This is a genomic window from Phocaeicola sp. HCN-40430, from assembly GCF_037890285.1.
GTDB classification, from domain to species: Bacteria; Bacteroidota; Bacteroidia; order Bacteroidales; family Bacteroidaceae; genus Phocaeicola; species Phocaeicola acetigenes.
In genome coordinates, this window is the sequence record NZ_JBBKBS010000008.1 from 57,672 (window position 1) to 115,342 (window position 57,671).

Consider the following 57,671-nt stretch of genomic DNA (forward strand, 5'->3'; position numbering starts at 1 on the left):
GGTTCTACGGCTTTGTTTTCGGTCGTGAGGGTGAAGTGGGAATCATAGAAAGTACAGCAGAAGGCGGCTATTTCTTCCGCTGTCTCGACATACGTCCTTTCTGTCCGGAAAAAGACCAGCTCACCATCTTAGGCAATCTTCTCTACTGGACCGTATCTGTTACCGACAGTCAAGGGATGGATACATATGGATTGGATACGGAAACCTTGTCTTGCCTCTCCTCTTATTACCAGCCTGTCAAACAAGTCATGTGGGACAGTGTTTCGGAGTGGCTCTTTCCTTTCCGCCTTTCCCTGCAAAGCGAAGAGAATGCCTTTATCAACCTCTATTGGCATACCGGAACCTGGAAAGCTTTTCTACTGAATGCACTTCTGGCGCTTTCTGCACTGCTTCTCTTCCGACGCACCTCTCCTGCCCGACGCGGACTCTGTGCCGGATGGGTATTGCTGACCGGTATCCCGGGATGGGTAGCCTTACTGATTATGAAAAAAGAAAACTGAATGTATAAATCAATAAAAAACAAACAAGTATGAAAAAGTATGTATATTTATTAGTAGCCATTTTAGGACTGAACCTCACCGCTTGCGGCAACGCCTCTAAAAAGAACAATGCAGACACAGCCGACTCTACTGCCGTAACCGCCAGTCAGGCACAGTACGTAGAAGACATATTGGCAAAAGCAGAAGAGAATGTAGGAAAAGAAGTAAGCTTACGTGGTTTCATCACCCATACCTGCAAACATTCCGGAAGAAGATGTTTCGTAGCCGGTAAAGACCAGAAAACCTCTATCCGCGTAGAAGCCAAAGGAGAAATCGGCGGATTCAACCGCGAACTGATTGGCTCGGAAGTCATCATTAAAGGTATCTTGCGTGAAAACCGTCTGACCAAAGAATACATCGACCAGATGGAAGAAGCCATCAACGACAAAAAGGTGAAAGACGACGGCTCGGCAGAATCGTGCGATGCGGAAACCGCAAACATTGCCAACATGCGCAAATGGATGAAAGACAACCAAAAAGATTTTTATTCCATTTATTATATAGACGGAACGAACTATGAAGTGGTGGAAGAATAAAAGTTTTTCATACTGGTTGCGTGTAATCCATCGCGATTTGGGTTTCCTCATGGTAGGAGTCAGTCTGATTTATGGGGTATCGGGCATGCTGCTCAACCACATGAACGGGAAAGACCCTTCTTTTCAGACCACAGAAGCCACACTGACCTGGAAAGCCGGCATGGATAAGGAAGCACTGACCGAAACGTGGAATGCAACCGAAGGACTTCCTACCCTGAAACGTGTCTTCCCGGTAGACGAGGAAAACATCCGTCTGATGCTGGATGGCGGAGTAGGAATCTACAATTCCGGCAACGGTACACTGGATTATGAAGTACACAAGAAACGCCCCGTTGTATACTGGTTCAACCGTCTTCATTACAACCGTGTAGAAGGATGGAACATCATGAGCGACTTTTTTGCAATTTCCCTCATTTTCTTTGCTCTTTCGGGGATGTGGATGGTAAAAGGGAAAAACGGTCTGAAAGGCAGAGGCAAATGGTATCTGCTGGTCGGAATCCTTATTCCTCTGGCCTATATACTGTTGAGCTAAGCCTCATCTTCGCTTCCCCCTAACAAAAAGAAGCTGTTTCAAAATTGAGACAGCTTCTTTTTGTTATGAAGTTAGTCGCTGACAGGTTGGATTATATTCCAGTCAGGAATACCAATAACCGGAAGATACTGTTTAAAATATTCTTCTTCTTCAGCAGTGCCGGCTTTTTGATACGTATGCCATACAGGTTTAGGCTGTCCGGCTTCAGGTTTCCCTGTTCCTTCCTGGAAGCGAAGTCCTAATAATACAGCTTCGGCCGGATTATCAAACCAGTTATGCCATTGAATACCTTCTATACCTTCAAGAGCTTTGATTTTTTTCCATCCATATGCGAATCCAGCTGCTTGCTTGATATTATCTTCTTCGCTGGGAGTAACGGGAGTTCCGGTTCCTGTTTCAGACAACCATATAGAACGGTTATGAACTCCTTGATATTTGTTGCTTTCTGTCAATACCCATTTGTTTAGTACCTCCAGATTTTTCAAGCTAACAAACTGAGTCTTCATACTGAATGTAGCATTTTTATCATTCCACACCTCAGGGTTTCCTAATTGTTCCGGATAACTGTGACATGCCGGTGCCCAGAAGAAATCTCCTTCAGCTTGGCTATATAAATTAAGCATATCCAGCATATCTGTAACTTGATACCATCCTCCTCCGGCAGCTTTCGTCCAACCGTGGGTGAAAGGAATATATACACGTGCATTTTGGTCGTATTGGTGCATGATATTATAGCACATGCGGATAGAACGTTGATAAGTTTCCATGAATGTAGCTACTTCCGGTTCTCCCATATTTACCCAATTAATCGCTCCGTCTATTTCATTATGCATAATCCAGTGTGTGATACGCATTTCTTTAGTACTATATCGTTGTGCAAGAAAGTCTAATATGGCAGCATAATAGTCAGTCGATTCTATATTAGTCATATTAGGCATTGTATAAGTACCTTTGGCACTATAATCAGGATGCTGTAAAATAGAAGCAATGATAGGGTCTACTCCCGCTGTAGCTGCAGGATGGAATAACAAAATACCAGCTACTGCAACGTTATATTTTGCTGCAATTTTCAAAGGAGCATCAAGGTTGCTCTCTAAAAAACTTTTGCTGAAATAATACGTCTTTCCATTGTATTGATGTTCTATATCATCTGTTTGCCTGGTGGAATGCATAAAAAGTACCGGACATACATTGATTGTAGCACTTGTTATTCCTAAATCCCGTATATCCGACTCCAGATAAGGAGAATTGATGATACCTCCCAGCCCTTTTTTCCCTGCAGGGTTAAGCGCTTCTATACTTCTGATAGGTGCAATTTTATCTGCGTAATGGGCATGCGATACCAATTCATCTTTTTCTGTTCCTTCTTTAAAGATAGCCCAACGCGACAAAAGACCATCATAAGTAAATCCGTTTATGATGCGTCGGCGGTCCACCGTTTGTGTAAAGGAAGCTTGAGTTAATGGTATTTTATAAGCTTCATCAATTTTGTCTGTTTTGAATAAGTCTACAAACGTTGGAATTTCAGCGAGGAAAAATGTTCCTTCTCCTGTGCAGTTTCCTGTAATTGTGATTTGGTCGGAAGATACATCGATATTAGTAATACGACAAGGATAATCTTTGGTCAGATAATCTTTGATAGCCTGTTCATATTTCGATTTTTCGTTCTCAGCATTATCCTCTTCTTCTTCCGCTTTTTTCTCTTCTTCGTTCATTGCGCGGAGTTTCATGTCTTTAATCTGCATTTTTGTACGGTCTGTACTTCCGATGTCAAGGCGCAGTTTTTCGTCAATGAATCCCCAGTTGAATTCTTTACGTTTCTTTTTTAGTCGGAGAGCATATGTGGCCCACTCGTCAGAAGATTTAATGATTCCGAAGCTGGATGAACGGGCTGGTTCTATGTTACCTGTTTCATCAATAAAAAATATTTCAAAATTATCGATGTCTTCGGTTAGCGTATAGGTAAACTCCAGAACACAACACTCTTCCGGTGCATCTGACTCGAGTTTATTGATGAAAAAATAAGGGTCTGTATTTCCTGTCTTACCGGTAATTGTATAAATGCTGTCTTCGGATACTGATAAATTCAACTGACTATCCTGTTGGGTGTTGATACTAAGCGTTACCGGTGGTACTTGTGGCTCTTCAATAGAAGGTACATCTGGAAAATTTTCATGGTCCTTACAGGAAGGGAGTAATAGAAGCAATAATAATATATTTGCCATACTCCATAGTTTACATCTCTTTGTTCTAGTCATAAGTTTTGTGTATAAAGGGTTAATATTCAAAAAGGTTCAATAATATTCCAATTGGGGATACCTATCACGTTTAGCAAAGGAGCAAATGCTTCATCTTCTTTTTCTGTTCCTGCTTGTCTGTACAATTCCCATACGGGTTTAGTTTCCCCATTGTTTTTATCAGGATATTTACGCAGTCCGAGCATGGCACCCTCTCCGTCGCCTTCGTTGTCGAGCCAGTTGTGCCATTGAAGTCCGTCTATTCCTTCCAATCCGTTCAATTTTTTCCATGCATAAGCAAATCCGGCTGCTTGTTCTTGAAGATCCTCATCCGAGTAGCTACGTGAATTAATTCCTGCCTCCGACAGCCATATCGAACGCTTCTTTGTTCCTAAATACATATTTTCTTTTGTCAGTGCCCATCGGTTTAATACTTCTAAGTTTTTAAAAGTAAGAAACTGTGTGTTCATGGAAAGAGTGGCTAACGGGTCTTCCCAAGAGCGTGGGTTCAGTAAATCGTACGGATAGCTGTGATAAGCCAATCCCCACAGAAAATCACCTTCTACCTGGCTGTATTGTGTCAGCAATTCGATAATGTCTTGGGCGCTGTTCCAGTTGGGTTGACAGGGGGATGCCCATGAATGTGTGAATGAAGCAAGTACCTCGCTGTGCATATCGTATTGACGGGTGATATTATAACACAAGCGGAGTGATTTCATATAAGCATCGGTGAATACAACTACCGGCTTATTACCCATATTGGTCCATTGCACGGAGGCATCTACTTCATTATGTAAAATCCAGTGTGTAATACGTCCATATTTATTGTCTGTTCTACAATAGCGAGAAGCAAGATAATTGATGATGGCTGCATAGGTATTTACAGCTTCCGGTGTAGTCATGTTGGGCATCGTATATATACCTCCGTTATTGTCAGGATGTTGCATTAGCTTTCCAAAACTAGGGTCGGAACAGTTCTCAGCCCGTTCGAATAAGATAATAGCTGCAACCGATATCTTTTTTTCTGCTGTCAGAGTCAAGATCTTATCAAGTGTTTCTCTTAAATAAGATTCATTTACATAATAAGTTTTACCTGAATATTCATAAGGTGTATCTCCTCCCATTTGCTGTAAATGAAAGAAATGACTTACCACTACATTGACGGTAGCACTGCTGATGTCTAATTTATCTATATCAGATACAAACTGATTGTAGAAAAGTCCTCCAATCCCCTTTTTATTACGTAATTTTAAAAGTTCAAGTGTTTGTGCTGCATAAATCTTATCTGGGTAATGTGCGGCCGAAACAATTTCGTCTTTAGTTTCTCCTTTGGCAAATAATGCCCATTTGGATAATATCCGGTCGTGTTTAATACCGTCTTTTTCATAAAAACGATCGAGCTTTACGGTAAAGTTACTTTCGTTGATAGGTACGGAAAATTTGAATCGGTCAAGAGCAACAACATCTTCATACGGACAAACTTCACCTAAGTAGACAGGAGTAGAATCAGAGGATGTATAACCTTTGATGATTACAAATTTATCTGTAATTTCTATGTTGGATATTTGGCAAGGGTAGGATGTGGATAGATAAGTTTTTAACTGGTTTTCAAATTGAATATCTTTTTCTGGGTAAATAGCAGATTGTTCTTTGGGGATGTCGTCGTTGCAGGCTGTTGTAATTAAAAATATGCTGCAAAAGAATAAGGTAGAAAGTCTTTTTACATTTAGCTCCATTGGATAAAGTTTAGTTTAGTAATTTTTCCTATTGTTAAAATGAGAAGAGTGGGGAAATACTGCATCTCATTTTTTCATGAAAAGAAAATAAATGTATAGGAAACGTATAAAAATGATACAAAAAAGAAGAAAACTTTATCTGGTGAAAATAATATGAAAACAAAAAGAGGCTGTCCCAAATAAACTTTGAACTATTCCCCTAAAGTCGTATGTATAGCTTTTGAGGACAGTTTCTTATGAGACAGTCTCTTTTTCCAGCCTATCCTGCAAGTGGTCTACATCGAACAAAAGAAAGTAACCAGAAACGGTACACTGAAATCGACCACAAAACCATGGAATACCGATACAATTACAAATTCCTGTCCGGCACAACGGGTGATAATAGGCAGTGTGGTATCCATGGTAGTCGCCCCACCCGATGAAATAGGAGCCAGATTGCCAAACCAGCGCACCAGTAAAGGAGCACACAGCAAAGTGATAATTTCCCGTGAAATATTGGACAGCAAGGCAATGGTGCCTAACTCCGCTCCCCTGTACTCCGTAATAAAAATACTCGAAAGAGAATAATATCCAAAGCCGGAACCTACAGCCATACAGTCGGTCAGGCTCCGGTGAGGCAACAACAGACTGACTGCTGCCGCTCCAGCCAATGTGCCCAATATTGTCATCAGCGGAAGGAAAACCAGACGAGGATTCAGGGCACAGAAATTACGTATGGTCTGCGGATCGTTGCCTATACTTAAGCCCACACTGAACATCAGAGCACACAACGCATAAAAACTCAAGTTGCTCTGCTGAAAAGATGCAGGAATCCAACCACACATACCGGCTATTGTACCCAGTACAAAAAAGCCGACAATAATCAGACTTCCTTTCATTGCTCTGCCCCCTTTCTTCCATAGAGTACCTTCCACAGTCCCCATGCGCAAACACAACTTCCCAATACACAAGCCAGGGTAATCACTACAGCCTCTACTCCCAAAGTATGCAGATTTTCCATAATACGGCGATTCCCGCCTACTTCTGTCCCTAACAAAAACAGCAACAGCCAGATCAGTGCCGTAATAACCCGATGCACTCCCGTCATCCGCTGTTTCCTTAAGAGGAAGCCCAATGCAATCCCCCCTATCATGATACTAATCACTGTAAACATGCCTTCTACCGATTCGTTTAAACTGAAATGCAAAGATAGAAGAATAAAACGAGAGTTACGCTGCTCTACTTTATAAGTTACCGCCAGTCCTTACAGGTAAAAACTCCAGTACTCACCTGATAGTAGTAGAATTTTTTCATGGAAAAAGTACAGTACCGATTAGAAAGGAGTATTTAAAGTAAAAGCAGGAGTAAAATACGGTACAAACAATAAAGAGATAAATCTACATTATTTGCTTTACACCCCACCTGTCACATCTTCCTGCAAAATGAAAGAAAAGACCTTCCCTTTTCAGACAAAATGCTCCCTGTCTATCCTATTTTTTCTAATTTTGCTGCAAAAATCGTAAAATGAGAAAGATAACCCACGATATTCTGTACATTCTGATTGCTTGTACATCCCTTTTGAATATCCAATGCAGCGGAAACGGCAAGGAGAAAACACCGCTTCCGGAACTGGTTCATGCAGAGTCCGTGATGTTTGATCACCCGGACAGTGCGCTTCATATCCTGGAGGATATGCCGATGCCTTCAGCACGCCGGGATAAGGAGAACCATGCGCTTTGGTGTCTGCTAGTGACACAGGCGCAGTACAAACGGATGATGAAAATCCCTTCAGATTCCCTTGTGAGGATAGCATACGATTATTACAAGCCGACAGATAATGCCCGTAGAAAGGCTATGTCTGCACTTTATATGGGGGATATCAATTATGAGCTTCGCAATATAGAAGAAGCCATGCAGTATTATCTAGAAGGTAAAACAGAAGTGGAAAAAACAGATGACTACAAAACTGGTTATCTGGTCATGGTCTCATTATGTAGGCTATATTTATATCGTGATTTTGCTGACTATGCTTTGGAAGCCTGCAGGAAGGCATACGATTATGCTGTGAAAGATTCCAACAAGCGTTATCAGTTAGCTTCTCTTAAATTTATGGCCAGATGTTATTGCATTTCGGATTCATTGTCGAAGGCTATAGATACATATCATAAATGTAGTGAGCTGACTTTAGAACTTGAACTTGAAAATTATTATTATGACATACAGAGCGAAATAGCCTTAGTATATAAGAATAAAGGTGATATCGAAAAGTCTTTAGAGATTATAAAAAGCTTTCCAATCAAATACCAGCCAGCTTTATTGACGGGAAAGAACTACTACCTTTTGGGGCAACAGGATTCAGCTTATATTTATTTAAATGAAGCTTTGAAAACTTATAATATTTATACTAAGGCGTCTGCATACGAGTACCTATATAAATTGGCTGATACTCCCCAATACCGTAAATACCTGAAGACTTATTGCGATTCACTTCTTTTTTACAACGATTCTATTATAGCTATTGATAAGGGCAAGGAAATCATCGCCTACAAGGAGAAGTACGACCACCAGAAACTCATTACCGAACAGCAGCATCTGAAGCTGGAAAAGGCAGATGCACAGCGTTTGTTGTTTATCATCACAATATGCCTGATAGTGGTTATAGCTGTCGTAGCATACCTCTATCAGAAACGGCTTGTGAGAAAGGAAACAACCATACGCAAACAGTCCGAACAGCTACAGGACTACATGCTTCAACTGCACGAATACGAGACACAACTCATGCAGAACAACCGCTACATGGAGGAACTGAAGGAACAGCTGTCTGGTCAGGAAATGAACTCTGAAGAACTGCATGAATACCGTGAACAGATAGACAGCCTTCAGGTTGAGAACGGCAGGCTGTCTGAAAAGATAAACTCTCTTCAACATCATATTAACGACTATTCTTCCAAACTGGATAAGGCCAGACGTGAGGCAGATAAGTTCCGCAACCTATCGGAAGAAAATCTCTACCTGAAGCAGCGTGAACGTGTGCTTGCCGACTATGTGGCAGACAACGACAGACTGGTGAAGGAACTGAGAGAGAAATGCCGAGTGCTGGAGAACAAGGAATGGGAGGCATTAGAAGATGTGTGCGAAAGTGTATACGGCAATTTTATAACCCGCCTGCAGAGTTTCTGCCCTACACTGACGAAGCAGGAGCTTCATCTGTGCGTGCTCATCCGCCTACGTTTCGGCAATGCCCAACTGGCAACTATTTTTGCAGTATCACCTGCTTCCATCTCACAAAAAAAATTCCGGCTGAAAAAGCACATCAGCGAATCACTTAAAAACAGACTCCCGGAAGAAATGACACTCGACAGATGGATAACAGAGTTCTAAACAGACTGTTTATCAGCCTCATCAGACAGAAAATGTCATCATCACTTCACGTAATAGGTGATAACTTTTTTTTATGAAATCTTCTCAATATTATATTATACATTTGTACAAAGAAATCAATTCAAAAGCTTATGTATAAATCAATCTTTCGTCCTTTACTCTTCCAGATCGACGCGGAAGACATTCACAACAAAATCGTTAAATCACTTCAATTTTATCGTCATCTCACTCCGGTAAGAAAGATTGTCAGATCATCATGTCACACCGAAACAGCCGAATGGAAATGGAAAAATCTCACTTTCAAAAATCGCGTCGGATTATCAGCCGGGTTTGATAAAGCAGCCAACTGCTTTGATGAACTTAGTGATTTGGGCTTCGGTTTTATAGAAGTAGGTACCGTAACACCGAAAGAAGTAAAAGGAAATCCATGCCCACGCATATTCCGCTTACCTAAAGATCAGGCTCTTATTTCACGAACCGGATTTAATAACCCCGGGAAGACTGTATTCTTACAAAATCTAAAAAGGAAACAACCCGGGAAATATATTCTGGGTATTAATATCAATACCAATCATCCGGACAATACAGAGCAGGCAATGACAGATATCTTAGATTTATACCATACATTCGACAGATATGCCGATTATTACACCATAAACTGGGGAAGTATTGCTCCGGAAATCTTAGGACCGATACTTTCTACTCTATTACAAGATAAACAAGCATACAAGAAGCCGGTCTTCCTGAAATTGCCAGCCGATCTTACTCTTGAGAAAGTAGACGACATTATCAGCTTTGCCATCCAACATCATATCGACGGCTTTATTGCATGTGGCCCCAGTCAGGACCGTTCCTTGTTCACCCATTCAACCCAAACTGAGATAAAGAATATAGGTGCAGGAGGTATCAGCGGATTGCCGGTTTTACAGAAATCGACAAGAATAGTAAAATACCTGTCTGAACATGCTCCCAAAGAGATGTTGATAATCGGTGCCGGTGGTATCATAACTCCTTCGGATGCGCAGGCCATGCTGAAGGCAGGAGCTCATCTGGTACAGATTTATTCTGCATTTATTTATGAAGGTCCCTACATTGTAAAACAAATTGCCAAGGCTTGCAGATAAGATATTTCCATTCTGTCAAGAAGGCTATATAGTCAATCGGACAAAAATCATTTCATCGGAGATTTGACACCGAACCGACGGATAATAGCGCACTAAAAATGAAATTGTAGAGAGACTGTGGCTGTGATCTATCCTATAAACCACGGATAATCAAAGCAGTAGCAGCAAATGGCAAGAACTGGTTTGTAGAGGTGATTTTTTATCTTGTTCAAATAATTCATTCTATTTTTGCGAATGAAAAACTACCCCATAGGGTAGCAGAAACATCGAATAGGATGAAGATTTTTGCAACAATAAAACCAAACCTCTATATAGACAGACCATGAATATGCTAAAGAAAACATTACTGCTACTATGCTATCTGATACTTCCGCTCGGAGTATCGGCACAGACCGTAAAAGGAAAACTGATTGACGAGAACAGCCAGCCGCTACCCTTTGCCAATGTGGTACTGCTCTCGCTGCCAGATTCGGCGTTTGTAAATGGAACCGTCAGTGGCGAAGACGGAGCTTTCACTCTGGAGGCTACATCGGAGAACCAGATCGTAAAAATATCTTCTATCGGATATAAGACTGTATGTAAGCCGATATCTCCGGCCAATATCGGTATCGTACAACTCGTATCGGATGCACAGGTATTGGGAGAAATAGTGGTAAAAGCAGACTTACCCAAAATGCAGCTGAAAGGTGATGCCATGGTAACGACAGTTCAAGGCAGTATCCTTGAAAAAGCAGGAACCGGCGAGGATTTACTGAATAAGATTCCCGGAGTTTCTGCCGGAGATGATGAGGTAAATGTATTCGGATCGGGAACTCCTGAAATCTATATCAACGGGCGAAAGGTACGCGATAACTCAGAGTTGGACCAATTGGCTTCCGACCAGATTAAACGTGTGGAAGTGGTGAAGAATCCGGGGGCGAGATACGATGCTTCTGTAAAAGCCGTTATCCGTATCATCACTAAAAAGGTCGTGGGCGAAGGTTTCGGTTTCAATAACCGTTTTATCACAAGACACAGAAGAACGTACGGATGGACTACCTTCGACCAGTATAATTTCAACTACCGTAAAGGAGGATTCGACCTGTCTGGTACATTGTTGGGAGGCAAATTCCGTAATGGGAACAATCAGATGCTTGGTATGACCACCTATCTGGATAAACTGTGGGAGCAGGAAATGGATGCGAGATACGGCAAGAACTCAAACAGTAATGTTCAGGGAGTTCTTTCACTAAACTATCAGTTCAATGAAAAGCACTCCATGGGTATACGCTACGACATGGACAAATATTTCAATTCCATAAGCGACTGGCGGTTCAATACTACAGTTTATGCAGATAAGGAGTTGTATGAAACCAACACAAGCACAATGCTTGGTGAAGATCCTTCCACAAAACATAGCCTGAACTATTACTACAACGGACAGATAGGCGACTGGAACATTGACTTCAACGCCGATGGTTTATGGAATGTCAAGGAAGAGAGTCAGCATACAAAGGAAATAACCAACGGCAATACCGAAACCAACGTAAATACTTTCAATAAAAACAATGGAACGCTGTATGCGTCCAAACTTGTCGTATCCTATCCGCTGTGGCAGGGAAGTCTATCATTCGGAGGTGAATATTCGCATACAAACAGAAGCAATCTCTATCTAAACCAGGAAGGTATTCTGGCCAACGATGACAGTAGAATAAAGGAAGGTTCTACGGCTGCTTTCATGGACTACTCGCGCTCGTTCGGCAAAGTGGATATGCAAGCCGGAGTGAGATATGAAAATGTGAATTTCGACTACTACGAACAAGGCAAGCACATGGATGAACAGAGTCGCGAATTCAATAATATATTTCCTTCGGTAAACATAAACTTCCCGATAGGAAAAACACAGGTTCAGTTGAGCTACAGCAGCGGCATCACACGTCCTTCGTACGATATGCTGAGAAGCAATACATATTATAGTAACAAATATACCTATCAGACCGGTAATCCATTCCTCAAACCTATCATCAATCAGGATGTGGTATTGTCTGCTTCGTATAAATGGGTAAATTTCAGCTTTACTTATAACCGTACAAAGGATGATATCATGCAGATTAATGAACCTTATTCGGAAACAGACCCTACCATATCCTTACTGCGAATTGTCAATGCCAAACCATATAACAATATCATATCGGCCATCACATTATCACCTGTAATCGGCTGCTGGAACCCGCAACTCATGGCACAAGTGCACAAGCAGTGGTTTCATACAGAAGGGCACGAAGGCGAACTTACACTGAGCAAACCAAGAATGGTTATCGTATGGCGAAACAGTTTCACACTGCCGGCAGGATTTCTGCTCGATGTAAACGGTACTTATTACACCAAAGGACACACACAGAATACATACATGGGTATCAACTCATTGGATGTATCTATGGGACTTTATAAGAGTTTCTTCAATGAAAGACTGAGTCTTCAGTTTCAGGTAACCAACTTGTTGGAAAAAAATGATATGGAATGTACAGTGTATAGTGGAATAAAAACTACCACAGACTATATCACTAATTTCAGAAGATTTTCTCTGACCATGCGATACAAGTTCAATGCTACAAAGAGTAAGTACAAAGGTACCGGTGCAGGGGAAAGCCAGAAGAACCGTATGTAAGAAAAATAAAAAGCGAAAAGCATCCTTTTCATTTTACTCTATTCCGGGCAGAGCAGGCCTTATCGGCAAAGACCTGCTACTGCCTTATTTTCTACGTATCCCACATTGGAATGGAGGCATTTTTCACAGGAGCAGTCAATAACTTATTCATAACTTCCCGTTATATCCGACCTCTCTTCCGGAGAAAAGACGTACCTTTGCAGCCCGAAATTAAAAAAACGAAGAACGATGCTGCTACCTTATTTACATCCTGAACTGATAGAAGCTGGCTGTGATGAAGCCGGAAGAGGTTGTCTGGCCGGAGCTGTGTATGCAGCAGCCGTGATTCTGCCTCATGATTTTCACAACGAACTGCTGAACGATTCCAAACAGCTGAGTGAAAAGCAACGCTATGCACTGCGCGAAGTGATAGAAAAAGAAGCTGTAGCATGGGCTGTGGGGGTAGTTACTCCTGAAGAAATAGACAAAATAAACATTCTGAACGCATCGTTTCTTGCCATGCACCGGGCTATAGACGGACTGAAAGTACGCCCGCAACATTTGCTGATAGACGGAAACCGTTTCAACAAGTATCAGGATTTGCCTCATACTACGATTGTAAAAGGAGATGGAAAATATCTGTCGATTGCAGCGGCTTCGATTCTGGCAAAAACATACAGGGACGACTACATGAAAGAGCTGCACGAAGCTTATCCGCAATACGACTGGAAAGGCAACAAGGGGTATCCTACTCCCAAACATCGGGCAGCCATTGCGCAATATGGTACTACGCCTTATCACCGCAAGACTTTCAACCTGCTGGGCAACGAACAACTTTCTTTTGACTTCTGATTTCTCTGTTTTATTCACAATACAGAGAGTTATTCACAACACCTGTTAATAACTTTGCAGTTATGAACAGGCTTGCCTTGTTTTCAACAAGGATAAAATTCCTAAAAAATGCACTTAAGCACAAGATATTTTGTATTTTTGCATGTTGTAAAGCATAGAAATATTAACTCTTAAAATACAAATAACAGTATGGCTAAAAAAGCGCTTTTAATGATTCTTGATGGTTGGGGATGTGGCGACCGTCAGAAAGACGATGTAATCTTCAACACCCCGACTCCGTATTGGGACAGTCTGTTGGCTAACTACCCTCATTCTCAGTTGCAGGCAAGTGGTGAAAACGTAGGTTTGCCTGACGGACAGATGGGTAACTCTGAAGTAGGCCACCTGAATATCGGTGCCGGACGTATCGTATATCAGGACTTGGTAAAAATCAACCGCGCTTGTGCAGACGGAAGCATCCTTCAGAACAAGGAAGTGGTAGCTGCATTCTCTTATGCAAAAGAAAACGGAAAGAACATCCACTTCATGGGATTGACTTCAAACGGTGGTGTACACTCTTCTTTGGACCATCTGTTCAGATTGTGCGATATCGCTAAGGAATACGGACTTGAAAATACATTTATCCACTGCTTCATGGACGGTCGTGACACAGACCCGAAGAGCGGTAAAGGATTTATCGAACAACTTTCTGCTCACTGTGCACAGTCTGCAGGAAAAATCGCTTCTATCATCGGACGTTTCTACGCTATGGACCGCGACAAACGTTGGGAACGCGTAAAAGAAGCTTACGACTTGCTGGTAAACGGTACAGGTAAGAAAGCTACTGATATGGTTCAGGCTATGCAGGAATCATACGATGAAGGAGTTACTGACGAGTTCATCAAACCGATTGTAAATGCAAACTTCGACGGTACTATCAAAGAAGGTGATGTAGTAATCTTCTTCAACTATCGTAACGACCGTGCAAAAGAATTGACTGTTGTATTGACTCAGCAGGATATGCCGGAAAACGGTATGAAGACTATACCGGGCTTGCAGTTCTACTGCATGACTCCGTACGATGCATCATTTACAGGTGTACACATCTTGTTCCCGAAAGAAAACGTACAGAATACTTTGGGAGAATATCTGGCTGCAAACGGAAAGACTCAGTTGCACATTGCAGAAACTGAAAAATATGCACACGTTACTTTCTTCTTCAACGGTGGACGTGAAACTCCGTACGATAACGAAGACCGTATCCTGGTACCAAGCCCGAAAGTTGCTACTTACGACTTGAAACCGGAAATGAGTGCATACGAAGTAAAAGACAAACTGGTAGAAGCTATCAACACTCAGAAATATGACTTCATCGTAGTAAACTATGCAAACGGTGACATGGTAGGACATACCGGTATCTACGAAGCAATCGAAAAGGCTGTTGTAGCAATCGACAACTGTGTGAAAGATACAGTAGAAGCTGCAAAAGCTAACGATTATGAAGTAATCATCATTGCAGACCACGGTAATGCAGATCATGCATTGAACGAAGATGGTACTCCAAACACTGCTCACTCACTGAATCCGGTTCCGTTTGTATACGTAACTGCAAACAAGGATGCAAAGGTAGAAAACGGTGTATTGGCCGATGTGGCTCCTTCTATCCTGCACATCCTGGGTATGGCTCAGCCTGCAGAAATGTCTGGTAAGGACTTGATTAAATAAGATATACATCTCTAATAGAAGACAGCGTGTCTGTATTCCGGTATCACTCCGGACAGACACGCTGTTCTTTTTTTATGTCATTATCTTTCTTTATACAAAGAACGGACAGACCACTCACCAAATCTCTCTACACCCATACTTAGAAAAAGTGAAATGAAGAATCTGACAACAGCATAGGGATAGATGGGAGTTATTTCGTATCTTTGCACGGATAAAAAGAAATCAGTATGGTACAAATAGACGATGTAGTAGTAAGCCTGGATGTATTCCGCGAAAAGTTTCTTTGCAATCTGGATGCCTGCAAAGGAGAATGCTGTATAGAAGGAGATGCCGGAGCTCCGGTAGAACTAGAAGAAGTAGCACAGCTGGAAGAAGTACTTCCGATTATCTGGGAAGAACTGTCGCCCGAAGCACGTGAAGTGATTGACCGGCAAGGGGTGGTATATACAGACCAGGACGGCGATCTGGTAACTTCTATTGTAAATGGAAAAGACTGCGTATTTACATGTTACGACGAGAAGGGATATTGCTACTGTGCCATAGAGAAAGCCTACAGAGAAGGACGATGCAATTTCTACAAGCCTATTTCCTGCCATTTATACCCCATTCGTGTGGGAAACTACGGACCTTACAAGGCTGTGAATTATCACCGCTGGGATGTATGCAAGGCTGCTGTCCTGCTTGGAAAGAAAGAAAATCTGCCAGTGTACAAGTTCTTGAAAGAACCGCTGATACGAAAGTTTGGAGAGGTATGGTACAAGGAACTGGAAAGTGTAGCAGACGAACTGAAAAAACAGCATATTATTTAATTACATAAACATTGATTCTCTCAAACGTATTGAAGCATCCTCGTATGTATCTTTCCGGATACAATCGGGATGCTTCAATGTTTTTATCTAATACTGAAAGCCAACTGTTCTACCTGAAAAAGCAACTAATTATTCTTTTCGCAAACGTACCTCTTTCACCGGACGCAGATAATATTTGGGAGTGGCTCCGGCATCGAGTACACGCTTGTTGTAAAAACAGAAAGTAGATTTTCCTTCATTGCACAAATAGCGGGCTCCATCTGTATAATAGAATCCATCCAAACCTTCGGCCACCAGAAACTTGTTCAGTTCTTCCATCGTAAAGCTGTAGAACTGGTCACGAAAAGCTTCTGCCTCATCTTTGGAAAAGACTCTCCAGCCTTGTATACCATCTACATCGTAAGCAGACAATATGCTCTCCGTACCCGATGCAACGGTATAATACTGGTCGGGGGCAATCAGAAAAGCCTCCACTTCCTTCGATGAAATGGTCTCTACCTTCCAGACATAGAAAGGCCCCCATACAGCATCGGCTTGCGGCAGTGTATTCACAGAAATGACTTCATCGTCATCGCCTTCCCCTCCGGAAGGATTGCCTCCTCCCTCTTCACCTCCTCCTCCATCGGGCTGGATTTCATCGAAACCAAATTCAATATCCACTCCCGGATGCCAGCCCTCTATCTGAAATTCGCCGTCAAGAGAAACCCCATCGCTATAATTTCCCGTAAAATGATAAGGGTATCCGGGCTTAAGGCTGGCATTATACGTATAGCTGTACACTTCATCTTTATCGGGCATACGTACCGTCACAGACAAATGGGTCTGTGTATCCTTACAAGGAAATACATAAACTGCATCCGACTTCCATACATGCCCTTCTTTGCGACAGGAAATGACACTGGATTCAGAATCGTTTTTGTAATTTCCGATAAAAGAGACCGATGAACTGACCGGTGATACGGCTACTTGCACGGCTTTAGCTTCTTCGGGTACAAGATTGAATGAGAAATGCAAAGCAGATACCATATAAGAAAGAGTAAGATTGACTAAGGTTGACTGATTTAAACTGACACGTGCCTGTCCCATCTGAAGCGGAAGAGTACAGCGGTTCTCATTTTTCAGACGGATGTAACTATCCGGAATCACTTCAAAGGGAAAAGCAAAATCGTCGGATGATAAAGCAGAGAATACCGATACCGTATATTTTCCCTGGGGAAGAGAAGCAGAGAAACCGGCATAAGCCGATGCTATACTTTCCCGAAGTACACAGTTATTTGCCCCATCGAACACATAAACCGATAACGGATAATGCAATTTTGAATTATTCTCACTCTGCCAGTTCAATTGCAAAGTACAAGTAGTATTCACCTCTCCTCCCTCTGAATCCAGTTCTTCCTCCGGTTTATATTCCCCACAAGAGGCCAAGAACATAAACAAACCAAGTATTTGAAATAGTTTCATAATGAATATGTTTTATCGCTATAAAACATATCTTTTACACTATTCTGTACTTTTATACAGTACTTTTTTCCAGAAAGGTTGATTTTTACCGTTTTCAGGCTTCCTCTTGCCCTACCTTACGACATTTTACAAGAACTTTCTGCCCATCTCCCAGGGTTGTGGCAAACAAATAGATTTCTCCTCCTTCTTTTATTTTCAGTTTCTTCCGCAGGTCTGCTACCGAAGAAGGGAAATTACGCACTGTAAGATTAGCCTTCTCTACTCCTTCCAGGAATGTTTTCAACTCTTTTTTCCCGAAACCGGATATTCCTACCACTTTAAAACAACGTCCCGGAAAATCGACTAACTGAGAAGAAGTATACAGATGACTATTGGAATGCAGCTTTTTTACCCCATAAGCCGATGCAAGCAAACGGAAAGGAGAAGCCTTCAGCAATGCAGCTCCCGGCTCATACAAATAGGTTTCCACTTGCTCCGATATAGGACAAATCGCTCTTTTCTCCTGCTCGTAGGAAAAACTGAAATGCTGCGACGGTGCATGAGAGAAAAGTTGCACACAATGAATCTGTACCTCGCTTGTTTCTTTCTTAACAGAAGCAGCTTCTTTCCGGAGAATCAGCAACAACTCCTTGCACTCGTTCTGAAGCGAAATGACATGAATCTCCCGAATATACTTCAAATCGCGCAAGGCAGAAGCAATATCCAGCATAGGAGAAAGCTTTATCAGTACCGTTTCCCCTTTTTCTACCAATAAAGACTCAAGCGCACACACATCCGGTTCGCAATCTGTAATGGCTACAGTCTTTCCTCCATTCTTATCGCGACGTGCCGGATCGAGAAAAAGACAGTCTACAGGCTCCATCTTTGTCAGAAAGTCAATGCCGTCGGCATGATTTACACGGATATGATTCAACCCCAACAAAGGGAAATTATGCGTTGCCAACTCACACAGTCCTTCTTGACGCTCCACATAGTCAGCCTGTGCAAAGTTTCGGGAAATATAAGCACAGTCCACTCCGAATCCGGCTGTAAGGTCTGCAAAAGAATCCCCCCGAACCAGCGATGCCTTATAAAGAGCGGTCTGTTCCGACGAACACTGCTCCATAGACAGATGGCCCGGATAATATATCCCTTCTACACTTCCCCATGAAGGTAACTTCTTCTCCGCAATTTGCCGGGCTGCAATCTGTATTACAGCCTCAGCCATATCGACCAAAGGATATTTCTTACCCTGAAGTGCCAGATTACGCACATCATCCTCACGATGTTCTTGTATGAAACGCCATGTTTCGGGAGATAAAGTTTTCATTTACCGATTTTAGAAAAGAGAATACATAGATAAATACCACAGGGAAACATAGTTAAGAAAAGGATAAAGACAGACAAACAGTCCTAAAAAACAAGAAGGTAAAGCTCCCACAACATGATTGAGCCTTACCTTCTCTATCTCCTTTGCCTTCTTTAACCACTCAACAGGCAGAATCAATATTCTTCCTCGTTGAAAAAGAAATCTTCTTTGCTGGGATAGTCAGGCCAAATATCTTCAATACTTTCGTATATTTCGCCTTCGTCTTCCATTTCCTGCAAGTTTTCAATTACTTCCAATGGAGCGCCCGAACGCATCGCATAATCAATCAATTCATCTTTTGTTGCCGGCCACGGAGCATCTTCCAGCTTAGAGGCTAATTCCAATGTCCAATACATAGCATTTCCTGTTTTTTAAATGTTTGACTCTTTTTTATTGTCGCACAAAAGTATAACAAATTCTTTCATATGCAAGTTTTATCCCAATAAATTTCATCATGATGTGTTAATTGATTTAACTTTCGAGATAAAATAAACAGATAATCGGACAATCTGTTGACAAATTGTTTCACTTCGGCATCTATCACGCATCCTTCTTCTGTCTCAAGTGCCAATATTCTGCGTTCTGCACGCCGGCATACCGTACGGCATACATGACACACGGAAGCTTCCTTCGATCCTCCCGGCAATACAAACTCAGTAAGTTTAGGCAGAGAAGCATCTATCTTGTCAATAGCCACTTCCAGTTTCCGTACTGTTTCTTCCGAAATACGGCTTTCTATGCGCAGTTCGGTCTGCGACTGATCGGTAGCCAGATAAGCTCCTACAGAAAATAATTTATGTTGTATGTATTGTAACAGAGTCCGGTTCTCTTCGTCATCCATCATAGCTATCAACATCCCGAGATGCGCACTCAGTTCATCGATTGTGCCATATGCCTCCAGTCTTATATGAGTCTTTGACACACGCACACCTCCAACCAATGAAGTCGTACCTTTATCGCCTGTACGGGTATAAATCAAACTTTTTTTCATAATACTAAGGTTACTTATTTATTATGCTAAATACTTACTCTGCAAATTTAGGAAAATAAAGGAGAGTACAAAATTGTCATTTTATAGATTTGCACTCCATTCAAACTTTTTATAACAAGCGTCAAACAAATTCTGAGCTATTCTTATAGCTGACTGATAAGTTCTCTTAAATATAAAGACATGAATATTTCTCAGAAAAAATCAGAGAATGAAGATGTCTCATTACAGTGGTACACCCGTCTCATTGCAGTGAGACGGGTGTACCATTAGAATGAGACGAGCGTCTCCTTATAATGAGACACCTTTACCTATCCATGAAATGACTATAGGAAATTCACAATACGGTGTTCTTTAATACGCTGTTTATCAAAGAAAACAATACCTACATCATACAAATCGAAGGTAACCCCCGTACGCGAATCGGCAATGACCGAGTTCCACCATTCTTTTTTTTCTTTCGTGGCATAAGGAGAAGCAATTACAAAGCAGGTACGCGAACCGGCTTTACTGCACAAAGCTTCGAATACTTCTTTATAATAAGGAGTATGAGCAATATGAACAAGGTCGGCAGAAAAGTCAACCATATTTTGCCAGGCATCCTCTGCATGGTATACAATCTGAGGATAAGAAGCCAGCAGGTTTTTCACGTCCTGGTGCAGACAACAGTCATAAGTATGAACTGGTACCTGTTTAGCCTCAGCCATATAAACAGTCGACAAGCCACTTCCTGTTCCTATTTCGAGTATAGAAGAAGGTTGCCAGTAGTTGGTAAACCGGAATAAAAATTTATCGACCTTTTCACGATAATGCGGTAAAGACAGCACAGTCTTTCTCTTATCATGCAAAGTACGGTATGCATAAAATGCCATACGCTCGTATACCACAAAAGTAATCAAGAAAAAATCAGAGGGAGAATGAACTCCGTACCCGCAACGATGACGGAAGCGACGACACCAATTCCAACCGCGAAAAAACCAATTTACCATGTCTATTCAGCCTTATTAAGTAAAAGCAAAGATCGTGAAAGGTGAGAGCAGAGGAAAACGAAAACAACATTTTCAGATTTTCCTTTGCCGAACCGTATCCTATCTTCGCGCAAACAAAGATAGTGAAAGACGAGTGCAGTACCAAGCCAAAAACTTGCTTTTGAGCGAAAGTAACGCCGAGCCGCATCCTGTCTTCTGAGAAGATATATAAAATATAGAGTTATCTAAAGAAAAAGGCTGCAGTAAACCAATAGTTACTACAGCCTGTCTCTCTCAAAAAATGAGAGTTTATTTACGTTGTCCCAACTGATCGTTCAGATACAAGATACCGGCCCCATCACCACATCTTCTCAGTTTTTCTACAATACCCTGAGCTGTAGCTTCTTCTTCTACCTGTTCGCGTACATAGCCCCACAAGAAATCTTGAGAAGCCTTATCTTTTACTTCTGAAGCAACATTTACCAGACTGTCGATGAGTGCTGATACATGACACTCGTGCTTATATACATGTTCAAACACTTCAACTACACTTCCCCATCCTTCGGGTACTACATCTATTTTATTCACTTTTGCTGTACCGCCACGTTTTGTCAGATAGTCTGCCAAATCGTATGCATGCTGCAACTCTTCCTGAGACTGCTTTCTCATCCAGCTTGCAAATCCGTCGAAACCTTCACGCTGCAAATAGAAAGACATTGAAAGATAAAGATTAGATGACCACATTTCAGCAGTAATCTGATCGTTGATGGCATTTTGTAATTTTTCTGAAATCATAATATTATAATTTTTAATGAATAACCTTTTCTTATAAGCTTACAAATAAAATGCCAGAAAGCTTTCTTTTCACAGGAAAATCATTGTCTGCCACTCTGTCACGAGTTTACTGCAACATACGTTCTTTTCCCCAGAAAAAACGGGACACTTTACACCGGTCCATACACCAGGCTATCAGAAAGCTTCCGGCCAGCACAAAACTTACCGATACAATCAAAAAACACATTCCTGAAGTATCAAAACTGAAGAAAGATACAAAAGATTTTGTAATTACCGTGAAAATAGGGGAGAAAACCAATATCACAAACGTATTTCTGCCAATATACAGGCATGCGTCTCTCAACTTTCCCGGTATAGAAGGATAAACAGTCAGTCCCATGCTAATAGCCAAATATACCATGGCCACTCCTCCCCACGTAAAGCAATTCAGATTCTGTTCATTGGCAGACAACCAGATAAAAGGCAGTATTCCCCACCAGGAAGTCTTGAAGAAAGCGGTAAAAGAAAGATTGCAGCGACGCAACATAATTCCTCCCCAGAAATAAAGTACATGAGGCAGAGAACTGATATGAAGTACTGTAGATTCGACTGCCAGACATAAAGCCAACACAATGGAAAACGATAGCGTATTTTTCAACCATCTCCTTCCTACTCTGTCGAGCAGATAATAAGTCGTACTACATAACATAAGTGTATGCAAATACCAGTAAGGGCCCAATGGATGGAGAAAAAGTTTATCGGTCCAAACCGTCAGACTCAGTTCATCCACTCCGTCACGTACCGGCAAAATGGACGACATCACTATATATCCGCTTTCCATCACGGCATAAGGAACAAAAATCCAACCCATGGTACGGAAAAAGGCAAGCGGCTTTTTGGAAATACTGACAAGATAGCCGGAAATAAGAAGAAAGGCCGGCATGTGAAACGTATAAACCAGCTGTTTGGCATATGGATACTTATCACCGATATAGACCAGATGAAACACAATCATCAGGATAATGAATACACACTTCAAAAAGTCGAGCTCTTCTATACGTTTTTTCATGGGAATTACAGTTAAATAAAAAAAGCGGAGAGGTTATTTCTAACTTCTCCGCTTCAGTACCCAGACCCGGGGTCGAACCGGGATGGATGTTACTCCACTGGTGTTTGAGACCAGCGCGTCTACCGATTCCGCCATCTGGGCATTTCTCTTAATGCGCTGCAAAGATAGAGATTTATTTTCAACCTCCAAAATATTTCTGCATTTTTTATCGAAAATATTAGCTGTTCATTGAAAATGTATATTATTCTGAGTTGGTCACAAAAAAGAAAAAAGAGCTACTATTTTATCAAAGGCTATTACCAATTATATTGAATTATCTTATTTCTGTATAATCGCTTTATGAGCTTTTATTAATGTCGTAGGAGATTCCTTTTCAACAGCAAGAAATAGTTTGATTTTTTCAGCCAAACTCATACTGATTTGATCTGTGTGCTTCCGCCACCATTTATAAAATTTGACAGGAACATCGCTATACGGGACTGAAGCCTGTATGAGATTGGGATAACCGGGAAACTCTATCAAAATCTTAAGTCTCATAAAATCTCTATAATATGCGAAGTGTTGTAGTCTCAACTTATTTGTAAGAATTTTGTAGTCATCCTTCTCTATGGTTATCTCATATTCTACGATAGTCCTATGTAATGCAACCGGATCATCAACAAGCCATCTTTTTATTTGCTTTGTTTGATGACCTATTGTGAGCATATTGTCCCTATTATAAAACTCCTGCTTCCGCGGTAGAAACAATGTTTCGTGGTGCCCATTTCCCGAATGCACTGGTCCTGCAAATTCTGGCACAAAAGATTTATTATCTTTCAGATATCTCAGTACATCAATATGATTAACTATTCTGCCTGGATATTTTTCAAATAATTCATCGTTCGACATTCCCAGGAAGAAATCTTCTATCATATTCCAACGATTCTCATTACTGAAATAATTAGTAAAGAAATGTTCAAACAATGAACAACTTACTTTATGCCTGTTTTTAACAGACTCAAGAATAAAATTACTATATTTATTGTTCGTAGAATCTTTTTCTATTCTTCGAGGATCATTGAGACGTAAGAAGATTTTCGGATCATCTCCTCCTGTTGTTGCAAAAGTACCAAGTCCCATGATTTCCAATAAAGAACCTAGTCTGATATGATTCTTCAAGGGAATATCGTTAATTGACAAATATCTGTCCGTTGATTGATAGTCTTTACCGTCAAAAAGGTGAGAAAAGATTCTTAATAACTGTGCAAATTTTGCTTCATAATTCGTACTGAACACTTGATATTGCATTGTTGTACCTTGATGTCGTCGCTGTAAGAAAGAATCTCCTTCAAGCATATGGTTGTTTTGTAAATATCCCGAATAAGTACCTAAAATAAAAGACACTATTTTTTCAATATTATATTTTGTATTCAGATGTTTGGTCAATACCTCTACGAAGTCTTTATAAGTAAAGAATGTACCTCTTAATCTGAGTATAGCGAATGATGTCTTGATGGCATTTAAAACTCCTTTCACCTCTGGCAAAACTTCTCTATAAATCTTGTCAATTTTAATGGTAACCTTTATCTGAGGTGTTAGCTCAATGCCTTCTTCTGCCAAAAACTTCTGTCGATAAAATTCACTCTTTATTTGTGGAAAACTACGATCGGAGAAATGTTTAGACCAAATTTGGTCAAGATTTAATTCTAAGGTATGATATGTGCCTGATAAATGCAATATTTCCCTAAAACACTTTCCGTATTTCTCTGTCAATCTATCCAAGCCAATTTGATTAGTCCTAGCATATACTTTAGTAAACAATTTCTTTGGACGAGCTATGAGTACATTAAATCGTGTTTTTATCAGATAGTCTTTTTCTATCATCATTAGAGCAGTGGCTACTTTTTGGTCAATCTCGTCTGCAAAATCAAAGATATAAGCAAAGTCATTGGCTGCCACAAGCATGTTTCTCTTTTTACCATTAGTGTTGAAACTACGAATAATTTTACTTAACACTTCTTTAAGCTGGAATGTTTTTAAAGAAGATATGCCAAAGAGTTGTTTACTATAGCGCAAATCAGATTTAGAAAATGTAAGTGCAGCGAAGCCTTGGATTTCTTTCTTTCGAGCAGCACGACCAATTTCTTGAATATAATCGGGAAGCAAACCTGATGGAGCATGATGATATACGACCTGTATGTCGGGAATATCTACCCCCATACCAAAGGCTTTCGTTGCAATCATTATTTTGCAGCGATTATTTTTAAATGACTGATAGGCAAATTTCTGTTGGTCTGCCAACATTCCACCATGGAAAGCTACGGTCATTTCAGGATCAATCAGGTCGCACTTTTCCTTTAACCTATTAATATGCCTTGTATATGGTGCATATACAATTCCTTTCATGCCCAATTCATGGATACCACTTACAAAGTTGACGGTCTCCGTTTCTTTGTTTTGGTCATAGCCTCCTGTGGAATAATCTTCATGAGTATCTATAACAAACTCTATGTTTTCACGACGCACATTACCAATAAATTTATGAGGGTCATGCATATTTAGACTGTTGATGCTATCGAATACCATGTCATTTACTCCACCATATACAGCTGTTGCAGTCAATGCGACCAGTGGGAACATATAGTTATTGTATTTGCGTACCTTATTGATGTGATTACCCAAAAACCAATAATCTACACGAAAGTCACGCCCCCATGTTGTAATTAAATGGGCTTCGTCAACTATAAGTAATCCCAGCTTTCTTTCGCCAATGAAATAATGTATATCGTAAGATAAAAGTAATTCGGGTGATAAATACAATATATCAACATCCCCACGCTTACACCCATCAATAATTTTATCCCTATCTATCAGTGTCAAATCACTATTGATAAACTCCACTCTGTTATATTGGCGTTCCGAACGCAACGCTTCAACTTGATCGGTCATTAGTGCTTTCAATGGCGAAACAACTATTGTTACATCTCCTTTCGATGCGGCGTAGAAAGCCGGCAACTGGAAAATCAGTGATTTACCAGCACCTGTTGGGGCTGTAATGAATATGTCGCGTGGCTGGATGCCCTCACAACCATTCTTGTATTCTTTAATGATAGTATCTACCAGCAAACCTTGCGACACAGGTATAATATCATTGCTTAGTTCCGGATTTTCGTAAACCAAAATGTTTCTAAACTCAGCGGTCTCTCCCCAATATTTCTTCAACAGGGTAACGGATTCGTTTGTTGGGATATAGCCTTTCGGTACAATTTCATCCCTTTGGATGTAGATGCCTCCAGCAAAACGTGACAGCAAATAGTTAAACTCTTGAAGAATTTTCGAAGTAGCTTTGTTAAAGATGTTCTTGTCAGAAACTTTAACGAAAACTTGTTTTTGAAAATTGTCTTCTTCAAGACACTCATTTGCCAATACATCTATTCCATATGGATCTGAAATAACATCAAGAATACATATGTCGTCATTTGCCGTCATTTGAGCAAGAGAAAGTTCTTTCTTTATGTTAAAAAAAGGTTCCTTCTTCAAACTATCATTGAAATGTTTTAAAGAATAGAAGTAATGATCGCCCACTTTCATTTGTTCAGCTTGATAAACAGGCATCTCGTCTGGACGTCTTTCAGTCCCAGTATCATCGGCTTTTTCAATATAGTTTTCCTTTGCTATTGGGTATAAAGTACGCAGATTATCATAGACTACAACAATTCTATCTTTGAAGAAATCTTCATTCAAATATTCATTGATACTTGCATACTGTTGATGTGACAAAATCTGAAAAGAAGTTGCAGATATGAGTTTGGGGAATATTGTTCCGAACCATGCTGCTGAAAACAAATCAAGATTACCTTCTTTGTCAAATGTATCTTTGTCTGTTACATAGTCGTTGAACTTCTCTATTTGTATATAAGGAGTAATTCCGCACAATACAAATATAGAATTTATATTAATTGCCGTATGTTTCTTGATTATCTTCTCAAAAGCACAGGTGTATATATTCTTCAGCTTACCACTCATTATGCAATTACATTTAATCGTATCTAATTCAATTTAAGGATCTGTCACAAAGCACCTCTATAGGAACAAAATGGGAACATTCTTAAAATAAAAAAGGATAAGTCGTTATCATCAACTACTTATCCTTTCTTTTGTACCCAGACCCGGGGTCGAACCGGGATGGATGTTACTCCACTGGTGTTTGAGACCAGCGCGTCTACCGATTCCGCCATCTGGGCATTTCTCTAATGCGCTGCAAAGGTAAGAACTTTTTTCATTCCTGCAAAACAAATCGGGACTTTTTCTTCCAAAAGAATAAAAATATCCTCATTTTCTTCATCAGAAAGACAAAACACATCACTTTATATAAAAAAGAATCTGCAAACCATCGAAAACAGTCTGCAGATTCCTTATTTATATTTTAAAGCTAAATTACTTTTCGATGCTCAGCAATTCTACTTCGAAAATCAATGTAGAGAAAGGTTTGATGTTACCAGCTTCTCTTGAACCATATGCCAAGTCCTGTGGAATATAAAGTTCCCATTTAGAACCTACAGGCATCATAGTCAAAGCTTCTGTCCAACCCTTGATTACCTGATTAGCACGGAAAGTTGTAGGCTCCTTACGGTCGTAAGAGCTGTCGAACTGAGTACCGTCAATCAAAGTTCCTTTATAGTGAACTTTTACACGAGAAGTATCGGCAGGCACTTCACCCTTACCTTCTGTAATCACCTTATACTGCAAACCACTTGGTGTAGTCTTAACTCCTTCTTTACCTTTGTTTTCTGCCAAGAAATCTTCGTTCTGTTTTTTGTAGTCAGCATATTTTTCTGCCAATGCTTTTTCTTTGATTGCTTCTGTACGTTCCTGAACATACATTCTTGCAGAATCAGCAGATACAAGTCCTTTTTCTTTTACTGCAGAAATAAAACCTGCCAAGAAGTTTTCTTTGTTCAATTTGTTTACAGAATCACCTCTGAACACCTGATTATTGATAGCATCAAACATTTCACCACTAATCTGCAAACCAATCTGCATACCAGCCAAATATGCTTTCTGTTTAGCATCTTCTACAGTAGTACCTTGCTGGATACCTTTGATGAAGTCTGCTACATAAGCAGAATCTACTCCCAAACGTCCGGTAGCATAGTCCATCAATCCCTGAGAGTTAGTCATACCCAACATATAAGACAAAGTATCTACATCACTTTTCATATTTGCCTTTGGGCCCTGAGAGCTACATGATGCCAAACCTGCAGCTGCAGCCAGCATCATTATTACTGTACCTTTTTTCATTACCTTTTATTTTTATATTTTTAATTATAATACTTCAATCAATTCAACCTCGAAAATCAGTGTGCTGTGAGGAGGAATCATTTCTCCGGCACCTTGTGCACCATACGCCAAATCAGAAGGAATATACAGTTTCCATTTTGCACCTTCCGACATAAGCTGCAAAGCTTCTACCCATCCCTTTATTACCTGATTTACACCAAACACAGCCGGTTCGCCACGCTTGATAGAACTATCGAACAAAGTTCCGTCAATCAAGGTTCCTTCATAGTGGCAACGTACACGGTCTGTTTCCTTAGGCTGCTTACCGTTTCCGGCAGTAATTACTTCGTACTGCAAGCCGCTTGGCAATGTTACAATATTAGGATTCTTCTTGTTTTCTTCGAGGAATGCCTTTCCTTTAGCAATATTCTCCGCATTCATTTTCTCTTCCAGTTCTGTGAAATACTTATTTACAATTTCACGAGCTTCTGTATGCGTGATAGCTGTCTGGTTTCCCTCTAATACGTCTTTGATAGCCTGTGCAAAGTCGTTTACTTCAATACCGCGAGCACCCATGCTCAGTAAGTTCTGGCCTATTCCCAGACCAATGGCGTAACTGAATTTATCCATGATTGAATTTTATTTAATATATCATTCTTTTTAACAAACGTGGCAAAGGTATCTTTTTTCTTTGAATATGAGCCGCTTCAAGCGATTAAATTTTCTTATTTTTGTGTATTATATAAATAAAGGTATAAAGATGAAAAACTTAGTTGTATTAACAGGAGCCGGTATGAGTGCTGAAAGTGGCATCAGTACCTTCCGCGATTCCGACGGACTGTGGGAACGATATCCGGTAGAACAAGTCGCCACTCCCGAAGGATATGCGGCAAATCCTAAACTGGTAATAGACTTCTACAACGAACGGCGTAAACAGTTGCTTGAAGTAAAGCCCAACCGGGGACACGAGCTACTCGCGGAGCTGGAACAGAATTTCAATGTAACCATCATTACACAGAATGTAGATAATCTGCATGAACGGGCCGGAAGTACACACGTAGTCCATCTGCATGGTGAACTGACCAAAGTCACTTCGAGCTACCAACCTAATAACCCGGACTATATTAAAGAGCTTAATCCCGAACAGTATGAAGTCAAAATGGGCGATACGGCTGAGGATGGATCACAGCTTCGTCCGTTTATAGTATGGTTTGGCGAAGCCGTTCCTATGATTGAAACAGCTATTCATTATACCGAGCAGGCGGATATCTTCGTTATCATCGGCACCTCACTCAACGTATATCCGGCCGCAGGATTACTGAATTATGTTCCTTATGGAGTACCGGTGTACCTGATCGACCCGAAAGAAGTAAAAATCAACTCCGGCAGACAAGTCAATGTGATTCGGGAAGGAGCTTCGGAAGGAGTTTATGAGTTAAAAAAGATTTTATTAAAAGATAGAAAGTAAACAAATTCTTTCTATATTTGTTTTTAGAAAAGACAGTATTATTAATATTAACTCAAAAATAAAGATAGATTATGAAAAAGTACATTTGCACTGTATGCGACTGGGTATATGATCCTGAAACTGGTGATCCGGAAAGCGGTATCGCAGCGGGAACTTCGTTCGAAGATATTCCAGAAGATTGGGTATGCCCCGTTTGCGGAGTAGGCAAGGAAGACTTCCAGGTAGTAGAAGAATAAATTGCATTATACTACAACACAAGGCTGTTTTCATATGAAAACAGCCTTGTGTCATTTTATACCTGTCTTTATTTCCAATTGCATAAATATGATGCAACGAATAAAGCTGTTCGACATTGCTTATAATCTGCAAACAATGGCATCGCTATAGATGCTATTTACTAACAGAAGAATAAGAATAAAAAAAGATTCCCCAATCCTACAGGAATCAGGGAATCTTTTACTATAACATATATAAACAAAGTTTATTTCTGCTCTTTATTGTGCTGAGGACGTCTTTCACGTTTAGGCTGTCCTTCACCCGCATTCATACCTTCCGGTTTAGGTAACAACACCTTATGAGAAAGTTTGAATTTACCGGTCTTCGGATCGATATCCAGCAACTTCACATCAATTTCGTCACCTTCTTTCAGACCAGATTCTTCGATTGTTTCCAGACGCTTCCAGTCGATTTCAGAGATATGAAGCAAGCCATCTTTACCCGGCAAGAATTCTACAAATGCACCGTAAGGCATTACAGAACGTACCTTACCTTTGTATACTTCACCGATTTCAGGCACTGCAACGATACCCTTAATCAAACGCATTGCATCGTCGATAGCCTGTTTATTGTTGCCAGAAACTTCAATGCGTCCTACTCCATCTACTTCTTCAATAGTAATAGTAGCACCGGTTTCTTCCTGCATACCCTGAATGATCTTTCCGCCCGGGCCGATTACAGCACCGATAAATTCTTTCGGAATAGTCATTGTTTCGATACGCGGAGCATGTGGTTTCAAGTCTTCACGAGGTTCTGCAATACATTCTGTCAGTTTACCCAAGATGTATTCACGACCTTGTTTAGCCTGAAGCAATGCTTTTTCCAAAATATCATAAGTCAAACCGTCGCACTTGATATCCATCTGAGTAGCAGTGATACCATTCTTTGTTCCGGTTACCTTAAAGTCCATATCACCCAAGTGGTCTTCATCGCCCAAGATATCAGACAATACGGCATATTTTTCTTCTCCAGCATTCTTGATCAATCCCATTGCAATACCAGATACCGGGTTCTTGATAGGTACACCGGCATCCATCAGTGCCAATGTTCCGGCACATACAGTAGCCATAGAAGAAGAACCGTTTGATTCCAGAATATCGGAAACCACACGTACACTATAAGGATAATCTGCAGGAATCTGTCCCTTCAGCGCACGCCAAGCCAAATGGCCGTGACCGATTTCACGACGACCTACACCGCGCTGTGCTTTTGCTTCACCTGTAGAGAACGGAGGGAAGTTATAGTGCAACAGGAAGCGTTCCTTATGCTGATCGAGTACATCGTCTACAATCTTTTCGTCCAACTTAGTACCCAATGTTACAGTACTCAAAGACTGAGTTTCACCACGTGTAAAGATAGAAGATCCGTGAGGACCAGGCAGCGGACTTACTTCGCACCAGATAGGACGGATTTCTGTAGTAGTACGGCCGTCAAGACGTTTGCCTTCGTCCAAGATGCAGCGGCGCATTGCTTCTTTTTCTACATCATGGTAGTAACGGTCTATCATGCCTTCTTTTTCTTCAAGCTCTTCCTCAGTAAACTGAGCCTTGAACTCTTCACAAATAGCGTCGAAAGCCTCCTGGCGTTCGTGTTTGTTTCTATTGCCTGAAGCAGCAACTTCGTATGCTTTTGCATAACAAGCTTCGTGAACAGCCTTACGCAAGTCTTCGTCGTTTTCTTCGTGGCAGTATTCACGTTTTACAGTCTTACCCACTTCTTCCATCAGTTCCATCTGTGCTTTACAGTGTACTTTGATCGCTTCGTGTGCAAAACGCATTGCTTCGAGAAGGTCTTGTTCAGAAACTTCGTCCATTTCACCTTCTACCATCATGATATTTTCATAAGTAGCAGCTACCATCAAATCCATATCAGCTTTTTCCAATGCTTCGAAAGTAGGATTGATAACGAACTGTCCGTCGATACGTGCCACACGAACTTCTGAAATCGGACCGTTGAATGGAATATCTGATACAGCCAAAGCTGCAGAAGCAGCCAGACCAGCCAAAGCATCCGGCATATCCACTCCGTCTGCCGAATACATATTAATTGTTACATATACTTCTGCATGGAAGTTGTCCGGGAACAACGGACGTAATGCGCGGTCTACAAGGCGGCAAGTCAGAATTTCATAATCCGAAGCTTTTCCTTCACGTTTGGTAAAACCTCCAGGAAAACGTCCGAACGCTGAATATTTCTCTTTATACTCCACCTGAAGCGGCATAAAATCTGTACCGGGAACTGCATCTTTTGCTGCACAAACAGTAGCCAGCAACATGGTGTTACCCATGCGTAGCATAACAGCACCATCTGCCTGTTTTGCTAGCTTTCCCGTTTCGAGCGTAATGGTTCTTCCATCACCCAACTCGATCGTCTTAACAATAGGATTGATCATAAAAAATGTTTTAATGTAAATTCATCATAAATACGCGCAAAGATAGGCATTTATATATTAACAAAGGAGGGAATTAGATAAAACTTTCATTTATAATCTGTTTTTATACATTTATTGATGATTTTCAAGGCAAAAACAGAGGGGAAAAAGCAAGAAGAAACAGTAAAAACTTTGTGAAGTCATGAAAAGCCGTATCTTTGCAAATCGAATATAATGAGAACTGATAATGAAGAAAAATGCTTATATCGCAGCCGCATTGCTGTCGGCAGGGCTGGTTGCCTGCAACAACGAACCTGCTTTTAAAGTAGAAGGTGAAGTAGCACAAGCTACAGACAAAATGTTGTATTTTGAACAAACAGGTCTGGAAGGTATCGTAACCATCGACTCCGTTAAACTTAATGACAAAGGTGCATTTTCTTTTTCAGGTGCACGTCCCGAATCACCCGATTTTTACCGTTTACGCATCGGAGAACAGGTAATCAACTTTACCGTTGATTCTACGGAAACCGTCACTATTCATGCCGACTTCAATAAATTCGCAACCGATTATCAGATTGAGAATTCAGAAAATAACGAAAAGATTAAAGAGCTGGTCCTGTTGCAAGCAGACTTACAGCAGAAAGTCAATCAATTAGGAGAATCAGGACTTCCTATCGGAGTGGTACAGGACAGCCTGCAACAAATGGTAAATGCCTATAAGGAAAAGGTAAAGAAGAATTACATCTTTACCGGTCCTAACAAACCGTATTCTTACTTTGCCCTGTTCCAGCAGCTCAACGGACTGATGATTTTCGACCCGTTGAACGACAAAGAAGACATCAAATGCTTTGCTGCTGTAGCTACCAGTCTGAACAACATGTATCCTCATGCAGACCGTTCCCGCAATCTGTATAACATGGTAATCAAGGGAATGAAAAATACCCGTACTCCACAAGCCAAACCTCTGGAAATTCCTGAAGACAAAATACAGGAGGCCTCTATCATTGATATTCCTCTTATGGACATAAAAGGAAATATCCGACATCTGACCGATTTAAAAGGAAAGGTCGTGCTGATAGACTTTACAGTGTATGCCAACGCGGCATCGGGAGCACACAATTTGACACTTCGCGAATTGTATCAGAAATATGCTTCACAGGGCTTGGAAATCTATCAGATTTCATTGGATACAGACGAACACTTCTGGAAAACAGCATCCGATAATCTGCCATGGATTTGCGTACGCGACCCACAAGGACCGTACTCAACTTATGCAAACATATATGGAGTAACACAGCTTCCAACCGCTTTTCTTGTGAACCGTGAGAATGTGTTAAGTGTAAGAATCGGCGAAAAAACCAATTTGGAAGAAGCAATTAAGAAATTATTATAATATGTTGAAAAGCATGCTAAAATAGCTCGATTATATACTTGACAGATATTATAAAAAGACCTATCTTTGTCAAAGATACAAAATAAGAAAGGGTTCCGGCATTGTTTACATGTCGGGATTCTTTTTTGTTTATAGGATAGAAAAATTAGTAATAACAAATAAAAAAGGAGAAAATTATGGCTTACATGTCAGAAGAAGGCTACCAGAAACTGGTTGCCGAATTAAAACACTTAGAATCGGTAGAGCGCCCGAAAATCGTAGCTGCTATTGCCGAGGCTCGTGACAAAGGAGACTTGTCGGAAAATGCAGAATACGATGCTGCAAAAGAAGCACAAGGCTTGTTGGAAATGAAAATCAACCAGCTGAAAGCAACTATCGGTGACGCAAAAATCATCGATACTTCCAAGTTGAAAGCCGATACTGTACAGATCCTGACTCGTGTAGAGTTGAAGAATGTAAAGACCGGCATGAAAATGGCTTATACTATCGTATCAGAAAGTGAAGCAAATCTTAAACAGGGCAAGATCTCTGTTACTACTCCTATTGCACAAGGCCTTTTGGGTAAAAAGGTGGGTGATGTAGCAGAAATTACTATTCCACAGGGTACAATTAGCTTGGAAATTACAGGTATATCATTTTAATCAACAAAGGCAAGTCTGCTTTATGCAGGCTTGCCTTTTTAATACCATACCATTATGGCAACAATATTCAGTAAAATCATTGCAGGTGAAATTCCCAGCTACAAGGTAGCAGAGAATGAAAATTTCTACGCATTCTTGGATATCAATCCACTGGTAAAAGGACACACACTCGTAGTTCCTAAAAAAGAAGTCGACTATATTTTCGACTTGAGTGATGAAGAGCTTGCAGCAATGCATGTCTTTGCCAAATATGTTGCAGCTGCCATCCAAAAAGCATTTCCATGCAAAAAGGTAGGAGAAGCTGTCATCGGACTTGAAGTTCCACATGCTCATATTCATCTGATTCCTATACAAAAAGAGTCGGATATGATCTTCTCTAATCCGAAACTGAAACTGAGCGATGAAGAATTTAAAGCCATCGCTCAAGCCATTCAGCAAGCATGGACAGATAATGCCCAATAATTTTTCCTCCTTAACTATATATGAAAGCCGTCCCTTACCGTTTGGGATGGCTTTTTTCGTATCTTTGCAAAAAAGATTCACTATGAAAAAGAACTACTTCCTTCTGTTATTTATTCTTTTCATGTCCTGGCTCCCCTCCCTAGCACAGACTTACAAGATACAAGGCAGTGTGATAGACAAACGTACACGCGAGCCGTTAGAGTTTGTCAATGTATTGGTAGTAGGACTAAACTCCGGTGCCTCTACCGACTCTGAAGGAACTTTTACTATAGAACAGGTACCTCCCGGCATTTACCGTCTACAAGCTTCCAGCCTGGGATACAAAACCGTACTTACTCCAGAATATCGGGTAAATCATATTACCCCACATATTCAAATAGAAATGGAGGAAGATGAACTGACCTTAGATGCCGTAACCATTACCGCTTCTCCTTTCCGTAGAGTAGCAGAAAGTCCGGTAAGTCTACGCGTCATCGGGCTAAGAGAAATAGAAAAAGCTCCAGGAGCTAATCGCGATATATCCCGTGTTGTACAGAATTATCCGGGAGTAGCCTTTTCTCCCATCGGATACCGTAATGATTTAATTGTCCGTGGTGGAGGTCCCTCTGAAAACCGTTTCTATCTGGACGGAGTGGAAATACCTAATATAAACCATTTTAGCACACAAGGAGCCTCCGGAGGTCCGGTTGGTCTGATTGATGCCGACCTGATACGAAGCGTAGAGTTTTATAGCGGTGCCTTCCCGGCCAACAGAGGAAATGCATTGAGTTCTGTACTCGACTTCAGTCTGCGAGACGGAGATATGGAACACAACTCCGTAAAAGCCACATTAGGAGCTTCGGAAGTAGCCCTGACCTCGAACGGACATTTAGGCAAAAAAACATCTTATCTGGTATCAGTACGCCAATCCTATCTGCAAATGCTGTTCAAAGTTCTGGGATTACCTCTCCTTCCGGCTTATACAGATGCTTCCTTTAAGATAAAAACACGCTTCAATCCGCACCATGAGCTGACAGTTTTAGGCCTGGGAGGTATAGACCGAATGAAACTGAACTTTGATATTGAAGGTGAAGATGCCGAATATATATTGGGATACTTGCCTAAAATAGAACAGGAAACATTTACATTAGGAAGTGTCTACCGCCACTATGGTGGTCCGCATATACAGACCATTACTGTCAGTCACAGTTATCTGAATAACCGTAACCTGAAATACCGGGATAATGATGAAAGTTCGGAAGACAACCTGACATTACGTCTCCGCTCCATAGAACAGGAAACCAAGATAAGAATGGAGAATACTTCAAACTGGAGTGTATGGAAAGTGAATCTGGGAGCCGAACTGAATTATTCACAATATGACCAGAACAGTTATCAGCAGTTATTCACAGACCAAATTCATGTGTTCGACTATAAGACCAATCTGAATATGCTACGCTGGGGAATATTTGCTTCAATTGATTATACCTCGGCAGACGAGAAGTTTACAGCTTCACTGGGAGTCCGGGCCGATGGCAATAACTACAGTGATAAAATGAAAGAAATGTGGAAGCAGCTTTCTCCACGCCTTTCTGTTTCTTATCGGCTGGCAGAAGGTCTGTTCTTAAGTGGACATCTGGGACAATATTATCAACTTCCGCCATATACTGCTTTAGGATTTAAAAAAGAGGGACGAGCTTACACTAATCAGAATCTAGACTATATATCTGTTTCACAAAAAAGTCTCGGACTGTCTTGGAATCCTAACGAAACAATGGAACTGTCTATAGAAGGATTTCACAAACAATACAAGCATATGCCTTTCTCCATAAACGATGGAATCCCTCTTTCCTGTAAAGGTAACGACTACGGGGTAATAGGAAACGAAGCACTGCGATCGGATGCAGAAGGACGCTCCTATGGGGTAGAAATGATGTTCAAGTGGTTAGTGGCCCAGAAACTGAACCTATCTTCTTCCCTCACCCTCTTTAAAAGTGAATTCAAGTCGAAAGAAAATGAAAGCTATATTGCATCGGCATGGGATAACCGTTTCATCTTCAATGTGAGTGGTACCTATAGTCTTCCCAAACAATGGAGTATCGGAATGAAAGCAAGCTGCATAGGAGGAGCTCCTTATACTCCATATGATGAAGAAAAGTCGTCACTTGTAGAAGCATGGAATGCACAGGGAAAAGCATACTATGACTACAGCCGGTACAATACAGAACGCCTTCCTTTCTTCGGACAGCTGGATGTCCGCGTAGATAAAACTTTTTACTGGAAGAAATGCATGTTCGGAATCTATCTGGACATACAGAATATTACTGCCAGCAAACTGAAACAACCCGACGTACTGATGAGTACAGGTACTATAGAGAATCCTTCGGCAGCTCCATCCGAACAACGCTATGTAATGAAATACATCAAGCAGGAAAGTGGCACATTGCTTCCCACTTTAGGCATCACTTTTGAATACTAATCTACCCAATAGATAACAAGATACTTTAGAAAGACAAAGGGACTGTTCCGGCAGCAAGCTGCGAAACAGTCCCTTTGTCTTTTCTTATATATAAAGAATCAGGAGAACTTTTCTCCAAACTTCATTTCCACATCATTTACAAACTTACGGATGGCATTATGATCATCTTTCTTACAAATGAGAAGCACATTATCGCGAGCTGCAACCAAATATCCTTCCAATCCCTGTATCACAGCCAATTTACCTTCCGGCATCAGAACTACATTATCTTTACAATCGTACAGTAATGTATTACTATTGATTATCACATTCTTATCGTGATCTTTAGGAGACGTTTCATACAGCGATTCCCATGTACCTAAATCAGCCCATCCAAAATCGCAAAGTTGTACATACACATTATTAGCCTTCTCCATGATACTGTAATCAATAGAGATATTAGGGCAAGAAGTAAAGTCGGGTACATCGCACTCCACACGTGGACAGATTTCGGACATCATTTCATGAAATGCTTTTAGAATGGTATTCACATGCCAGATAAAAATGCCTGAATTCCAATAGAACTCATTGCTTTGCACAAAAATCTCGGCAAATTCTTTTGCCGGTTTTTCTATAAAGGTCTTTACCTTGAAGAAATCACCCTCTTTCTCTTCATCGATTTGTATATATCCATATCCTGTTTCTGCCTTTGCCGGCTTTATACCGAGTGTAATCAGTTTATCCGTACGCGAAGCAAACTCAAGTCCTTTCAGAATAGCTTCCCGAAAGCGTTCTACATTTAATATCAAATGATCAGCCGGTGCCACTACAATTGTAGCATCAGGATTAATCTTCTGTATTACATGAGAAGCGTAAGCAATAGAAGGAGCAGTATTTCTTCTTTCTTCTTCAATAATCAACTGATTTTCTTTTATTTCAGGAAGCATTTGCAAAACCAAATCCTTATAATCACGATGTGTAGTGATATAAATATTCTCTACCGCTACAATCTGTTTATATCTTTCAAACGTTTGCTGCAACATCGTTTGTCCGGTTCCGAAAAAGTCAAGAAACTGTTTAGGTAGTGATTTACGGCTATAAGGCCAAAAGCGTCGCCCCATACCTCCAGCCATAATTACACAATAAAAATTATTATTGCCCATGATAAAAGAATCAGTTTTAAAGTTTATGCTAAGATAAGTTTTATTTTAGAAGAATCCAGCATAAAGGCCTTTAAATAGTGTTAGAAAATTGCTTTTTTAAAAGAAACGATATGGCTCCTACTATATTATAACTCTTAGCAAAGTACTTCGTATGCTTTCATCCACAATCATACAAGCACTATACGAAAATAATATGCCCACACCCCAGGGGGCTATAACTTTCGGACAAGACACAAATAAATAAAAAGTTTATCAGTATTTATTTCTATAGAAAACTAAAAAAGCCACAGAAACACAATAGAACATGTTTCTGTGGCTATGATATTGAAAGCTATATTATAGCTGTACTGTTTTCATGATTTTATCTAATGCACCAGCATGGGCTGATACATAGTTTCCGGCATTTTTCCCAGAAGCAGCAAGAGAAGCAGGATCTTTTATCCAATTATCCATTAAGGCATTAAATTCTTCAGCTCCAGTTATCTCAAAACCACCTTTGCATTGTTTCAATCCTTGTGCTTCGAGAAACTTTTTATTGTTAGGTCCAAAAACAACAGGAATACCGTAAACGGCAGCTTCCAGTGTATTATGAATACTTACGCCAAATCCTCCTCCTATATAGGAAACTTCTCCGTAACGATAGATAGAAGAAAGAAGTCCAAAACAATCGATAATCAAGCAATCTGCCTGTTTCACATTTTCTTCTGTCGCCTCAGTATAACGCACCACAGGGCGTTTCAATTTCGCCATAATTTCTTTCAAATGGCTTTCACTGATTACATGAGGAGCTATTATCAGCTTCATCTCCGGATGACTGTTGAAGTAAGGTATAAAAATATCTTCATCCGGTGCCCATGAACTGCCTGCTACAAGCGTCAGTGCATTTCCTTTGAATTGCTCTACCAAAGGAAGATTTTTGGCTTGATTACAGATTTCCAGTACACGGTCGAAGCGGGTATCTCCCACAATCGTAGTATTGGATATACCAATTGTCTTCAACAAACGAACTGACTCTTCGTTTTGCACGAAAAGATGAGTAAAACTTTTCAAGGCATCTTTATAGCATCCTCCATACCAGCGGAAAAAGATTTGTCCCGGACGGAAGATAGAGGATACGCTATACACCGGAATCTGGCGGCGATGTAATTCTTCCAGATAATTTTTCCAAAACTCATACTTAATAAAGAAAGCCATGTACGGATGTGCCAGGTCGATAAACTTCTTTACATTTCCCGGTGTATCAAGTGGCAGATAGCAAACCACATCGGCTCCTTTGTAGTCTTTTCTCACTTCATAGCCTGATGGAGAAAAAAAAGTCTGCAAAATCTTGTAGTCCGGATATTGTTTCCGGATTGCTTCTATAAGAGGACGCCCTTGCTCAAATTCACCTAAAGAGGCAGCGTGAAACCATAAATAGCGGGCAGAGGGGTCTATATGCTGTTTCAAGATGGAAAAGGACTCTTTCTGTCCTTTCACCATCTTTGATACTTTTTCACTGAAAAGTGCAGCCAAACGGACTGCACTTACATAAAGAAATATAATCAGATTATAAATCATCACACTTGGTTTTTATTTGAGTACCTCTACAGCACGGCGCATACGTCTTACGGTCTCTTCCTTTCCCAATACAGCAGAAATATCAAACATATGAGGTCCCTTACCTTCACCAACCAATGTAAGACGGAACGCATTCATAATGTTACCCAAATGATAGCCTTTGTCTTCAATCCACTTCATCACAACTTCTTCCTGATGAGCCAATGAGAAATCATCTAATGATTCCAATAAATCGGCCAATTCCAACATACGTTCTGCAGAATCTTCTTTCCAACGTTTCTTTACGGTCTTCTCATCGTATTCTACAGGAGCAACAAAGAAGAACTTACAAGTTTCCCACAATTCCTTCACGAAGCTGACACGTCCTTTCATCAGTCCTACAACAGTAACCACTGTTTCCATAGGAGCTTCTATTCCGTGTTCTTTCAAGATAGGCATAAACAGTCCGGCAATTTCTTCATCGCTCTTCATCAGGATATATTCGTGATTAAACCATTTACCTTTTTCATAGTCGAACTTAGCACCAGCTTTGCTACAACGGTGAAGGTCGAACAATTTAATCAGTTCATCCATGGACATCAGCTCCTGGTCATTACCCGGATTCCATCCCAGCAAAGCAAGGAAGTTGATTACAGCCTCCGGCAGATAACCCGATTCGCGATATCCCGAGGAAACTTCTCCTGATTTCGGATCGTGCCATTCCAGAGGGAATACAGGGAATCCCAAACGGTCGCCATCACGCTTACTCAACTTACCGTTTCCATCCGGTTTCAGCAACAAAGGCAAGTGAGCGAATTCCGGCATCGTATCTTCCCAGCCAAATGCACGATACAACAGTACATGCAAAGGTGCAGAAGGAAGCCATTCTTCTCCACGAATTACATGAGAGACTTCCATCAAATGGTCGTCTACAATATTAGCCAAGTGATAAGTAGGAAGTTCATCTGCCGATTTATACAGCACCTTATCATCCAAAATAGAAGAATTAATCACAACTTCTCCGCGAATAATATCGTGTACATGTACGTCTTCGTTTGGCTCAATCTTGAAACGAACTACATACTGTTTGCCTTCTGCAATCAGTGCATCCACTTCTTCCTTACTCATGGTAAGAGAGTTGCGCATTCCACCACGAGTAGATGCGTCATACTGGAAGTTTGGAATTTCCTTACGTTTTGCATCCAGTTCTTCCGGAGTATCGAAAGCAATGTAAGCCTTTCCGTTATCCAGCAAGACCTGTACATATTTCTTATAAATATCGCGACGCTCCGACTGACGGTATGGACCATAATTTCCTCCGAAACTTACCCCTTCATCGAAATGAATACCTAACCATTTAAAAGATTCGAGAATGTATTCTTCTGCTCCCGGGACGAAACGATTTGAGTCTGTATCTTCAATACGGAAAATCAGCTCTCCTCCATGCTGACGGGCAAACAGATAGTTATACAAGGCAGTACGTACACCGCCGATATGCAATGCACCGGTAGGACTGGGTGCAAAACGAACTCTTACTTTTCTTTCTGACATAGTGGTTTCTATCTAAAAATACAGTGCAAAATTAAGCTAATTTTCCCGTTTTTTTCTTATTTTGCACCCAAAATATACTTCATTATGAAAAGTTTCCAAACCGAAAGTCAGTTCTCATACAAGGAACTGCTATATAAATGCGTCATTTTTTTGGCTACAGTAACTCTACTCGTCTATTTCCTGCCACGAGAAGGTAAATTCAATTATCAATTTGATATTAACAAACCCTGGAAGTACGGACTGTTACAGGCTTCATTCGATTTTCCAATCTACAAAGAAGAGCAACAAGTACAGCACGAGCAAGACAGTGTAATGGCTGCCTATCGTCCTTACTATGGACTAGACAAAAGGATTGGTGATGAAATGATAAAAAAATTCAAAGATGACTATGCCAGCACTCTCTATCGTATTATCCCTAATCCAACATATAGAAATCACATTGAACGACTATTGAAAGATATATACGAACAAGGAGTAATCGGTGTCAATGATTTGTCCAATTTGCGGAAAGACAGTTTTTTCCATATACGGATTGTGGACAGAAACATATCAAGTCAACGGGATATAAACAATCTGTATACAATTAAACAGGCTTATGAGACACTCATCAAGTCAGATACTATTCATTACAATAAGCAGATGTTACAACTCTGCAACCTAAACAATTACATTGCTCCTAATTTGATTTACGATGCAGAGAAATCGGAATCAGCCAAACAGGATTTGCTTTCAAACATTTCCTGGGCCAGCGGATTCGTCATGAACGGACAAAAAATTATTGACCGAGGAGAGATTATCAACCAGCAAACCTACAACATCTTAAAGTCACTCCAGAAAGAATGGAGCAAACGAAGCGAGACTACTACCGAGAAACGTCTTACTCTTTTCGGACAAATCTTGTTTGTAGCGATTCTCATTGGTATTTTCTTTACCTATCTGGAACTTTTCCGCAAAGATTATTACAGCCGGAAAAGATGTCTATATCTGCTCTTCAGCATTATCGTCATCTTCCCCATCATATCGTTTATTATGGTAGAACACGCTTTTCTTAACGTATATATTGTTCCTTTTGCCATGATACCGATTATTATACGTATTTTCCTCGACTCCCGCACCGCTTTTATGGCACATATCACCTCCATATTGCTATGCTCTATTGTACTGCGTACGCCGCATGAGTTTATCTTACTTCAAACCGTAGCAGGTATGGCAGGTATCTATAGTCTTCGGGAATTATCACAACGGTCGCAACTTCTGCGAAGTGCTTTTATCGTGACACTGTCTTATGCGATTCTTTATCTGGCACTCGACCTTATTCACGTCAGTACGATAGCACAACTCAGCACGAATATGTATATCAATTTTATCCTGAATGGAATTCTGCTTCTATTCACTTATCCGTTGCTGTTTATATTGGAAAAGACCTTCGGATTCACTTCCAACGTAACATTAGTAGAGCTCTCCAACATCAACAACAAACTAATGAGGGAGATGTCGGAAGTAGCACCCGGTACTTTCCAACACTCCTTACAATTGGCTAACCTCACTGCTGCTGCTGCTAACCGCATCGGAGCCAACAGCCAACTGGTACGTACGGGAGCTATGTATCACGATATAGGTAAGATGCTCAATCCCGCCTTTTTTACAGAGAATCAATCAGGTGTCAATCCTCATGACCAATTGACTTATAAACAAAGTGCTCAGATTGTCATCAGCCATATTACGGATGGAATGAAACTGGCGGATAAGTATAATCTTCCTACGGTTATAAAAGACTTTATCTGTACTCATCATGGAGCTGGACTTACCAAATATTTTTATATTTCATATCAGAACGAACACCCGGATGAAGAAGTCGATAAAACAGCTTTCCAGTATCCCGGTCCCAATCCGTTTACCAAAGAGCAGGCTATTCTGATGATGGCAGACTCGGTAGAAGCAGCTTCACGCAGCTTACCAGAATATACAGAAGAAAGCATTTCGGCATTAGTCGACAAGATTATAGACAGTCAGGTACAAGAAGGCTATTTTAAGGAATGTCCGATTACTTTCAAAGACATAGCCACTGTAAAAACTGTATTCAAGGAAAAACTGAAAACAATGTACCACACACGTATCAGTTATCCGGAACTTAAGAAATAAAAGAAATGCCTTCATACTCTATTTGCTTCAAATAAAGCATATCAAAAAGTATGAAGGCATTTTTATTTAAAAGTAATTCATGCTGTCTGATAAAGTTTTAAATGCCCTGTTATTACGTTCGAAAACGTGACTTGTATCATCAGCATTCGATACTTGTATCGTTAGCTTACGATACTTGTATCATCGGCCTTCGATACAAGTAACGTAAATCAACCCTTATTTTCGTATAAACAGTTTGTTTAAAAGCTTGCCCTAAAATGCAAAAACTATTGTTTTACAGCATCCAATAAGCCTTCGCAGGCATCTTCCAAAATATCGAGTACATTTTCGAATCCCTGCGCACCGCCATAGTAAGGATCGGGGACATAATCCACAACCTTTACCCGACAATAATCAGTCATTCGTTGAATTTTACGTTCTGACTCAACATCCGGTGCTTTTTCACGCAACGCATCGATATTGCGATCATCCATACCAAGAATCAGGTCAAAATTATAGAAATCTTCTGTGCGTACCGGACGGGACAAATGAGTAATGTGATAGCCACGCCGTGCCGCATGTGCCCGCATCCGCTCGTCGGCCGGCTCACCGTGGTGAAAGCTGCTGATACCAGCCGAATCAACTTCAATTTCATGCTCCAGTCCGGCTCTTTTAATATATGTACGCATAATTTCCTCTGCCGATGAAGACCGGCAGATATTTCCTAAACAAACAAAGAGTATTCGCTTCATGCTTATTTTATATTCAGATAATCTTTAAACTTTTCTACACTCAGGTTCATTATCAGTTCTTCCGGAAAACCTGTTTCATCCACCAGTTGCCACACATAGTCATAAGTGGCAATATCAAAAGAAATATGTGCATCGCTTCCTAAAATAACCGGTACTTCATATTTCTTACAAAGGCGAAGTATCTCTAAATTATTACCTCTCGCCTCTGCTTTATTCCGGCAAGGTTTCAATGAACTATTGTTTATTTCCAGCAAAGTACGATGTTCTTTTGCAGCCAGTACGATAGGTTCAAAATCGAGTTGGGCTGTTCCGTCACCCGGATGACTGATAATATGAGTATATGGATTAGCAATGGCATTTATCATACCTTGCGTATTTTCTTCTCTTGTACCCTGACTGTAACACAACGAATGAATACCGACAATACGGATATCAAGCATTTGCATGGTCTTTTCATCCAAATCGAGTGTACCTTTTGTATCTATAATATTAATTTCTGCTCCTAATAATAATTCAATACCATACATCCGACGAGGCACTACATGCAAATTACGGAAATAAATAGGATTACACGTTCCTGGAATACCCGGCGAATGCTCTGTGATACCCAATACTTTCAATCCTTTCTCTGCAGCAGCCTGTGCCATTTCCTGCAAAGTACTGAAAGCATGTCCACTTGCTACTGTATGTGTATGTACATCTAATTCTACTTTTTTCATAAACTATATTTTACATCGGGTCTACATCATAATAAACCGTCAGCGAGCGGAAGCGTTCATCTTCCATTATGCTGCGCTGTACTTGAGTTAAATAATCACGCACTTTTTTCATCGAAGCAGTCTGTTCCACCTTGACTACTATTTTTCGGATAAATAAGGTCTGTATACGCGATACAGGAGGCTTGTCAGGTCCTAAGACTCGACTTCCCAGCCCGCTTCGCAGATAAGCAGCCATCAAATCGGCAGCTTGTCCAAGCACATCTTCTTTACGGTGCTTCAGATACACATATACCAAGCGGTAGAAAGGTGGATAATGAAATAATTCCCGTTCATCAATCTGCTCCTGATACATTCTGGGATAATCATTCGTCATCACTTCATGAATGACAGGCAACTCCGGCGACTTTGTCTGTAACACGACCAGACCTTGTTTATTCTTTCTTCCGGCACGCCCTGCTACTTGCGCCATCAACTGGAAAGCACGTTCATAAGAACGAAAATCGGGATAGTTCAACATCGAATCGGCATTCAATATACCTACCACACTCACCTTATCGAAATCCAATCCCTTCGATACCATTTGTGTACCAATCAGAATATCTGTGCGCTGCTCTTCAAAATCGGCAATAATTTTTTCGTAAGCAGTACGGGTACGTGTCGTATCCAAATCCATCCGGGCAATACGGGCATCGGGAAACAGGACCTTCATATCATCTTCTATCTTTTCGGTTCCGAATCCCCGGTTTATCAGTTCCGTTCCTCCACATGCCGGACATGATTTCGGTACGGTTTCCGTATAGCCACAATAGTGACAAGTCAACTGGTTTAATCCTTTATGATAAGTAAGACTGACATCACAGTTCTTGCACTTGGGCACCCATGCACATGTACGACATTCTATCATAGGAGCAAAGCCTCTCCGATTTTGAAATAAAATGACTTGTTCTTTCTGCTCCAGTGCCTCACGTACTTTTTGCAAGAGTAAAGGAGAAAACTGAGCAGTCATCCGTTTCTTACGAGCAAGTTCCTTTATATCTACTAACTCCACATGTGGCAAAAGAATATTCTGATGACGCTCCTTCAGCTCTACCAGGCCGTATTTTCCATTCAGGGCATTGTAATAAGTTTCAATAGCCGGAGTAGCCGTTCCCAACAAAGTTTTCGCATCAAACATGGATGCAAGCATGATGGCTGCATTGCGTGCATGATAACGGGGAGCAGGATCCTGCTGTTTATAAGTTGCTTCGTGTTCTTCATCTACAATGACCAATCCTAACCGGCGGAAAGGTAAAAATACAGATGAACGCACTCCCAAAATCACATCATAATCGTGTTCCGACAATTGTTTCTTCCAAATTTCCACACGCTCGGCATCCGGGAATTTGGAATGATAAATGCCTAAACGAGAACCAAACACACGCTGCAAACGTTCGGTAATCTGTGTCGTCAAAGCTATCTCAGGCAATAAATACAAAACTTGCTTTCCTGCCTTCAAAACCTGTTCTATCAGATGAATATAGATTTCGGTCTTTCCACTGGCAGTTACCCCATGTAGCAGACATACACTTTTCTCGCAAAAACAATTCAGTATTCCGGTATAAGCACGCTGTTGTGCTTCACTCAATGGATTCAATGCCACCAGTTGACGGGAAGTTTCGGTCAACCGTCCTATTTCCTGGTTATATACTTCGAGAACCTGTTTATCTACCAGACCATTCAATACAGCAGGAGAAACACCGGCTGCCTGCAACAGGGCCTTTTTGGAAACTTCCTTTAATTCTGTTCCATCCTGCGTCCATCCGGACAACTCAATGTACTTCATCCACAAAGCCAACTGTTTGGGGACACGTGTCAGTTTATCGAACTGAAGACGTACAGCCTCCTCCGTCCGCATTTGCTCCGTCAGCCTTACACGTGCTTCTGTACGAGGCTTATAATGATGTTTTAATTCTTCTTTTACACGAATCGCCTGTTTATCCAACAACGATTTTATAACCGGAAGTAATAATTTGATTCCACTAGCCTTTTCCAGTTGAGTAACATACTGCTCCGGATCGTTACTGAGCAAATCAAGTATCTGTTGTTCTTTGAGAGGAAGAGGGACTTCCGATTCGAACTCCGGATTATATACAACCAAAGTTTCACTTTCTATCTTCAACCCCGACGGTAACGCTGCCTTGTATACATCACCCAGTGTGCACAAATAGTAATCTGCCATCCATTGCCAGAAATCATATTGGCGCCTCAACAATACAGGAGTTGTGTCCAGCACTTCACTGACAGCTTTGGTTTCATACCCCTCAGGCTTTTCTTCATGTACACGAGTCACAATTGCCGTATAAAATTTCTTACTTCCAAACTGCACAATAACACGGCAGCCTGGTTGCACACGGCTTTCCCATTCCTCCGGAAGCGAATAGGTATACTGTCCGACAACAGGTAAAGGCACTATGACATCCACGTACTTCTTCATGCTACAAAGGTACAAAAAACACTTACTTCCGATTGCCCGTTTATCAAACTTTTATAGCTTTGCAAAAGAACAATTATACAATACAACTTATGAAAATATACAAAATCGGTATTATCGGTTGTGGAGGCATTGCAGCAAAAATGGCAGCCACATTGGGAGGGATGAAAGGAGTCGCCCGATACGCTGTTGCTTCCCGTTCGATAGACAAAGCACAACAGTTTGCAAACGACTGGCTGTTCACTAAAGCTTACGGCTCTTACGAAGCACTGGCAGACGACCCGGAAGTAGATTTGATTTACATTGCTACCCCACATGCCATGCACTACGACAATGCACGTATGTGTATTCTGAAAGGCAAACCGGTGTTGTGTGAAAAAGCATTCACGGCCAATGCCCGCCAGGCAGAGGAATTGCTTCAACTGGCAAAAGAAAAAGGAGTATTCATCACAGAGGCCATCTGGACCCGCTATATGCCACTGTCCCTCACTATACAGGAACTGATTCAATCGGGGGTCATCGGCACTCCCCGTACCTTATCTGCCAACCTAAGCTACGTCATCGACAACAAGGAACGCATCATCCGCCCGGAACTGGCAGGAGGTGCCTTGCTGGATATCGGTGTTTATACACTGAACTTTGCAGCTATGGCATTTGGCACAGAGATTGAACAAATACACAGCGTATGTCAAAAAACCGAAACTGGTGTCGACTCACAAGAAAGTATTACCCTTTTCTATAAAGACGGTAAGATGGCTACGCTCCAAGCCAGCATCCACGTACAAAGTGACCGTCAGGGAATCATTGCAGGAGATAAAGGATTTATGGTAGTAGAAAACATCAATAATCCGCAATCAGTACGTATCGTAGACCGCAAGTATAATACCACTGCTATATATTATGCACCTCAGCAAATCACGGGATACGAATATCAGGTATATGCCTGTATCGAAGCACTCGAAAAAGGATGGCTGGAATCGCCTTATATGCCACATTCCGAAACCTTACGCATCATGCATCAAATGGACGCACTAAGACGAGAATGGGGAGTAGTTTATCCATGTGACTAAATAAAGACTAGCCTATAAACAAATACCAAAATCCCCTCTTATTACGATCAAAGATTCGCATAAGAGAGGATTTTAATTATTGAAAACCTAATATATTCAAGAAGCCTCAGAACAGATAAGCCAATGAGATCTGCCAAGTATTCTTTTTCATATCCAATTCAGGACCCTGATACTCTTCAGATACAGCCTTAGCCAGCTTACTGATACCAAAATTATAATTCAATCCAATCTGAATATGACGGATTAGTTTCACACCTGCTCCTACATTGAATGTAGTATAACAAGTCTTCATATCAAAAGCCTCTGCAAAATATCCGCTACCTACATTAAATCCAAACTGTGGACCGGCAGCCACATAAGCCCCTAATGTACTTCCCAATCCAAACGACCATTTCAGATTAACAGGTACTTCAATCGATTTCAAAGTCTGGCTTTCGCTATAACTCTCTCCCCCTTCATTCACAGTAGCTTTCGCCCCATCCTGGTTATACAGAGCAGCGACATCAAATCCCAAACCAACAACCGGTAAGGTAAATTCAACCATCGGACCTACAAAAAATCCGGTACGGTTATCTCCCTTCACCACATCCTGTGAGAAAGACAAAGTAGAAATATTCAATCCGCCCTTCAAACCAAACTTCACTTGAGCTTGTGCAGGCAATGCAATCCATAAACAAGCAAAAATCACAAATGTGGATAAAAATTTCTTCATATAATCTTATTTTATTGGTTATAAAAACAAATGTAATAAAATTCCACAAAAAAAGAAATATATTACATTTTTTCCAGTATGCAATCCAAGCTTTTCACAACGAAAAAAGGAGTCCAGCGAAAGTATATTAAAAATGAATGGGATTTCTATCAAAAAAATATTTGCCAACAATTGATATACAGACACCTCGTGTCCTTTATTTTATTACAAGGTCCATCCTGCAGTCCAGTCTTCACCTTCTTTTACGGCACCTTTATAGTCTGTAGCTGTAAAGAATGAATCATCTGACAAGTCTTTACCACCGCTAACTGTACCTACATAGTTATTCTTCCACTGGAATACCTGATTAGTCAAATTACTTGCTACAGCTGTAAAATCTGTATTGGTATAAATACCTTGTTTTGAAGAAACTTCCCCATCCAAAGCCACATATTCCAATTTAGAAGTACCATCTTTCAATGCATTTTCTGTTTCGTTTGTTTCTACAGTCAGAGGTTTTCCTTTACCTGCAATCAACGCATTATACAACTCAACCTGAGTACCTGCACGCAAACGTACTCCCTGTTCTGTACCTCCATTTCCAATCAGTGTTGCATTGGCAATAACAGGATGAGCAACCGGAGTAGCAGCATTGTTATTTCCGTTGTTGTCACATTCCATCAAACAGTCACAGTCATATCCCAAGCTACCTTCTGCTTCCTGATAAGCAACAACAAACTGAGCTTTACCATTCCATCCTTCTGTCCAGTCGAAAGAGTCGTCACTACAACTGGTAGCAACCATATATTTCACATTTACAGAACCACCGAAGAACTCAAAACCATCATCCGATCCTTTATATGCCTGCAAATGTTCTACCGTAGTACCATTTCCAACTCCATAGAAAGAAACACCATTTGCTTCGTGTTCTTCATCAAACGCATATCCTGTATATTCCAAACGGATATATTTTAATGTACCCGAATTATCATTATCATTTGAACCACCATAAGCAGCGTTACCAATTTCAGAAAGTCCAGATCCGTTATTGGTATGAGCATAACCACAGATGTGCAATCCTCCCCACGCACCAGCTTCCTTCTTTTCAGAAGTCATTATAATAGGATTTTCCGCAGTACCTTGTGCATTGATCTTTGCTCCCTGTTCTACCAAAATATAGTCCACAACCTCATCATACTTTGCAATAAGAGTTACTCCCGGTTCAATCGTCAATGTTACGCCTGGTTTAACATGAACACCTCCAGTCAATGTATATGTTTCTCCTGATTTCAATGTCATGTTTTCAGTAATATCCTTATCAATTACATTCTGGCCACCTTCTTCCGGTCCTGACGGAGTTGTATTATCACTACAAGAAGTTGTACACAATGCCATACCTGTAAACAATGCCATAGCAGCAGATTTCCAATACTTTTTCATAATAAAATGTTTTTTAGTTTAATCGTTTTTTACCTTAACTATAAATTATATGTTACTCCAATTTCAAAATTAGTACCTCGTTTAAATCGTTCCACCTCTACTTTTTCTCCTGTAGACGGTACTTCCTGTTTAAATATCACAGGCTGATTCAACAAGTCATTTACCTGTAGTTTAAAAGCTATTTTTTCGTTCAGTTTAAAGCTGGTCACCCAATTCATAGTATGTACAGGCTGCTGCTTCACATCCCCCAATCCGGAAATACCGACCGACTGAATACGTGGTCCTTGTAAATTATATACTAATGCAGCACTCAACTGTTTGACTTCTCCAAATCGCGGACTATATGTAATATCCGCATTAACCAGATAAGGTGATGCCCCTTGCAGTGCACGCTGTGTATTGGTGTAAGCTCCTCCTTCCGGCAGTTTTACGTCGGTATACATAAAGGAAGCATTCGCACCGAAACGCAAATCGCGAACAAGTTCTTTCCGGAATTCTACCTCCAATCCTGTAGCCATACCATTGCTGGCATTTTGGAAAGAATGTACAGTTGCACCTCCCGCCAGAGTCTGTATCTGTTCAATCGGATTCTCCAAATGTTTATAATAAGCAGTAGCAGAAAACATATCCCCATTATCAAAGAACCACTCGTAACGCAAATCTATATTGTAATTATAACCATTCTTCAAATCTGCATTACCTCGAATCTGTGCAGAACCATATGATTCCTGATAAAGGAATGGAGCCATTTCAATAAATGATGGACGAGTCACTGTACGAGAGAATGAGAAACGAAGATTCTGCTGTTTGTTAAACTGATAACGTAAATTCATTGCAGGAAAAAGATCGTTTGTCTTCAACTCTCTTCGATGACGTTTTCCTCCATCATCCGCATAGTCCACCCACTGGTTACTGCTTTCATAACGAACCCCCACATTCACCAATAAAGCTTCCAACGGGTAAATATCAGCCAACACATATCCTGCATAAATTTTGTTTCCTGCAGTATAACTGTCCTTAGGTTGCTGAGAACGTGAAATAGAAACTTCTCCATTTTCTATTGCCTCCTGATTTAAAAAGCCTGAAGGATTATAAATATCCTCCTCTCCATTTATTGTAGGATTCAGTTTATTCAGGTTATAATAAAAACGGGTAGAAGCATAATCTCGTGTTTTATCCTTATAAGTAAATCCTGCCTGGAGTTTGTTTTGTGCTCCAAATTTGTATTCCCCTGACAGATTTCCTACCCATTCCTTTTCATCCAACACACCGAAATAACGCATGGTTTCCTGACGGTTAAGTTTGAAAAGATTGATGCTGTTACCCTCACGTATAAACATAATCTGACGACGATCGGGTTCATCACTGGCGGTCTTACTATAAGAACCTCCCCAATTCAAGCTCCATTGTTCTCCCAAAAAGTGTTTTCCATTGAGCTGATGATTTTGAAGACTATAAATATGAGTCACACTATTACTACCTATCAAATTATGGTCTTCATAATCGTACCCTTCCCGGTACATGTAAGTATCCACTGCATTACGTGCATAGAAAAAAGTATAGCTCAACTGATCTTGTGTACGGAAACGATATCCCAAACTACCAAGTCCTGCTATTTTCAATTCATTTGAATAGCTGTCATAGCTAAAGTCGTTCAAGGTTGTACCGGTAGCCTCCAATGTACGTACGCTCGAATCAAACATAGCCTGTTGTTCATTACTAATACCTACAGATGCCAATAAACTAAGTTGATTTCCATTTACATCGAAATTCTTGCCAAAGCCAATATTTCCACCAAACTCCGGTAATGCTGTCTTTTTAGATACATCAAAAGTAGTACCGAACAATGAGTTTTTCTTCGCATACTCCTCAAACTCCAACAATTCCATATCACGCAGTTTCTGATCCAAAGAAGGAGTTTTAAACAATGTTCCATTCTGAACCATGCGATACATATCTTTTCCCAGTGTATTAAACTTTCCACCTACATTGAAAGAAACACTGAAGAAATCCTCACCAGTCTGCTCTTTAGTACCAATATCAATATGAGCTCCAGAATAATCAGCAAATGAATTTGCCTCATACACTTTGCTCACTGTAATATTCTTAACTGTAGAAGTTGGAAACAAATCCAGCGGAATCAATTTATTATCCGGATTCGGAGAAGCAATAGGAAGTCCATTCAATGTCGTCGTGCTATATCGGTCACCCAACCCGCGTACAATAATCTGTCCGGCAGAAGCAACAGATACACCCGTAATCTTCTTCACCCCTTCCTCTACATTGGAGATACCTTTAATACTCATTTCCTTGGAACCAATGTTTTCAATGGCTACACTCGACTTCTGCCGTTCTACCATCAATGCTCTTTCATTTTCCAAGTTTTTTCTTGCCACAACTGTAACTTCCCCCAATTGTTGTTCATCAGATGTCAAGGCAATAACCAATTCCTCTTTATTTCCTTTTTCTACTACAATTTCCTGTGATTTGTAAGATACATATTGTACAAGCAATGTACACGATTTCCCTTTTATATCTTTAATTTCAAAACGGCCATCTATATCAGTAATCGCACCTGTAGAAGTTCCTACAACCTGCACCGTAGCTCCAATAAGCGGCTCTTTGGTTGCATTATCTATCACTACACCTTTTACCGTAAATGCCTGAGCGCTGACGCTTATCATCATTGCCGCGGCTGTCAAACACATTTTACCTGTACCAATCATTCTTTTCTCAGTTTATTTTTCTGTCGCAAAAATATTCCGAGCATATTTCTTGCTGATTGCATCTTGCTGATAATTGGCTTACAGGTGAATTACAATTTCATTACACACCAAATCCTACTAACTCATTAGTAATTAGAAAGTAACAAGAATAAAACAGATGTAACAAAAACAAAACAATTATGTTAAAAAAGAAAGAAGGAAAACAAGATAAACTTGCAATCGAAAAAAGTAGACACAAAAAAAGAGACTATCAAAATAAAATTTGACTATTATTTTGTCATCTTGAACAAAATGACAATCTCGTTATACTTTCGAGATAGTTTTTGCCAATGACAACCTTTTTGATAGCTAAATTTTATTTTAATAGCCTCTTCCTTCAATACTAATAATATGTGACAGTTTGTTATTTCTTGGAATAATGGTATCTCATAGAGAATATATAAACCTCTATTATATCATCATGCACGGAATAAACGATTCTATGCTCTGCATTGATTCTTCTTGACCATTTCCCTGCCAGTTCATATTTAAGCGGTTCTGGTTTTCCTATTCCTGTGTATGGGTGTGCGGCAATATCTTCCAATAAGGTTTTGATTTTATTTAAGATAGCCTTATTCCCACTTTGGGTAAAGTATAGGTATTCTTTTCGTGCCTGTTCTGATAATGTTATTCTGTACATGCAACACGTTTTAAGAAATCCTCTATGCTTTCACCTTCATTCTGAGATACAAAGTTACCGTTCTTAATATCTTCTTCGCCTTTATGTATTGCTTCCATTGTATCGGGTGACGACATGATGTATTCCGTTTCCTTTAGAGAGTTATATTCATCCAAAGAAATCATCACTACTCCTTTGCCATTCCCACGATTGACAACTACAGTATCATAATCGTCAATAACCGCATCAATGTAGCTTTTCAAATTAGCTCTTAAATCTGTGTAATTGGCTGTTCTCATAAAACCTCCTTTGTTATAGCACAAAGATATGTACTTATTTGCGTACTTACAAATATAAATGGTTAATTATTGGATATTTAAGAAAAGGACAACCATTTAAGAACGCCCTATCCTTCTCAATCAATAAAGTTTATTTATATCTCTCATCACCATGTAAAACAGAGTTGCTTCCTAAAGCCATTTCTGTAGCACTGAAACAATAGTGAAACAAATGCCTTAAAAGAGGATAAAAACAGGCAAAAGCAACAGCTTGTAATCGGGAGGTTGCACACGAAAAAAAGGTTGTAACAACCAGTGTTACAACCTTTTTCTTTGTGGGCCAGCTAGGGCTTGAACCTAGGACCTCCAGATTATGAGTCTGTTGCTCTAACCAACTGAGCTACAAGCCCTGGAAATTTTAAACATTTCAAAACTGATGCAAAAGTAATGGATTAGGATGAAACCTGCAACATTTAGCAAGGAAAAATTAATAAAAAAAACTAATGCGATGAGACTTATCAATATATGTTGTATTTTTGTTCCACTTAATAATTTAATAATTAGGCATATGTCACAACAGTCAAAAGAAAATCACCTTACAGGCTTGTCAGAACAAGAAGTCCTTGCAAGTCGTCAGGCACACGGCAACAACTTATTAACACCTCCCAAACGCCCTTCCATGTGGAAGTTGTATTTGGAGAAATTCCAGGATCCGGTGATACGGGTATTGCTGGTTGCAGCATTTTTTTCTCTGATCATCTCCATTATAGAAAGCGAATATGCCGAAACCATCGGTATCTTTTTTGCAATCTTTCTGGCTACCGGAATTGGCTTCTATTTTGAATACGATGCCAACAAAAAGTTCGACCTGCTGAATGCGGTTGGAGAAGAAACCCCCGTTACAGTTATCCGCGACGGAAAAGTACGCGAAATTCCCCGTAAAGACATTGTAGTAGGCGATATTGTCATATTGAATACCGGCGAAGAAATTCCTGCTGATGGGGTTCTGATAGAAGCAGTATCACTCCAGGTGAACGAATCGAGTTTAACAGGAGAATTAATGGTCAACAAGACTACAGACGAAGCTCATTTCGATGAAGAAGCCACCTATCCGTCGAATACTGTTATGCGCGGTACTACCATCACCGACGGACATGGAGTAATGAAAGTAGAACGAGTAGGAGATGCAACCGAAATTGGGAAAGTAGCCCGCCAGGCAACCGAACAAAGTGGAGAACAAACCCCACTCAATATCCAGCTTACCAAACTGGCCAATCTGATAGGAAAAGTAGGCTTCACCATTGCGACCCTTACCTTTCTTACTTTTACAGCCAAAGACCTTTATGCCTATCTGACTACGACTCAAGTCACCGGATGGCACGAATGGCTGGAAATAGCCCGTATCGTATTGAAATACTTCATGATGGCAGTTACCTTAATCGTTGTAGCAGTTCCCGAAGGATTACCGATGAGCGTTACCCTCAGTCTGGCACTCAACATGCGCCGTATGCTGAAGACCAACAACCTGGTACGCAAAATGCATGCCTGCGAAACCATGGGTGCTATTACCGTTATCTGTACAGATAAAACCGGAACACTGACACAAAATCTGATGCAGGTATACGAAGCCCAGCTCGACGAGAGTCAGCCGGAACTGATAGCAGAAGGTATTGCAGCCAATTCAACCGCCTTTTTGGAAGAAAAAGGCGAAGGCGAAAAACCTTCGGGTGTAGGAAACCCTACAGAAATAGCTCTTTTGTTGTGGCTCAACAGCAAAGGACAAGACTATATGCAGCTTCGTGAAAATGCCAAAGTGGTCAACCAGCTTACATTCTCTACCGAACGTAAGTACATGGCTACCTTAGTAGATTCTCCTATCCAGAAAAAGCGAGTACTTTATATTAAAGGAGCTCCCGAAATCGTCATGAGTAAATGTAATCTGACTTCTGACGCTATCAATCAGTACAATGCACAGCTATTGGCTTACCAGAACAAGGCAATGCGTACCTTAGGCGTGGCTTATAAATACATTCCCGATGGAGCACCGGAAGATTGTGCCGAACTGGTAAACGAAGGAGGAATGAGCTTCATTGGTATTTTCGCCATCAGCGACCCGATTCGTCCCGACGTTCCCGAAGCAGTAAAACGCTGCCAGTCTGCCGGAATCGGTATCAAGATTGTAACAGGAGATACTCCGGGAACAGCTACAGAGATTGCCCGCCAGATTGGTTTGTGGAAACCGGAAGATACGGAACGTAACCGAATAACCGGAGTCGAGTTTGCAGCCCTAACCGATGAAGAAGCATTAGAACGTGTGCTCGACTTAAAAGTCATGAGCCGTGCCCGTCCGATGGATAAGCAGCGTCTTGTACAATTGCTCCAGCAAAAAGGAGCAGTCGTAGCCGTTACTGGTGATGGTACAAACGATGCCCCTGCCCTCAATCATGCTCAGGTAGGTCTGTCTATGGGTACCGGAACGTCAGTTGCCAAGGAAGCCAGCGACATTACCTTGCTCGACGACTCGTTCCACAGTATTGCTACAGCTGTAATGTGGGGACGATCACTCTATAAAAACATACAGCGCTTTATCGTGTTCCAGCTTACTATCAACGTAGTAGCTTTGCTCAGCGTATTGTTTGGTGCATTCTTCGGTACAGCACTTCCTCTTACTGTAACCCAAATGCTATGGGTAAACCTGATTATGGATACTTTTGCTGCCATGGCATTGGCATCCATCTCACCCAGCATGGATGTCATGGACGAAAAGCCACGCCGCAGAAGCGATTTTATCATTACTCCTGCCATGCGCAACAACATCTTTGGGGTAGGATTGGGATTCCTTGCCGTCTTAATGGGACTTTTGGCTTATTTCAATCATCTTCCAGGAGGAATGGATACACATCACCTCACTATATTCTTTACCATCTTTATCATGCTGCAGTTCTGGAATCTGTTTAATGCCAGTGTATTCGGAACCAACCACTCTATTTTCCGCGATGCCAGCCATGCATTGGGAATGCTGAGTGTAGCCGGCATCATTCTGATTGGTCAGATTATTATCGTCACCTTCGGTGGAAAAGTATTCCGGACAGAACCGCTTCCAGCGATAGAATGGCTCTACATTATAGGAGCAACTTCTGCTGTGTTGTGGATAGGTGAATTATGGAGAGGTATCAAACGTCTTACCAAAAAATAATGCGACGATGAATTCAAACATCCGAAATATTATCTTCGACTGGGGAGGCGTTTTGCTGGACCTCGACGTAGAAGGTTGCATCCGTGCTTTCGAAAAAGCCGGAGCAACCCACATAAAAGAACAACTGAACGGAACCAATGAACTTGGTGTATTCAAAGACTATGAATGCGGCAAGATAGATACTCCCGCTTTCCGTAGAGAAATCTGCCGGCTCACAGGAGCAGAGTTACCAGATGCTGAAATAGACCGCATTTGGAACAGCGAACTGCTAACTATTCCTCAAGAAAAGCTGGAACTGTTACAGAGTCTGCATTCCCGTTATAATCTTTA

Annotated in this window: 45 protein-coding genes and 3 tRNA genes (2 of these 48 cut by a window edge); 19 read left to right on the plus strand and 29 right to left on the minus strand. The window is 40.7% G+C overall.

What is annotated here, in order from left to right:
* The 3 genes in view from WKU26_RS05200 to WKU26_RS05210 are tightly spaced (at most 29 nt apart) and all read left to right on the plus strand, a layout consistent with a single transcriptional unit that may run on beyond the window.
* Window positions 1-500, plus strand: the final stretch of a protein-coding gene (locus WKU26_RS05200) for a DUF4857 domain-containing protein (RefSeq protein WP_340321154.1). Its footprint begins 733 nt before the window's first position; only the last 500 of its 1,233 coding nucleotides appear in the window; the start codon falls outside the window, past its left edge; its stop codon occupies window positions 498-500.
* A 29-nt stretch (window positions 501-529) separates the two neighbouring features.
* Window positions 530-1,075: a hypothetical protein gene (locus WKU26_RS05205; protein ID WP_178267225.1), complete on the plus strand. Its 546-nt coding sequence runs from the start codon at window positions 530-532 to the stop codon at window positions 1,073-1,075.
* Window positions 1,056-1,607 carry a PepSY-associated TM helix domain-containing protein gene (locus WKU26_RS05210; RefSeq protein ID WP_340321155.1) on the plus strand — a complete coding sequence of 184 codons (552 nt, stop codon included), beginning with the start codon at window positions 1,056-1,058 and terminating at the stop codon, window positions 1,605-1,607. The genes WKU26_RS05205 and WKU26_RS05210 overlap by 20 nt, the downstream gene beginning before the upstream one ends.
* Window positions 1,608-1,678: 71 nt before the next feature.
* Here WKU26_RS05210 and WKU26_RS05215 read toward each other — a convergent pair whose 3' ends face one another.
* The 4 genes from WKU26_RS05215 to WKU26_RS05230 form a co-directional block, all read right to left on the minus strand.
* Window positions 1,679-3,832, minus strand: a complete 2,154-nt coding sequence (locus WKU26_RS05215) for a DUF5722 domain-containing protein (RefSeq protein WP_340321156.1) — start codon at window positions 3,830-3,832, stop codon at window positions 1,679-1,681.
* A 59-nt stretch (window positions 3,833-3,891) separates the two neighbouring features.
* Complete coding sequence (locus tag WKU26_RS05220) at window positions 3,892-5,580, minus strand: DUF5722 domain-containing protein (protein ID WP_340321157.1); 1,689 nt, start codon at window positions 5,578-5,580, stop codon at window positions 3,892-3,894.
* Window positions 5,581-5,855: 275 nt separating this feature from the next.
* Entirely contained in the window at window positions 5,856-6,458 is a 603-nt protein-coding gene (locus tag WKU26_RS05225) for a lysine exporter LysO family protein (protein WP_178266969.1), read from the minus strand.
* The gene (locus WKU26_RS05230) at window positions 6,455-6,733 is read right to left on the minus strand and encodes a LysO family transporter (RefSeq protein WP_269878010.1); all 279 of its coding nucleotides are present in this window, start codon (window positions 6,731-6,733) and stop codon (window positions 6,455-6,457) included. The genes WKU26_RS05225 and WKU26_RS05230 overlap by 4 nt, the downstream gene beginning before the upstream one ends.
* A 350-nt stretch (window positions 6,734-7,083) precedes the next feature.
* Between WKU26_RS05230 and WKU26_RS05235 the strand changes: the two genes are divergently transcribed.
* From WKU26_RS05235 to WKU26_RS05260, 6 genes are all read left to right on the plus strand, one after another.
* Complete coding sequence (locus WKU26_RS05235; protein ID WP_340321158.1) at window positions 7,084-8,940, plus strand: hypothetical protein; 1,857 nt, start codon at window positions 7,084-7,086, stop codon at window positions 8,938-8,940.
* 131 nt (window positions 8,941-9,071) lie between these two features.
* A complete protein-coding gene (locus tag WKU26_RS05240) occupies window positions 9,072-10,064 on the plus strand; it encodes a quinone-dependent dihydroorotate dehydrogenase (RefSeq protein ID WP_340321159.1) in 993 nt (330 codons plus the stop codon).
* A 322-nt stretch (window positions 10,065-10,386) separates the two neighbouring features.
* Complete coding sequence (locus WKU26_RS05245; RefSeq protein WP_445323217.1) at window positions 10,387-12,711, plus strand: outer membrane beta-barrel protein; 2,325 nt, start codon at window positions 10,387-10,389, stop codon at window positions 12,709-12,711.
* A gap of 228 nt (window positions 12,712-12,939) precedes the next feature.
* Window positions 12,940-13,542 carry a ribonuclease HII gene (locus WKU26_RS05250; RefSeq protein WP_340321161.1) on the plus strand — a complete coding sequence of 201 codons (603 nt, stop codon included), beginning with the start codon at window positions 12,940-12,942 and terminating at the stop codon, window positions 13,540-13,542.
* Window positions 13,543-13,731: 189 nt separating this feature from the next.
* Window positions 13,732-15,246, plus strand: a complete 1,515-nt coding sequence (gpmI, locus tag WKU26_RS05255; RefSeq protein WP_340321162.1) for a 2,3-bisphosphoglycerate-independent phosphoglycerate mutase — start codon at window positions 13,732-13,734, stop codon at window positions 15,244-15,246.
* A gap of 227 nt (window positions 15,247-15,473) precedes the next feature.
* A complete protein-coding gene (locus WKU26_RS05260; protein WP_178266976.1) occupies window positions 15,474-16,055 on the plus strand; it encodes a DUF3109 family protein in 582 nt (193 codons plus the stop codon).
* Between the two features lie 129 nt (window positions 16,056-16,184).
* Here the strand turns inward: WKU26_RS05260 and WKU26_RS05265 are convergent, their stop codons facing one another.
* The 12 genes from WKU26_RS05265 to WKU26_RS05320 all read right to left on the minus strand — a co-directional run bounded on the left by WKU26_RS05265 (window position 16,185) and on the right by WKU26_RS05320 (window position 28,552).
* Complete coding sequence (locus tag WKU26_RS05265; protein WP_340321163.1) at window positions 16,185-17,516, minus strand: FimB/Mfa2 family fimbrial subunit; 1,332 nt, start codon at window positions 17,514-17,516, stop codon at window positions 16,185-16,187.
* A gap of 94 nt (window positions 17,517-17,610) precedes the next feature.
* Complete coding sequence (locus tag WKU26_RS05270) at window positions 17,611-18,825, minus strand: THUMP-like domain-containing protein (RefSeq protein ID WP_340321164.1); 1,215 nt, start codon at window positions 18,823-18,825, stop codon at window positions 17,611-17,613.
* 173 nt (window positions 18,826-18,998) lie between these two features.
* Window positions 18,999-19,220 carry a DUF2795 domain-containing protein gene (locus WKU26_RS05275; RefSeq protein WP_002558131.1) on the minus strand — a complete coding sequence of 74 codons (222 nt, stop codon included), beginning with the start codon at window positions 19,218-19,220 and terminating at the stop codon, window positions 18,999-19,001.
* A gap of 65 nt (window positions 19,221-19,285) precedes the next feature.
* Window positions 19,286-19,855 (minus strand): cob(I)yrinic acid a,c-diamide adenosyltransferase, encoded by a 570-nt coding sequence (locus tag WKU26_RS05280; RefSeq protein WP_340321165.1) that lies wholly within the window; start codon window positions 19,853-19,855, stop codon window positions 19,286-19,288.
* Between the two features lie 323 nt (window positions 19,856-20,178).
* Window positions 20,179-20,841, minus strand: a complete 663-nt coding sequence (locus tag WKU26_RS05285) for a hypothetical protein (protein ID WP_340321166.1) — start codon at window positions 20,839-20,841, stop codon at window positions 20,179-20,181.
* Window positions 20,842-21,129: 288 nt separating this feature from the next.
* Window positions 21,130-21,615: a ferritin gene (locus WKU26_RS05290; protein WP_340321167.1), complete on the minus strand. Its 486-nt coding sequence runs from the start codon at window positions 21,613-21,615 to the stop codon at window positions 21,130-21,132.
* Between the two features lie 106 nt (window positions 21,616-21,721).
* On the minus strand, window positions 21,722-22,663 hold the full coding sequence (locus WKU26_RS05295; protein ID WP_340321168.1) for an acyltransferase: 942 nt from the start codon (window positions 22,661-22,663) through the stop codon (window positions 21,722-21,724).
* Window positions 22,664-22,720: 57 nt separating this feature from the next.
* Window positions 22,721-22,804: transfer RNA gene (locus WKU26_RS05300), tRNA-Leu, on the minus strand.
* 177 nt (window positions 22,805-22,981) lie between these two features.
* On the minus strand, window positions 22,982-26,668 hold the full coding sequence (locus WKU26_RS05305; protein WP_340321169.1) for a DEAD/DEAH box helicase: 3,687 nt from the start codon (window positions 26,666-26,668) through the stop codon (window positions 22,982-22,984).
* Between the two features lie 134 nt (window positions 26,669-26,802).
* Window positions 26,803-26,886: transfer RNA gene (locus WKU26_RS05310), tRNA-Leu, on the minus strand.
* 193 nt (window positions 26,887-27,079) lie between these two features.
* Window positions 27,080-27,943 (minus strand): FKBP-type peptidyl-prolyl cis-trans isomerase, encoded by an 864-nt coding sequence (locus WKU26_RS05315; protein ID WP_340321170.1) that lies wholly within the window; start codon window positions 27,941-27,943, stop codon window positions 27,080-27,082.
* A 24-nt stretch (window positions 27,944-27,967) separates the two neighbouring features.
* Window positions 27,968-28,552, minus strand: coding sequence for an FKBP-type peptidyl-prolyl cis-trans isomerase (locus tag WKU26_RS05320; RefSeq protein WP_340321171.1), 585 nt, complete (start codon window positions 28,550-28,552; stop codon window positions 27,968-27,970).
* Between the two features lie 130 nt (window positions 28,553-28,682).
* Here WKU26_RS05320 and WKU26_RS05325 point away from each other — a divergent pair, with 130 nt between their 5' ends.
* Window positions 28,683-29,390 (plus strand): SIR2 family NAD-dependent protein deacylase, encoded by a 708-nt coding sequence (locus tag WKU26_RS05325; protein WP_340321172.1) that lies wholly within the window; start codon window positions 28,683-28,685, stop codon window positions 29,388-29,390.
* Between the two features lie 71 nt (window positions 29,391-29,461).
* Window positions 29,462-29,626, plus strand: a complete 165-nt coding sequence (rd, locus tag WKU26_RS05330) for a rubredoxin (RefSeq protein ID WP_340321173.1) — start codon at window positions 29,462-29,464, stop codon at window positions 29,624-29,626.
* A 245-nt stretch (window positions 29,627-29,871) separates the two neighbouring features.
* Here the strand turns inward: rd and pnp are convergent, their stop codons facing one another.
* Window positions 29,872-32,058, minus strand: coding sequence for a polyribonucleotide nucleotidyltransferase (gene pnp / locus WKU26_RS05335; protein ID WP_340321174.1), 2,187 nt, complete (start codon window positions 32,056-32,058; stop codon window positions 29,872-29,874).
* A gap of 226 nt (window positions 32,059-32,284) precedes the next feature.
* On the opposite strand from pnp, the gene WKU26_RS05340 reads away from it, so the two are divergent.
* The 4 genes from WKU26_RS05340 (at window position 32,285) to WKU26_RS05355 (ending at window position 36,991) form a co-directional block, all read left to right on the plus strand.
* Window positions 32,285-33,430: a DUF4369 domain-containing protein gene (locus WKU26_RS05340; protein WP_340321175.1), complete on the plus strand. Its 1,146-nt coding sequence runs from the start codon at window positions 32,285-32,287 to the stop codon at window positions 33,428-33,430.
* A gap of 176 nt (window positions 33,431-33,606) precedes the next feature.
* Window positions 33,607-34,071, plus strand: coding sequence for a transcription elongation factor GreA (greA, locus tag WKU26_RS05345; protein WP_340321176.1), 465 nt, complete (start codon window positions 33,607-33,609; stop codon window positions 34,069-34,071).
* 54 nt (window positions 34,072-34,125) lie between these two features.
* Window positions 34,126-34,533 (plus strand): HIT family protein, encoded by a 408-nt coding sequence (locus WKU26_RS05350; RefSeq protein ID WP_340321177.1) that lies wholly within the window; start codon window positions 34,126-34,128, stop codon window positions 34,531-34,533.
* 82 nt (window positions 34,534-34,615) lie between these two features.
* A complete protein-coding gene (locus WKU26_RS05355) occupies window positions 34,616-36,991 on the plus strand; it encodes a TonB-dependent receptor (RefSeq protein WP_340321178.1) in 2,376 nt (791 codons plus the stop codon).
* 98 nt (window positions 36,992-37,089) lie between these two features.
* On the opposite strand, the gene WKU26_RS05360 is transcribed toward WKU26_RS05355, so the two are convergent.
* From WKU26_RS05360 to gltX, 3 genes are all read right to left on the minus strand, one after another.
* Window positions 37,090-38,133, minus strand: coding sequence for a mannose-1-phosphate guanylyltransferase (locus WKU26_RS05360; protein ID WP_269877918.1), 1,044 nt, complete (start codon window positions 38,131-38,133; stop codon window positions 37,090-37,092).
* Window positions 38,134-38,469: 336 nt separating this feature from the next.
* The gene (locus tag WKU26_RS05365) at window positions 38,470-39,690 is read right to left on the minus strand and encodes a 3-deoxy-D-manno-octulosonic acid transferase (RefSeq protein WP_340321179.1); all 1,221 of its coding nucleotides are present in this window, start codon (window positions 39,688-39,690) and stop codon (window positions 38,470-38,472) included.
* Between the two features lie 12 nt (window positions 39,691-39,702).
* Window positions 39,703-41,220, minus strand: a complete 1,518-nt coding sequence (gene gltX / locus WKU26_RS05370) for a glutamate--tRNA ligase (protein WP_340321180.1) — start codon at window positions 41,218-41,220, stop codon at window positions 39,703-39,705.
* An 84-nt stretch (window positions 41,221-41,304) separates the two neighbouring features.
* Here gltX and WKU26_RS05375 point away from each other — a divergent pair, with 84 nt between their 5' ends.
* Window positions 41,305-43,362, plus strand: a complete 2,058-nt coding sequence (locus WKU26_RS05375; RefSeq protein ID WP_340321181.1) for an HD family phosphohydrolase — start codon at window positions 41,305-41,307, stop codon at window positions 43,360-43,362.
* 266 nt (window positions 43,363-43,628) lie between these two features.
* Here the strand turns inward: WKU26_RS05375 and WKU26_RS05380 are convergent, their stop codons facing one another.
* Genes WKU26_RS05380 through priA form a run of 3 tightly spaced genes read right to left on the minus strand, consistent with a single transcriptional unit; the run spans window position 43,629 to window position 47,285 of the window.
* Window positions 43,629-44,093, minus strand: coding sequence for a low molecular weight protein-tyrosine-phosphatase (locus WKU26_RS05380; RefSeq protein ID WP_340321182.1), 465 nt, complete (start codon window positions 44,091-44,093; stop codon window positions 43,629-43,631).
* A 2-nt stretch (window positions 44,094-44,095) separates the two neighbouring features.
* Entirely contained in the window at window positions 44,096-44,812 is a 717-nt protein-coding gene (locus WKU26_RS05385; RefSeq protein WP_340321183.1) for a phosphatase, read from the minus strand.
* Between the two features lie 10 nt (window positions 44,813-44,822).
* Window positions 44,823-47,285 carry a replication restart helicase PriA gene (gene priA, locus WKU26_RS05390; RefSeq protein WP_340321184.1) on the minus strand — a complete coding sequence of 821 codons (2,463 nt, stop codon included), beginning with the start codon at window positions 47,283-47,285 and terminating at the stop codon, window positions 44,823-44,825.
* An 89-nt stretch (window positions 47,286-47,374) separates the two neighbouring features.
* Between priA and WKU26_RS05395 the strand changes: the two genes are divergently transcribed.
* Window positions 47,375-48,352 (plus strand): Gfo/Idh/MocA family protein, encoded by a 978-nt coding sequence (locus WKU26_RS05395; RefSeq protein ID WP_340321185.1) that lies wholly within the window; start codon window positions 47,375-47,377, stop codon window positions 48,350-48,352.
* A gap of 106 nt (window positions 48,353-48,458) precedes the next feature.
* Here WKU26_RS05395 and WKU26_RS05400 read toward each other — a convergent pair whose 3' ends face one another.
* The 6 genes from WKU26_RS05400 to WKU26_RS05425 all read right to left on the minus strand — a co-directional run bounded on the left by WKU26_RS05400 (window position 48,459) and on the right by WKU26_RS05425 (window position 54,555).
* Window positions 48,459-49,064: a porin family protein gene (locus WKU26_RS05400; protein ID WP_340321186.1), complete on the minus strand. Its 606-nt coding sequence runs from the start codon at window positions 49,062-49,064 to the stop codon at window positions 48,459-48,461.
* Between the two features lie 204 nt (window positions 49,065-49,268).
* A complete protein-coding gene (locus WKU26_RS05405) occupies window positions 49,269-50,483 on the minus strand; it encodes a hypothetical protein (protein WP_269877907.1) in 1,215 nt (404 codons plus the stop codon).
* A gap of 38 nt (window positions 50,484-50,521) precedes the next feature.
* On the minus strand, window positions 50,522-53,209 hold the full coding sequence (locus tag WKU26_RS05410) for a TonB-dependent receptor (RefSeq protein ID WP_340321187.1): 2,688 nt from the start codon (window positions 53,207-53,209) through the stop codon (window positions 50,522-50,524).
* Window positions 53,210-53,612: 403 nt separating this feature from the next.
* A complete protein-coding gene (locus tag WKU26_RS05415) occupies window positions 53,613-53,888 on the minus strand; it encodes a Txe/YoeB family addiction module toxin (RefSeq protein ID WP_202191302.1) in 276 nt (91 codons plus the stop codon).
* Window positions 53,876-54,166 (minus strand): type II toxin-antitoxin system Phd/YefM family antitoxin, encoded by a 291-nt coding sequence (locus tag WKU26_RS05420; protein WP_269877904.1) that lies wholly within the window; start codon window positions 54,164-54,166, stop codon window positions 53,876-53,878. Before WKU26_RS05420 ends, WKU26_RS05415 begins: the two co-directional genes overlap by 13 nt.
* Before the next feature lie 315 nt (window positions 54,167-54,481).
* Window positions 54,482-54,555 (minus strand) — tRNA-Ile (locus WKU26_RS05425).
* Window positions 54,556-54,713: 158 nt separating this feature from the next.
* Here WKU26_RS05425 and WKU26_RS05430 point away from each other — a divergent pair.
* Together WKU26_RS05430 and WKU26_RS05435 are read left to right on the plus strand one after the other, a co-directional pair.
* Window positions 54,714-57,341 carry a calcium-translocating P-type ATPase, PMCA-type gene (locus WKU26_RS05430; RefSeq protein ID WP_340321188.1) on the plus strand — a complete coding sequence of 876 codons (2,628 nt, stop codon included), beginning with the start codon at window positions 54,714-54,716 and terminating at the stop codon, window positions 57,339-57,341.
* A 7-nt stretch (window positions 57,342-57,348) separates the two neighbouring features.
* Window positions 57,349-57,671, plus strand: the 5' portion of a protein-coding gene (locus WKU26_RS05435; RefSeq protein ID WP_340321189.1) for an HAD family hydrolase. The gene runs 292 nt beyond the window's last position; only the first 323 of its 615 coding nucleotides appear in the window; its start codon is at window positions 57,349-57,351; its stop codon lies beyond the right edge, outside the window.

Bases quoted from the DNA above. Each gene is read 5' to 3' on its own strand.
- WKU26_RS05205 (WP_178267225.1), top strand. From the start codon at position 530: ATGAAAAAGTATGTATATTTATTAGTAGCCATTTTAGGACTGAACCTC.
- WKU26_RS05210 (WP_340321155.1), top strand. From the start codon at position 1,056: ATGAAGTGGTGGAAGAATAAAAGTTTTTCATACTGGTTGCGTGTAATC.
- WKU26_RS05215 (WP_340321156.1), bottom strand. From the start codon at position 3,832: ATGGCAAATATATTATTATTGCTTCTATTACTCCCTTCCTGTAAGGAC.
- WKU26_RS05220 (WP_340321157.1), bottom strand. From the start codon at position 5,580: ATGGAGCTAAATGTAAAAAGACTTTCTACCTTATTCTTTTGCAGCATA.
- WKU26_RS05225 (WP_178266969.1), bottom strand. From the start codon at position 6,458: ATGAAAGGAAGTCTGATTATTGTCGGCTTTTTTGTACTGGGTACAATA.
- WKU26_RS05230 (WP_269878010.1), bottom strand. From the start codon at position 6,733: ATGTTTACAGTGATTAGTATCATGATAGGGGGGATTGCATTGGGCTTC.
- WKU26_RS05235 (WP_340321158.1), top strand. From the start codon at position 7,084: ATGAGAAAGATAACCCACGATATTCTGTACATTCTGATTGCTTGTACA.
- WKU26_RS05240 (WP_340321159.1), top strand. From the start codon at position 9,072: ATGTATAAATCAATCTTTCGTCCTTTACTCTTCCAGATCGACGCGGAA.
- WKU26_RS05245 (WP_445323217.1), top strand. From the start codon at position 10,387: ATGAATATGCTAAAGAAAACATTACTGCTACTATGCTATCTGATACTT.
- WKU26_RS05250 (WP_340321161.1), top strand. From the start codon at position 12,940: ATGCTGCTACCTTATTTACATCCTGAACTGATAGAAGCTGGCTGTGAT.
- gpmI (WP_340321162.1), top strand. From the start codon at position 13,732: ATGGCTAAAAAAGCGCTTTTAATGATTCTTGATGGTTGGGGATGTGGC.
- WKU26_RS05260 (WP_178266976.1), top strand. From the start codon at position 15,474: ATGGTACAAATAGACGATGTAGTAGTAAGCCTGGATGTATTCCGCGAA.
- WKU26_RS05265 (WP_340321163.1), bottom strand. From the start codon at position 17,516: ATGAAACTATTTCAAATACTTGGTTTGTTTATGTTCTTGGCCTCTTGT.
- WKU26_RS05270 (WP_340321164.1), bottom strand. From the start codon at position 18,825: ATGAAAACTTTATCTCCCGAAACATGGCGTTTCATACAAGAACATCGT.
- WKU26_RS05275 (WP_002558131.1), bottom strand. From the start codon at position 19,220: ATGTATTGGACATTGGAATTAGCCTCTAAGCTGGAAGATGCTCCGTGG.
- WKU26_RS05280 (WP_340321165.1), bottom strand. From the start codon at position 19,855: ATGAAAAAAAGTTTGATTTATACCCGTACAGGCGATAAAGGTACGACT.
- WKU26_RS05285 (WP_340321166.1), bottom strand. From the start codon at position 20,841: ATGGTAAATTGGTTTTTTCGCGGTTGGAATTGGTGTCGTCGCTTCCGT.
- WKU26_RS05290 (WP_340321167.1), bottom strand. From the start codon at position 21,615: ATGATTTCAGAAAAATTACAAAATGCCATCAACGATCAGATTACTGCT.
- WKU26_RS05295 (WP_340321168.1), bottom strand. From the start codon at position 22,663: ATGAAAAAACGTATAGAAGAGCTCGACTTTTTGAAGTGTGTATTCATT.
- WKU26_RS05305 (WP_340321169.1), bottom strand. From the start codon at position 26,668: ATGAGTGGTAAGCTGAAGAATATATACACCTGTGCTTTTGAGAAGATA.
- WKU26_RS05315 (WP_340321170.1), bottom strand. From the start codon at position 27,943: ATGAAAAAAGGTACAGTAATAATGATGCTGGCTGCAGCTGCAGGTTTG.
- WKU26_RS05320 (WP_340321171.1), bottom strand. From the start codon at position 28,552: ATGGATAAATTCAGTTACGCCATTGGTCTGGGAATAGGCCAGAACTTA.
- WKU26_RS05325 (WP_340321172.1), top strand. From the start codon at position 28,683: ATGAAAAACTTAGTTGTATTAACAGGAGCCGGTATGAGTGCTGAAAGT.
- rd (WP_340321173.1), top strand. From the start codon at position 29,462: ATGAAAAAGTACATTTGCACTGTATGCGACTGGGTATATGATCCTGAA.
- pnp (WP_340321174.1), bottom strand. From the start codon at position 32,058: ATGATCAATCCTATTGTTAAGACGATCGAGTTGGGTGATGGAAGAACC.
- WKU26_RS05340 (WP_340321175.1), top strand. From the start codon at position 32,285: ATGAAGAAAAATGCTTATATCGCAGCCGCATTGCTGTCGGCAGGGCTG.
- greA (WP_340321176.1), top strand. From the start codon at position 33,607: ATGGCTTACATGTCAGAAGAAGGCTACCAGAAACTGGTTGCCGAATTA.
- WKU26_RS05350 (WP_340321177.1), top strand. From the start codon at position 34,126: ATGGCAACAATATTCAGTAAAATCATTGCAGGTGAAATTCCCAGCTAC.
- WKU26_RS05355 (WP_340321178.1), top strand. From the start codon at position 34,616: ATGAAAAAGAACTACTTCCTTCTGTTATTTATTCTTTTCATGTCCTGG.
- WKU26_RS05360 (WP_269877918.1), bottom strand. From the start codon at position 38,133: ATGGGCAATAATAATTTTTATTGTGTAATTATGGCTGGAGGTATGGGG.
- WKU26_RS05365 (WP_340321179.1), bottom strand. From the start codon at position 39,690: ATGATTTATAATCTGATTATATTTCTTTATGTAAGTGCAGTCCGTTTG.
- gltX (WP_340321180.1), bottom strand. From the start codon at position 41,220: ATGTCAGAAAGAAAAGTAAGAGTTCGTTTTGCACCCAGTCCTACCGGT.
- WKU26_RS05375 (WP_340321181.1), top strand. From the start codon at position 41,305: ATGAAAAGTTTCCAAACCGAAAGTCAGTTCTCATACAAGGAACTGCTA.
- WKU26_RS05380 (WP_340321182.1), bottom strand. From the start codon at position 44,093: ATGAAGCGAATACTCTTTGTTTGTTTAGGAAATATCTGCCGGTCTTCA.
- WKU26_RS05385 (WP_340321183.1), bottom strand. From the start codon at position 44,812: ATGAAAAAAGTAGAATTAGATGTACATACACATACAGTAGCAAGTGGA.
- priA (WP_340321184.1), bottom strand. From the start codon at position 47,285: ATGAAGAAGTACGTGGATGTCATAGTGCCTTTACCTGTTGTCGGACAG.
- WKU26_RS05395 (WP_340321185.1), top strand. From the start codon at position 47,375: ATGAAAATATACAAAATCGGTATTATCGGTTGTGGAGGCATTGCAGCA.
- WKU26_RS05400 (WP_340321186.1), bottom strand. From the start codon at position 49,064: ATGAAGAAATTTTTATCCACATTTGTGATTTTTGCTTGTTTATGGATT.
- WKU26_RS05405 (WP_269877907.1), bottom strand. From the start codon at position 50,483: ATGAAAAAGTATTGGAAATCTGCTGCTATGGCATTGTTTACAGGTATG.
- WKU26_RS05410 (WP_340321187.1), bottom strand. From the start codon at position 53,209: ATGATTGGTACAGGTAAAATGTGTTTGACAGCCGCGGCAATGATGATA.
- WKU26_RS05415 (WP_202191302.1), bottom strand. From the start codon at position 53,888: ATGTACAGAATAACATTATCAGAACAGGCACGAAAAGAATACCTATAC.
- WKU26_RS05420 (WP_269877904.1), bottom strand. From the start codon at position 54,166: ATGAGAACAGCCAATTACACAGATTTAAGAGCTAATTTGAAAAGCTAC.
- WKU26_RS05430 (WP_340321188.1), top strand. From the start codon at position 54,714: ATGTCACAACAGTCAAAAGAAAATCACCTTACAGGCTTGTCAGAACAA.